Origin of the sequence: Pseudomonas sp. DWP3-1-3b3, from assembly GCF_049896305.1 — a bacterium.
Taxonomy (GTDB): domain Bacteria; phylum Pseudomonadota; class Gammaproteobacteria; order Pseudomonadales; family Pseudomonadaceae; genus Aquipseudomonas; species Aquipseudomonas azotoformans_A.
Genome location: NZ_JAFCUA010000007.1, coordinates 1 through 57671 on the forward strand (window position 1 = coordinate 1; position 57671 = coordinate 57671).

General features: G+C 59.2%; 50 protein-coding genes and 2 tRNA genes (1 of these 52 running past the window's edge). 19 read left to right on the forward strand and 33 right to left on the reverse strand.

What is annotated here, in order from left to right; genetic code table 11:
* Nucleotides 1-83: 83 nt before the first annotated feature.
* The 9 genes from msrQ to mrcB all read right to left on the reverse strand — a co-directional run bounded on the left by msrQ (nt 84) and on the right by mrcB (nt 9901).
* Nucleotides 84-704, reverse strand: coding sequence for a protein-methionine-sulfoxide reductase heme-binding subunit MsrQ (gene msrQ / locus ACP7BX_RS20890; RefSeq protein ID WP_426130099.1), 621 nt, complete (start codon nt 702-704; stop codon nt 84-86).
* Complete coding sequence (gene msrP, locus ACP7BX_RS20895; protein ID WP_426130097.1) at nt 704-1717, reverse strand: protein-methionine-sulfoxide reductase catalytic subunit MsrP; 1014 nt, start codon at nt 1715-1717, stop codon at nt 704-706. Before msrP ends, msrQ begins: the two co-directional genes overlap by 1 nt.
* A gap of 63 nt (nt 1718-1780) precedes the next feature.
* Nucleotides 1781-2638 carry a CDP-diacylglycerol--serine O-phosphatidyltransferase gene (pssA, locus tag ACP7BX_RS20900; protein ID WP_038844148.1) on the reverse strand — a complete coding sequence of 286 codons (858 nt, stop codon included), beginning with the start codon at nt 2636-2638 and terminating at the stop codon, nt 1781-1783.
* A gap of 144 nt (nt 2639-2782) precedes the next feature.
* Nucleotides 2783-3799, reverse strand: a complete 1017-nt coding sequence (ilvC, locus tag ACP7BX_RS20905; RefSeq protein WP_003176099.1) for a ketol-acid reductoisomerase — start codon at nt 3797-3799, stop codon at nt 2783-2785.
* Nucleotides 3800-3846: 47 nt separating this feature from the next.
* The gene (gene ilvN, locus ACP7BX_RS20910) at nt 3847-4338 is read right to left on the reverse strand and encodes an acetolactate synthase small subunit (protein WP_003176102.1); all 492 of its coding nucleotides are present in this window, start codon (nt 4336-4338) and stop codon (nt 3847-3849) included.
* Between the two features lie 2 nt (nt 4339-4340).
* Nucleotides 4341-6065, reverse strand: coding sequence for an acetolactate synthase 3 large subunit (locus ACP7BX_RS20915; RefSeq protein WP_038844180.1), 1725 nt, complete (start codon nt 6063-6065; stop codon nt 4341-4343).
* Nucleotides 6066-6496: 431 nt separating this feature from the next.
* On the reverse strand, nt 6497-6826 hold the full coding sequence (locus tag ACP7BX_RS20920) for a YqcC family protein (RefSeq protein ID WP_426130094.1): 330 nt from the start codon (nt 6824-6826) through the stop codon (nt 6497-6499).
* The gene (locus tag ACP7BX_RS20925) at nt 6826-7560 is read right to left on the reverse strand and encodes a tetratricopeptide repeat protein (RefSeq protein WP_426130092.1); all 735 of its coding nucleotides are present in this window, start codon (nt 7558-7560) and stop codon (nt 6826-6828) included. The genes ACP7BX_RS20920 and ACP7BX_RS20925 overlap by 1 nt, the downstream gene beginning before the upstream one ends.
* A 16-nt stretch (nt 7561-7576) precedes the next feature.
* Nucleotides 7577-9901 (reverse strand): penicillin-binding protein 1B, encoded by a 2325-nt coding sequence (gene mrcB, locus ACP7BX_RS20930; RefSeq protein WP_033898300.1) that lies wholly within the window; start codon nt 9899-9901, stop codon nt 7577-7579.
* A gap of 118 nt (nt 9902-10019) precedes the next feature.
* Between mrcB and ACP7BX_RS20935 the strand changes: the two genes are divergently transcribed.
* The 3 genes from ACP7BX_RS20935 (at nt 10020) to ACP7BX_RS20945 (ending at nt 12478) form a co-directional block, all read left to right on the forward strand.
* Entirely contained in the window at nt 10020-11576 is a 1557-nt protein-coding gene (locus tag ACP7BX_RS20935; RefSeq protein WP_426130090.1) for an AAA family ATPase, read from the forward strand.
* A gap of 93 nt (nt 11577-11669) precedes the next feature.
* Nucleotides 11670-12014: a pentapeptide repeat-containing protein gene (locus ACP7BX_RS20940; protein WP_016976848.1), complete on the forward strand. Its 345-nt coding sequence runs from the start codon at nt 11670-11672 to the stop codon at nt 12012-12014.
* Nucleotides 12015-12205: 191 nt separating this feature from the next.
* The gene (locus tag ACP7BX_RS20945; protein ID WP_010206563.1) at nt 12206-12478 is read left to right on the forward strand and encodes a TfoX/Sxy family protein; all 273 of its coding nucleotides are present in this window, start codon (nt 12206-12208) and stop codon (nt 12476-12478) included.
* 244 nt (nt 12479-12722) lie between these two features.
* Here ACP7BX_RS20945 and ACP7BX_RS20950 read toward each other — a convergent pair whose 3' ends face one another.
* From ACP7BX_RS20950 to ACP7BX_RS20960, 3 genes are read right to left on the reverse strand one after another with little or no spacing between them, the layout of a single operon-like run.
* On the reverse strand, nt 12723-13490 hold the full coding sequence (locus ACP7BX_RS20950) for a heme ABC transporter ATP-binding protein (protein ID WP_033898295.1): 768 nt from the start codon (nt 13488-13490) through the stop codon (nt 12723-12725).
* Nucleotides 13490-14527, reverse strand: a complete 1038-nt coding sequence (locus ACP7BX_RS20955; protein ID WP_426130087.1) for a FecCD family ABC transporter permease — start codon at nt 14525-14527, stop codon at nt 13490-13492. Before ACP7BX_RS20955 ends, ACP7BX_RS20950 begins: the two co-directional genes overlap by 1 nt.
* A complete protein-coding gene (locus tag ACP7BX_RS20960) occupies nt 14524-15402 on the reverse strand; it encodes a heme/hemin ABC transporter substrate-binding protein (RefSeq protein ID WP_426130085.1) in 879 nt (292 codons plus the stop codon). Before ACP7BX_RS20960 ends, ACP7BX_RS20955 begins: the two co-directional genes overlap by 4 nt.
* Before the next feature lie 156 nt (nt 15403-15558).
* On the opposite strand from ACP7BX_RS20960, the gene ACP7BX_RS20965 reads away from it, so the two are divergent.
* Nucleotides 15559-15876: a Rieske (2Fe-2S) protein gene (locus ACP7BX_RS20965; protein ID WP_426130083.1), complete on the forward strand. Its 318-nt coding sequence runs from the start codon at nt 15559-15561 to the stop codon at nt 15874-15876.
* Here the strand turns inward: ACP7BX_RS20965 and sfsA are convergent.
* Together sfsA and ACP7BX_RS20975 are read right to left on the reverse strand one after the other, a co-directional pair.
* A complete protein-coding gene (gene sfsA, locus ACP7BX_RS20970) occupies nt 15873-16583 on the reverse strand; it encodes a DNA/RNA nuclease SfsA (RefSeq protein WP_426130081.1) in 711 nt (236 codons plus the stop codon). The genes ACP7BX_RS20965 and sfsA overlap by 4 nt on opposite strands.
* On the reverse strand, nt 16583-17755 hold the full coding sequence (locus ACP7BX_RS20975) for a pyridoxal phosphate-dependent aminotransferase (RefSeq protein ID WP_426130079.1): 1173 nt from the start codon (nt 17753-17755) through the stop codon (nt 16583-16585). The genes sfsA and ACP7BX_RS20975 overlap by 1 nt, the downstream gene beginning before the upstream one ends.
* A gap of 319 nt (nt 17756-18074) precedes the next feature.
* On the opposite strand from ACP7BX_RS20975, the gene dksA reads away from it, so the two are divergent.
* From dksA to ACP7BX_RS21045, 14 genes are all read left to right on the forward strand, one after another.
* Nucleotides 18075-18518, forward strand: a complete 444-nt coding sequence (gene dksA, locus ACP7BX_RS20980) for an RNA polymerase-binding protein DksA (protein WP_025857127.1) — start codon at nt 18075-18077, stop codon at nt 18516-18518.
* A gap of 83 nt (nt 18519-18601) precedes the next feature.
* Entirely contained in the window at nt 18602-19489 is an 888-nt protein-coding gene (gene gluQRS, locus ACP7BX_RS20985; RefSeq protein ID WP_426130076.1) for a tRNA glutamyl-Q(34) synthetase GluQRS, read from the forward strand.
* 62 nt (nt 19490-19551) lie between these two features.
* On the forward strand, nt 19552-19728 hold the full coding sequence (locus ACP7BX_RS20990) for a hypothetical protein (RefSeq protein ID WP_003176118.1): 177 nt from the start codon (nt 19552-19554) through the stop codon (nt 19726-19728).
* The gene (locus ACP7BX_RS20995; RefSeq protein ID WP_314530641.1) at nt 19712-22666 is read left to right on the forward strand and encodes a sensor histidine kinase; all 2955 of its coding nucleotides are present in this window, start codon (nt 19712-19714) and stop codon (nt 22664-22666) included. The genes ACP7BX_RS20990 and ACP7BX_RS20995 overlap by 17 nt, the downstream gene beginning before the upstream one ends.
* A gap of 22 nt (nt 22667-22688) precedes the next feature.
* The gene (locus ACP7BX_RS21000) at nt 22689-24116 is read left to right on the forward strand and encodes a sigma-54 dependent transcriptional regulator (RefSeq protein ID WP_314530643.1); all 1428 of its coding nucleotides are present in this window, start codon (nt 22689-22691) and stop codon (nt 24114-24116) included.
* A gap of 697 nt (nt 24117-24813) precedes the next feature.
* The gene (locus ACP7BX_RS21005) at nt 24814-26202 is read left to right on the forward strand and encodes a polynucleotide adenylyltransferase PcnB (RefSeq protein ID WP_426130074.1); all 1389 of its coding nucleotides are present in this window, start codon (nt 24814-24816) and stop codon (nt 26200-26202) included.
* Nucleotides 26203-26204: 2 nt separating this feature from the next.
* Entirely contained in the window at nt 26205-26702 is a 498-nt protein-coding gene (gene folK, locus ACP7BX_RS21010) for a 2-amino-4-hydroxy-6-hydroxymethyldihydropteridine diphosphokinase (RefSeq protein ID WP_426130072.1), read from the forward strand.
* 214 nt (nt 26703-26916) lie between these two features.
* Complete coding sequence (panB, locus tag ACP7BX_RS21015; protein ID WP_426130070.1) at nt 26917-27717, forward strand: 3-methyl-2-oxobutanoate hydroxymethyltransferase; 801 nt, start codon at nt 26917-26919, stop codon at nt 27715-27717.
* Nucleotides 27714-28565, forward strand: a complete 852-nt coding sequence (panC, locus tag ACP7BX_RS21020; protein ID WP_426130068.1) for a pantoate--beta-alanine ligase — start codon at nt 27714-27716, stop codon at nt 28563-28565. The genes panB and panC overlap by 4 nt, the downstream gene beginning before the upstream one ends.
* Before the next feature lie 225 nt (nt 28566-28790).
* Nucleotides 28791-30455 carry a glucose-6-phosphate isomerase gene (gene pgi / locus ACP7BX_RS21025; RefSeq protein WP_426130066.1) on the forward strand — a complete coding sequence of 555 codons (1665 nt, stop codon included), beginning with the start codon at nt 28791-28793 and terminating at the stop codon, nt 30453-30455.
* 105 nt (nt 30456-30560) lie between these two features.
* The gene (gene acs / locus ACP7BX_RS21030; RefSeq protein WP_426130064.1) at nt 30561-32498 is read left to right on the forward strand and encodes an acetate--CoA ligase; all 1938 of its coding nucleotides are present in this window, start codon (nt 30561-30563) and stop codon (nt 32496-32498) included.
* Between the two features lie 16 nt (nt 32499-32514).
* On the forward strand, nt 32515-33384 hold the full coding sequence (locus ACP7BX_RS21035; RefSeq protein ID WP_426130062.1) for an oxygenase MpaB family protein: 870 nt from the start codon (nt 32515-32517) through the stop codon (nt 33382-33384).
* Nucleotides 33385-33441: 57 nt separating this feature from the next.
* Entirely contained in the window at nt 33442-34458 is a 1017-nt protein-coding gene (locus tag ACP7BX_RS21040) for a class I SAM-dependent rRNA methyltransferase (RefSeq protein WP_426130060.1), read from the forward strand.
* A gap of 87 nt (nt 34459-34545) precedes the next feature.
* Nucleotides 34546-37464, forward strand: a complete 2919-nt coding sequence (locus ACP7BX_RS21045) for a DUF748 domain-containing protein (RefSeq protein ID WP_426130058.1) — start codon at nt 34546-34548, stop codon at nt 37462-37464.
* 277 nt (nt 37465-37741) lie between these two features.
* On the opposite strand, the gene ACP7BX_RS21050 is transcribed toward ACP7BX_RS21045, so the two are convergent.
* From ACP7BX_RS21050 to rlmE, 16 genes are all read right to left on the reverse strand, one after another.
* Nucleotides 37742-38362: a BON domain-containing protein gene (locus ACP7BX_RS21050; protein WP_269132048.1), complete on the reverse strand. Its 621-nt coding sequence runs from the start codon at nt 38360-38362 to the stop codon at nt 37742-37744.
* A 295-nt stretch (nt 38363-38657) separates the two neighbouring features.
* Nucleotides 38658-40763 (reverse strand): polyribonucleotide nucleotidyltransferase, encoded by a 2106-nt coding sequence (gene pnp / locus ACP7BX_RS21055; protein WP_314530672.1) that lies wholly within the window; start codon nt 40761-40763, stop codon nt 38658-38660.
* A gap of 196 nt (nt 40764-40959) precedes the next feature.
* Nucleotides 40960-41229, reverse strand: a complete 270-nt coding sequence (gene rpsO / locus ACP7BX_RS21060) for a 30S ribosomal protein S15 (RefSeq protein WP_003177875.1) — start codon at nt 41227-41229, stop codon at nt 40960-40962.
* Nucleotides 41230-41344: 115 nt separating this feature from the next.
* Nucleotides 41345-42262 (reverse strand): tRNA pseudouridine(55) synthase TruB, encoded by a 918-nt coding sequence (truB, locus tag ACP7BX_RS21065; RefSeq protein ID WP_003235022.1) that lies wholly within the window; start codon nt 42260-42262, stop codon nt 41345-41347.
* Between the two features lie 3 nt (nt 42263-42265).
* Nucleotides 42266-42661, reverse strand: coding sequence for a 30S ribosome-binding factor RbfA (gene rbfA, locus ACP7BX_RS21070; protein ID WP_016973761.1), 396 nt, complete (start codon nt 42659-42661; stop codon nt 42266-42268).
* A 159-nt stretch (nt 42662-42820) separates the two neighbouring features.
* Nucleotides 42821-45346: a translation initiation factor IF-2 gene (gene infB / locus ACP7BX_RS21075; protein WP_016976824.1), complete on the reverse strand. Its 2526-nt coding sequence runs from the start codon at nt 45344-45346 to the stop codon at nt 42821-42823.
* 27 nt (nt 45347-45373) lie between these two features.
* Nucleotides 45374-46855: a transcription termination factor NusA gene (gene nusA / locus ACP7BX_RS21080; protein WP_010206599.1), complete on the reverse strand. Its 1482-nt coding sequence runs from the start codon at nt 46853-46855 to the stop codon at nt 45374-45376.
* Nucleotides 46856-46902: 47 nt separating this feature from the next.
* Nucleotides 46903-47361, reverse strand: a complete 459-nt coding sequence (gene rimP / locus ACP7BX_RS21085; protein ID WP_038843818.1) for a ribosome maturation factor RimP — start codon at nt 47359-47361, stop codon at nt 46903-46905.
* A 140-nt stretch (nt 47362-47501) separates the two neighbouring features.
* Nucleotides 47502-47578 (reverse strand) — tRNA-Met (locus ACP7BX_RS21090).
* 96 nt (nt 47579-47674) lie between these two features.
* A tRNA-Leu gene (locus ACP7BX_RS21095) sits at nt 47675-47760 on the reverse strand.
* Nucleotides 47761-47782: 22 nt separating this feature from the next.
* A complete protein-coding gene (secG, locus tag ACP7BX_RS21100) occupies nt 47783-48166 on the reverse strand; it encodes a preprotein translocase subunit SecG (protein ID WP_010206600.1) in 384 nt (127 codons plus the stop codon).
* Between the two features lie 4 nt (nt 48167-48170).
* A complete protein-coding gene (tpiA, locus tag ACP7BX_RS21105) occupies nt 48171-48926 on the reverse strand; it encodes a triose-phosphate isomerase (protein WP_003194193.1) in 756 nt (251 codons plus the stop codon).
* 66 nt (nt 48927-48992) lie between these two features.
* Nucleotides 48993-50330 (reverse strand): phosphoglucosamine mutase, encoded by a 1338-nt coding sequence (glmM, locus tag ACP7BX_RS21110; RefSeq protein ID WP_028617970.1) that lies wholly within the window; start codon nt 50328-50330, stop codon nt 48993-48995.
* A 16-nt stretch (nt 50331-50346) separates the two neighbouring features.
* Nucleotides 50347-51198, reverse strand: coding sequence for a dihydropteroate synthase (gene folP / locus ACP7BX_RS21115; protein ID WP_426130054.1), 852 nt, complete (start codon nt 51196-51198; stop codon nt 50347-50349).
* Between the two features lie 8 nt (nt 51199-51206).
* Nucleotides 51207-53117, reverse strand: coding sequence for an ATP-dependent zinc metalloprotease FtsH (gene ftsH / locus ACP7BX_RS21120; RefSeq protein WP_426130052.1), 1911 nt, complete (start codon nt 53115-53117; stop codon nt 51207-51209).
* Between the two features lie 200 nt (nt 53118-53317).
* Nucleotides 53318-53968 carry a 23S rRNA (uridine(2552)-2'-O)-methyltransferase RlmE gene (gene rlmE / locus ACP7BX_RS21125; RefSeq protein WP_029298990.1) on the reverse strand — a complete coding sequence of 217 codons (651 nt, stop codon included), beginning with the start codon at nt 53966-53968 and terminating at the stop codon, nt 53318-53320.
* Nucleotides 53969-54074: 106 nt separating this feature from the next.
* Here rlmE and ACP7BX_RS21130 point away from each other — a divergent pair, with 106 nt between their 5' ends.
* A complete protein-coding gene (locus ACP7BX_RS21130; RefSeq protein ID WP_010206607.1) occupies nt 54075-54383 on the forward strand; it encodes a YhbY family RNA-binding protein in 309 nt (102 codons plus the stop codon).
* A 9-nt stretch (nt 54384-54392) separates the two neighbouring features.
* On the opposite strand, the gene ACP7BX_RS21135 is transcribed toward ACP7BX_RS21130, so the two are convergent.
* The 3 genes in view from ACP7BX_RS21135 to carB are tightly spaced (at most 28 nt apart) and all read right to left on the reverse strand, a layout consistent with a single transcriptional unit that may run on beyond the window.
* Nucleotides 54393-54797, reverse strand: a complete 405-nt coding sequence (locus tag ACP7BX_RS21135) for an MFS transporter (protein ID WP_426130049.1) — start codon at nt 54795-54797, stop codon at nt 54393-54395.
* A gap of 28 nt (nt 54798-54825) precedes the next feature.
* Nucleotides 54826-55302 carry a transcription elongation factor GreA gene (gene greA / locus ACP7BX_RS21140; RefSeq protein ID WP_033898259.1) on the reverse strand — a complete coding sequence of 159 codons (477 nt, stop codon included), beginning with the start codon at nt 55300-55302 and terminating at the stop codon, nt 54826-54828.
* Nucleotides 55299-57671: the 3' portion of a carbamoyl-phosphate synthase large subunit gene (gene carB, locus ACP7BX_RS21145; protein ID WP_038843804.1), read on the reverse strand. It continues 849 nt past the right edge of the window; only the last 2373 of its 3222 coding nucleotides appear in the window; its start codon lies off the right edge, out of view; its stop codon occupies nt 55299-55301. The genes greA and carB overlap by 4 nt, the downstream gene beginning before the upstream one ends.

The window sequence follows — 57671 nt, forward strand, 5'->3', positions numbered from 1 at the left end:
TTGTTTACCAAGGAGTTTTCCGTTTCGACTGCGCCGGAAGTGGGGCGAATTATAGACAGTTACAATTCGCCGTCAACCGTTAATTACGCTTTTGTTGCAGAAAGTGGTTTTTTCGCAATAAGGCGCGGGATTCGGCGCATTACAGGCGGGATCCGTAGCACCAGGAGCAGCGCACCTACAGAGGCATAGATAGCCCACTCCTTGAGATCCGCCCGCACGATCCACAACATGTGAAGCAAGCCAAGTCCCAAATTCACGTACACCAGGCGATGCAGCTTCTTCCAGCGACTGCCCAATCGGCGTTGACTGTAACGATTCGACGTCACCGCCAGCACCAACAGCGACAGGAAACCCAACGCGCCGACAATTATGTAAGGCCGCTTGCGCAGCTCCACACCCAGTTGCGACCAATCCAACCCAAGCACAAACACACAATAAGCAGCCAGATGCAGCACGACATAAGCAAAGCACCACAACCCAAGCTGCCGGCGTACCGCTATCCACCCTGCCCAACCGCTAAGCTTCTGCAACGGGGTCATTGCCAGGGTGATCAACAACAGTATCAACGTGCCGAGCCCCAGCCGGTCAACCAACACCTTGCCCGGATCCGGCCCCAGGACAGAACTCCAAGCTTCATATAACCAGAACAACGGCCAAACCGCCGCCGCTATAAAGACGCCAATACGCCAGATCGGGTAGCGCATCAGTAATTTTTCCGCAGGTCGAGATCGGTATAAAGAGAGGCCACCTCATCCGAGTAGCCATTGAACATCTGAGTCTCGCGCACATTGGGACTGAACAACCCACTCGGCAGACGACGCTCCCGCGCTTGAGTCCAGCGCGGATGGTCAACCGTAGGGTTCACATTCGCATAAAAACCATATTCGTCCGCTGCAATGCTCTGCCAGGTGGTTTTCGGCTGCTCGCTGACAAGGCTGATGCGAACAATCGACTTCACACTCTTGAAGCCATACTTCCATGGCACGACCAACCGCAGCGGCGCGCCATTCTGGTTAGGTAATTCACGCCCATACATCCCCACAGCAAGGATCGCCAGAGGATTCATCGCCTCATCCAGTCGCAGCCCCTCTACATAAGGCCAATCAATCAAGCCAAAACTCGAACGCTGCCCCGGCATGCTCTTGGGATCCTGGAGCGTTTCAAAACGAATGTATTTGGCCTTGGAAGTCGGCTCAACCTGTTTGAGCAACGCCGAGATCGGAAAACCGATCCATGGAATAACCATCGACCACGCTTCGACACAGCGCAGACGGTAGATACGCTCTTCTAACTGATACGGCTTCATGAAGTCTTCCAGGGCATAACGGCCTGGCTTCGCAACTTCGCCATCAATCACCACGCTCCAAGGCTCGGTCTTGAGTGAGCCCGCATTGGTTGCCGGGTCGCCCTTACCTGTACCGAACTCATAGAAGTTGTTGTAGTGGGTTGCATCCTTGAACGGCGTGATCGCTTCGTCCTTTACCGTGATCGCCTGCCATTTCGTTCCCGGCAGTTTCTCGGTAAACCAATTCGGCGCCTTGCCCGGTTCAACATCAGCGTAACGCGCGGCCTCATCGGCATTTGCCCAACGCGGCAGGCTACTGGCTGCGATGCCAGCAAGCGCACCACCGAGCAAGCTACGGCGAGAGAGATAGAAGGACTCAGACGTGACGTCCGATTCGTGGCAATCGGACGCTTTGGGCAATTTGATTAACATGGCAACTCCGCAGCATTGGAGAACTGATGCACCAATAGACTGCGGAGTATGGGGGAAATTACATTAAGGCAATGTTTTGTCGCGGCGCAGGTGCAGCAAGTACTGAACCGGACCTGAAGCGGCGTAGACCAGGAACGCCAGCAGCAGAATCCGCGGCGGATCACTGAAGACCACGGCGAACACCAGCACCACTGCCAGAATCGCCACGAAAGGCACACGCCCCTTCAAGTCCAGTTCCTTGAAGCTGTTGTACTTGATGTTGCTGACCATCAGCATCCCGGCCGCAGCCACCATCAAGGCTACCAGGAACGACATCTTCGAACCCTGGATGCCGTAATCGCTGAATGCCCAGACAATACCTGCCACCACACCCGCAGCGGCCGGGCTGGCCAGACCGATGAAGTAACGCTTATCGGCAGTCCCCACTTGGGTATTGAAGCGCGCCAGGCGCAAAGCAGCACCCGCGACATAGATGAAGGCAACCATCCAACCGACCTTGCCCATGTCACCCAGCGCCCAGGCAAATGCCAGCAACGCGGGCGCAACACCAAACGCGACCATGTCCGACAACGAGTCGTACTCGGCACCGAAGGCACTTTGCGTATTGGTCATGCGCGCGACACGACCATCCAGGCCGTCGAGCACCATGGCGACAAAGATGGCGATGGCAGCAAAACCAAAATACTTGCTGGCACTCGCCGCATCACCCGCCGCCAGTGCGCTTTGGGCGCTCATGGAGTTGATGATGGAATAGAAACCGGCAAACAGGTTCGCCGTGGTGAACAGGTTGGGCAGAAGATAGATGCCACGATGCCGGACCTTGCGACCTTCCGCATCATGCCCTTCTTCGACATGCTCATCGATCGGTAGCAGGCTTTCGGCGTCAGAGGCCTGGCCTGGCTCTTCGGGACGTTCGGTCATGGACTTTACCTTGCAACGGTGTGAAAAGAATTCGACAAATACTTGCGGCGCGTGTTCGCCCGCAAACGATGCAGCTTTATACCAGAACCCGCCCCCAAACGAAAAAACGCGGCCTAAGCCGCGTTTTCCGTTGACACGTACGACTTAGTTTTTGGCTTTGTCGACGATCTTGTTGGCACCGATCCACGGCATCATGGAGCGCAATTGCTCGCCGATGACTTCGATACCGTGAGCGGCGTTGTTACGACGCTTGGCGGTCATCGAAGGGTAGCCGGTAGCGCCTTCGCTGATGAACATTTTGGCGTATTCGCCGTCCTGAATACGTTTCAGGGCGTTGCGCATGGCCTGACGGGACTCGGCGTTGATCACTTCCGGGCCAGTCACGTATTCGCCGTACTCAGCGTTGTTGGAGATCGAGTAGTTCATGTTGGCGATACCGCCTTCGTACATGAGGTCAACGATCAGCTTCAGTTCGTGCAGGCACTCGAAGTAAGCCATTTCCGGCGCGTAGCCCGCTTCAACCAGGGTTTCGAAACCGGCTTTTACCAGCTCAACGGTACCGCCGCACAGAACGGCTTGCTCGCCGAACAGGTCGGTTTCAGTCTCGTCCTTGAAGGTGGTTTCGATGATGCCGGTACGACCGCCACCGACGCCAGCAGCGTAGGACAGTGCCACGTTCTTGGCGTTGCCCGAGGCGTCCTGGTAGATCGCGATCAGGTCAGGGATGCCGCCGCCTTTGACGAACTCGGAACGCACGGTGTGACCCGGTGCTTTCGGCGCGATCATGATCACGTCGAGGTCAGCGCGCGGCACAACCTGGTTGTAGTGGATCGCGAAGCCGTGGGAGAAGGCCAGGGTGGCGCCCTTCTTGATGTTCGGCTCGATTTCGTTCTTGTACAGCGCGGACTGGAACTCGTCCGGGGTCAGGATCATGACCAGGTCGGCAGCAGCAACGGCGGAAGCAACGTCAGTCACTTTCAGGCCGTGGGCCTCAGCCTTGGCAACAGTGGCCGAGCCTTTGCGCAGGCCTACAGTCACGTCAACGCCGGAATCTTTCAGGTTGCAAGCTTGCGCGTGACCTTGGGAGCCGTAGCCGATGATGGCGACTTTCTTGCCCTGGATGATCGACAGGTCACAATCTTTATCGTAATAAACTTTCATGAGGTTCCTCTATATATCCAGGCCGTAAGGCCATTCGCTAATTTGGGTTAGATGCTGAGTACTTTGTCGCCACGGGCAATCCCGGTGACACCACTGCGTACCGTTTCCAGAATCGAGGCCGTCCCGATCGACTGGATGAAGCTGTCCAGCTTGTCGCTTGTACCGGTCAGTTGAACGGTATAAACGCTGGCGCTCACATCGACGATCTGCCCGCGATAAATATCGGTAGTGCGCTTGATCTCGGCACGTTGGGCACCCGTGGCCTTGACCTTGACCAGCATCAGCTCGCGCTCAATGTGGGCACTTTCCGACAGGTCGACCAGCTTGACCACTTCGATCAGCTTGTTGAGGTTCTTGGTGATCTGTTCGATCACCTCATCGTGGCCCACAGTGGTCAACGTCAGACGCGACAGAGTCGGGTCTTCGGTCGGAGCCACGGTCAGGCTTTCGATGTTGTAGTTGCGTTGCGAAAACAGACCGACAACACGAGACAGAGCGCCGGGTTCGTTCTCCAGAAGCAGGGAGATAATGTGCCGCATGATTAAGTACGCTCCGTCTTGTTCAGCCACATGTCGCGCATAGAGCCGTCTTTGATCTGCATCGGGTAGACGTGCTCGCTGGTATCCACCTGAATATCGATGAACACCAGGCGGTCCTTCATGGCGAACGCCTCTTCCATCTTCGGCTTCAGATCTTTCAAATCGGTGATGCGAATGCCGACGTGGCCATAGGCTTCAACCAATTTTACGAAATCCGGCAACGATTCCATGTAGGAGTGGGAGTGACGGCTGTTGTAGCTCATGTCCTGCCATTGACGAACCATGCCCAGCACGCCGTTGTTCAAGCAGACGATCTTCACCGGAAGGCCGTACTGCAGGCACGTCGACAGTTCCTGGATGTTCATCTGAATGCTGCCCTCACCGGTGACGCACGCGACGTCGGTGTCCGGGAAGCTCAGTTTCACGCCCATGGCCGCAGGAAAACCAAAGCCCATCGTGCCCAGGCCACCGGAGTTGATCCAGCGGTTAGGCTTGTCGAACTTGTAGTACTGCGCGGCGAACATCTGGTGCTGGCCTACGTCGGAGGTCACAAAGGCGTCGCCCTTGGTCACTTCGCACAGGGTCTCGATCACGGTTTGTGGCTTGATGATGCTGCCGTCGCCCTTGTCGTAAGGGAACAGGCCACGATCACCGCGCCATTCGTCGATCTGCTTCCACCAACTGGCGACGGATTCCTTGTTCGGCGTCTCGCCAATGTCCTTGAGCGCGGCAACCATTTCGGTCAATACGCTTTCCACAGGACCTACGATCGGCACGTCGGCCTTGATGGTCTTGGAGATGGATGCCGGGTCGATGTCGATGTGGATGATCTTGGCATTCGGGCAAAATTTGCTCGCGCCGTTGATCACTCGGTCATCGAAACGTGCGCCCACTGCCAGGATCACGTCAGCGTGGTGCATGGTCAGGTTGGCGGTGTAGCTGCCGTGCATGCCGAGCATGCCGACGAACTGACGGTCGGTGCCCGGGAATGCGCCAAGGCCCATCAAGGTGTTGGTCACCGGCAGGTTGAGCAGCTTGGCCAATTCGGTCAACGGTGCGGAACCGCCGCCCAGAATCACGCCACCGCCCGAGTACAACACAGGACGCTTGGCCGCCAGGAGCATTTCTGCCGCCTTGCGGATTTGCCCCGAGTGCCCACGCACGGCCGGGCTGTAGGAACGCAGCTTGGCTTTCTTCGGGAAGATGTATTCGAATTTTTCCGCCGGGTTGGTCATGTCTTTCGGGATATCGACCACAACAGGGCCCGGGCGACCGGACTGTGCGAGGTAGAAGGCCTTCTTCATGACTTCCGGGATTTCCGAGGGATGCTTGATCATGAAGCTGTGTTTCACGATCGGCCGGGAGATACCGATCATGTCGGTTTCCTGGAATGCATCAGTGCCTACCATGGTGCTAGGCACCTGGCCGGAAATGATCACCATCGGGATGGAGTCCATATACGCAGTCGCGATGCCGGTAATGGCATTGGTTGCGCCTGGGCCGGACGTTACCAGTACCACGCCGGCTTTACCGGTGGCACGGGCGTAACCGTCAGCCATATGGGTCGCGGCCTGTTCGTGGCGAACCAGGATGTGGGTAACAGCCGGTTCCTTGAACAGTGCGTCGTAGACATGCAGCAGAGCACCACCTGGGTACCCGTAGATATAGTCGACGCCTTCGTCACGCAAAAAGCGGACGAGCATCTCACCACCAGATAAAAGCTCCACGTTGTTCACCTCTAAAACGCCAGAATACCGTCCGTTGAAAACCGACGGGTCTTAATAGGTTTACTTCTCAACAGAGCATGAGCGACGGTGGTCGCCGACTACGTCAGCACTGACTGAGCAAGTATTGGGATCGTCCCAAGTGTTGCGGGCTTTTCCCACCCAGCGCGAGGTAACGCGTTGCGGGTGTAACAGGTCGGCGCGGATGTGCGCCTCATGATCTGCTGAGCGGGCCTGCTTCTGGCAGTCCCGATACAGCGGACTTTGGATTCTTCTGTTTCAGGCCCTTCAAGTCAAGCAATAATTGCGCTTTTTTCCAACTAAGCGCATGAGAACGTAGGAGAAAGGGCTTTGAGGAGGGATAAAACTCGCCTGAATGTCGTCAAGCGGTAGAAATGTGCGCAAGACTGCCGGAAAAACCGGCAGTCAGGCAATTAACGAGCGTCGACGATCAATTGGTCGAACTTTTTCAGCGCGTTACGCAAGCCAAGGCTCTCTTGCGGGCGGTCGGCATAGACCATCTCGGCCATTTCCAGAATGCCCGAGGCATTGGGCAGCGGCAGGTCCCGTTCGAGGATCTGCTTCATGCGCACCAGGAAGATCCATTGCAGCCACTGGTGGAAGTCCAGGGTATCCACAGAAAAGGGCTCGACACTGCTGAGCGCCTCGGCGCTGGGGGACACATCGTCCCACCAGCCCTGCACGCGCAATTCGCGTTCAATCAGCAATAATTGTTCGGCGATGGCGGGAAAGCGTGCATCCATCAGAGGCTGACCTTGGCTTTTTGACGCGCCTGGGCAGCGCCAGCGGCATCGCCTTGTGCGGCACGCGCGTCACCAATCAACGCCCACAGGCTGGCTTGCAGGTCGGGACGGCCGTTGGCGAGCGACAACCCGCGACGGGCGAACTGCTCGGCCTGCGGTGCATCACCCTGGGCCATGCGTACCTGGGCCAGGCGATACAGCACTTGCGGCTCACGCGGCGCAACGCGTTGGGCACGCTCAAGACTCGACGACGCACCGTTCAAATCACCGCCCGCCTGCTGTTGCTGGGCAGTGGTCAACAACGCCAGCACCGGGCCATCCAGTTGCTCATCAGCCGACAGGCCACTGCCGCTGGACGAGGATGGAATGCCACTTGGCGTCGATGGCATGTTGTAGCTGCCCTGGTTGATCGGGGCCGCCTGGATCGGCGTGGTATCGATCGGGCCGGAAGTGCTTGGCCCTGGGGTCCACGGCTCGGCGCTGATCGGTGCCGATGTCGCTGCGCCACCGCCTGGCACCATCACTACCACACCCGAATCCTGCGGCACGGCCTGTGGTTTGGCTTGCGCAGGACGATTGGTCACGGTCTGACGGAAACCGCCATTGGCCGAAATCCGATCGTTATTGGAGACGGCCGTGCTCGAGTCCACCACGGGAATGGAGCCGCGCTGCACGCTGGAGCAACCGCCGAGCAAAGCCAGAGCTGTAATAGCTGGAAACAACCACTTGTTCACTTGAAACCCTCTTTGCTTAGTTCATCCAGCCCTTGACCCAATCCATCACCGATTCCGCATCTGCAGGGGCACTGCCACCGCACGCGGCGCCGGGTGGCGGTTCGCTGCCGCGAATATACGGCATCTGCACCGCGCCCGGACAGTTGGCATCGGAGCCCTGCCCCGTGTGTGGATCGATCCAGGCCTGCACGATGTTATCCGGCTGCGGCATATTCAACGGCAACGGGTCGGCCTTACGCATGAAACTGGTCCAGACCTGCAGAGCACCGGTCGCACCGGTGAATGGCGTCTTGCCGTTATCGTCACGCCCCAGCCACACCACTGCCAGCACATCCTGGCCGAAACCGGCAAACCAGCTGTCACGCGAATCGTTACTGGTGCCGGTCTTGCCCGCCAACGTCAGGTTCGCTGGCAGCACGCTGTAGACCGAACGCCCGGTACCTTCACGCATCACGCGCTGCATAGCGTTCTGGATCAGGTAGATGGAACCTGCATCAAACCGTTGCTGAATCTGGAACGGATAGCGTTTGAGCGGCTCGCCCTCGGCGGTCAACACACTGCGGATCCCGCGCATCGGCGTATTGAAGCCACCGTTGGCGAGGGTCTGGTACATGGTCGCAACTTCCATCGGCGTCATTGCACCAGCGCCCAGCAGGATCGACGGGAAGGCCGGGAACTCACGGGTGACGCCCAACCGCGCGATGGTCTTGAGGACATTCGGTACGCCGACTTCAAGGCCCAGGCGCGACGTGGAAATGTTGTAGGAGTGCGCAATACCCTGATAAAGGAACACCGTACCGTGGGAGCGACGGTCGAAGTTCTGCGGCGTCCACACCTGGCCATCAGCCCCTTTGACCGACAGCGGATCATCCGACAACCAACTGGTCAGGGTGTACTTGCTCGGTTTTTCCAAGGCGGTCAGGTAAACGGCGGGCTTGACCAGCGAACCGATCGGCCGCACCGCATCCAGTGCGCGATTGAAGCCGGCAAAGCTGGCCTGGCGGCTGCCGATCATGGCCTGGACTTCACCGGTCTCCGGGTTTGTCACCACCATGGCCGCTTCGACTTCATCCGAACCTTTACGGCCCGTCAGGCGTTTGAAGGTGTCGTTGACCGACGCTTCGGCTTTCATCTGCAGGATCGGGTCGAAACTGGTGAAGATCCGCAGGCCTTCTTCGGTCAAGTCTTCGTCGCGGTAGTCTTCACGCAGTTGGCGTTTGACCAGGTCGATAAAGCCTGGGAAGGAGCTGTCTGCCAGTTTGCCGCGAGTGGTTACACCCAGTGGCATTTTCTTGGCCGCGGCGACTTGCTCAGCGGTGGCGACACCCTGCTGCTCAAGCACATCGAGCACCAGGTTGCGGCGCTCCAGCGCACGCTCGGGGTTGCGGCGCGGGTTGTAGTAGGAAGGCCCCTTGACCATGCCCACCAGCAACGCGACCTGGTGCAACTTCAGTTCGGACAGCGGCTGACCAAAGAAGAACTGGCTCGCCAAACCGAAGCCGTGCACGGCGCGCTGGCCATCCTGACCGACGAATACCTCGTTGAGGTACGCCTCAAGGATTTCCTGCTTGCTGTAGTGCAGCTCCAGCAGCATCGCCATCATCGCTTCGGTGAGCTTGCGGGTCAGACTGCGCTCGTTGGTCAGGTAGAAGTTCTTGACCAATTGTTGCGTCAGCGTACTGCCGCCCTGAGTCATCTTGCCGCCGGAGGTGTTCACCCAGACTGCGCGGGCGATCGACTTGGGCGAGACACCCCAGTGATGGTAGAAATCGCGGTCTTCAACGGCAACCAGGGTTTCCAGCAGGTATGGAGGCACCTGATCCAGCTTGATCAGGATGCGATCTTCAAGGTTTTTCGGGTAAATGCCGCCAATCATCAGCGGTTCCAGGCGAACCACCGGCAACTTTGAACCGTTGAGCGACGACAGTTCGGCTACATAATCACCCGAGAAGCGCACGCGTACGGGCTGGGCTTTCTCCAGGCCTTCGTAGAACTGGAAGCCACGGGTATTCAGGTCGACAGTGTTACCACTGACAGCTGCGGCACCCGGACCGTTGCTCACGGGTTCGCGGCGGTAGCCCAAGGCGTCGAGTTCGGTGAGGAAGTCATCCTTGCTCAACTTCTGGCCGGTGAACAGTTCCAGCGGGCGCGCGTACACCTTGGCCGGAATGGTCCAACGCTTGCCAGAGAACTTCTCCTGCACCACGGCATCGAGGTACACCGCAAAGCCAGCGAGTACTACCAGGCCTACCAGGCCGAGCTTGAGCGCCCAGCCCAGCCAAGGGCGCAGGCCACGGGAAGGAGGTTTTTTACGGGAACGGGGAGATCGGGTTCGAGTCATGGCGGCGGATTATACGCACTTTATTGATGATCAACATGAGCCGGACAGCGGTTTGCACGACCGCTCGTAGCGGCCATAATGCCCGCCATGTTTTTCCCCAGACTCTGAAGGATCGCCCGTGAGCCAGTCCCTGATCGCTGCCCTGCAAAACCCGGCTTTATACCCTCACCCGGTTGAAGCGTTTCAAGTCATCGAAACCCATATTTCCTGGGTCGTCCTCACCGGCCCGTATGCCTATAAGCTGAAGAAGCCGATGAACTTCGGCTTTCTCGACTTCACCGATCTGGAAAAGCGCGGCCACTTCTGCCGGGAAGAACTGCGCCTCAACCAGCGCCTGACCGAAGATTTGTATCTTGACGTGTTGCCGATCACCGGCAGTGCCGAAGCACCGCAATTGGGCGGCGACGGCCCGGTCGTCGAATACGCGCTGAAAATGCGCCAGTTCCCGCAGAGCCAAATGCTCAGCACCTTGCAGGCCAACGGTGAACTGACCAGCGCGCACATCGATGAGATGGCCAAGCAAATCGCGCACTTCCACCTCACGGCGCCAAAAGTCCCACAGGAACACCCGGCAGGCACCCCGGATGAGGTCATGGCACCGGTTCGCCAGAATTTCGACCAGATCCGTCCGTTCCTCAGCGACAAAGCCGACCTGGTTCAGCTGGACGCCCTGCAGGCCTGGGCTGAAAGCAGCTTCGAGCGCCTCAAGCCGCTGTTCTCCCAGCGTAAAAAAGACGGTTTCACCCGCGAATGCCACGGTGATATTCACCTGGGCAACGCCACCTTGATCGATGGCCATGTGGTGATCTTCGACTGCATTGAGTTCAACGAGCCGTTCCGCTTCACCGATGTATATGCCGACACCGGCTTCCTGGCCATGGACCTTGAAGATCGCGGTCTCAAGTCCCTGGCTCGCCGCTTTATCAGCCAGTACCTGGAACTGACCGGCGACTATCAAGGCCTGGAAGTACTGAACTTCTATAAAGCCTATCGCGCTCTGGTCCGCGCCAAGATCGCGCTGTTCAGCATGCCGAGTGAAGCCAGCCCGGTACAACGCGCCACGACCCTGCGCCAATACCGCAACTACGCCAACCTGGCGGAGAGCTACAGCACTATTCCGTCGCGCTTCCTGGCCATTACCCACGGTGTGTCAGCCGTCGGTAAAAGCCACGTGTCCATGCGGCTGGTGGAAGCCCTGGGCGCCGTACGCCTGCGTTCGGATGTGGAGCGCAAGCGCCTGTTCGGCGAACAGCAAGTGGAAAACACGCCACAGGCCGGCATCTATGCGGCCGACGCCAGTGCGGCAACTTACGCACGCTTGAATGAAATCGCCGATACCGTGCTACGCGCCGGTTACCCGGTGGTGCTGGATGCGACCTTCCTTAAACGCGAACAACGCGATGCAGCGGCCAAAGTAGCAGAGGCCACCGGCGCGCCCTTCCTGATCCTGGATTGCAATGCGCCGCAAGCCGTTATCGCCAGTTGGTTGGCACAACGTCAGGCGGACAAAAACGATCCTTCCGACGCGACACTGGCGATTATCGAAGAACAACAGGCCAAGCGTGACCCGCTGACTGCCGAGGAATTGCTCCTCAGCAAACGCGTCGAGACCAATGAAAGTGGCACCCTCGATGCGCTGGTGGCGCATATTCGTCAGCGCCTGCCTGGCCTGTAAGAAAAATTTCTTGGTCGTGTCGTCTACTTAGGGGGCACGGCCAAGCAATAGTGGCACTATAATGGCGTCATAAATCCAACAGGAGTCGCCGTCATGAGTCACCCCAAGCTTCTTGATACGCCGCTTTACTCGCTCCTGCATAAAGACGATATCCGTGGCTTCAACCAGGAACGCCCGAAAGACGGGGTCATCGACATGCGCGGTGGCGACTTCCGCGGGCTGGATTTGCGTGAGCTGAACACCGCTGGCGTGGATTTCACCGATGCCTACTTCCGCTCCGCCGACCTGCGCGGCCTGGACTTGCGCGACTGCCCACTGGAAGGCGCCAGCCTGGCCCATGCGCAGATTTCCGGAACGTACTTCCCACCAGAGCTGACCGCTGATGAGATCCTCATGTCGGTTAATTTCGGTACTCGCCTGCGCTACCGCACCCGCTGAACCCCTCTGCTTAAGCCCCGGTTCGCGCAACCGAGCCGGGGACTTCCCGCCTGCCTGACGTCGCCATTCTTATAAGCTTTAGGCCGTTTCCGACTAAAGAACCACGCTTTTCCTACTGAGCGCTACACTCCTTTGCAGGCTTGCCTGGTCTCGATACCCACCGCACCATTCGGCCGTCGCAAGGAGGCTTGATGAACGATGAGCTGCAACACCTGAAAAACCTCGGCAAGACGTCAGCACAGTGGCTGCATGCGGTGGGCATCCACAGTGCGTCGGACTTGCGCCGCCTGGGTGCGGTCGATGCTTATCGGGCCGTCCGGACGCGTGGGTTTCGCGCCTCGAAAGTGCTGTTGTATGCGATCGAAGGAGCTTTGATGGATGTGCACTGGAATGACATTCCTGCCGAGCGCAAGGAAGCGTTGAACCGCCAATTGGACGCGCTATCGGCACGCCAGAAGAATTAGCTCGTCGATTAACCCCAGCATTTACAGGCATTGCGAACAGGCGTTTGAGAAAACGCAGAGAGCATGCAAAAACAAATGTTGACTCTCAAATGAGAATCGTTATGATTATCACAACTGATCGCGAGATCAGCCGATAACTGAAAGACCATTGGTTCGGACTCTCAGATTATCTCCTCATCAGGCTAATCACGGTTATTTGACCCGGCTCTTGCCGGGTCTTTTTTTGCCTGTAAGAAAGCCGCCTTCAGCGCGCAATGATCAGCGGGTGACCACGCTCCGGGTGTGGCTGCACCAGCACATCCAAACCAAATACCGCCTTCAACGGTTCAGGCTGCATCACCTGCGCCGGCGTATCCAATGCGTGTGGTCGCCCCGCCTCCAGCAGCAGAATCCGATCGCAGTAACGCGCTGCAAGGTTCAAGTCGTGAAGGATCACCAACACCGCCGCCCCTCGATCAGCAAAGGTGCGAATGGCTTGCAAGGTGGTGTGTTGATGCAAAGGATCCAGCATCGACGTCGGCTCATCCAACAGCAACGTCTGCCCTGCCTCACCCGGCCATAGCTGCGCCAGCACCCGTGCCAGGTGCACCCGCTGACGCTCGCCACCGGACAGCGCCAGGTAGCTGCGACCGCTCAAATGGCCGACATCTGCCGCTTGCAGGGCCGCCTCAATAATCTCGTCATCGCGGGCTCGCCCGGTCTGATGAGGCAAGCGCCCCATGCCGACGACCTCTTCGACACGGAAAGCAAAGTCCAGCGTCGAGCTTTGCGGCAATACCGCCAGGCGCTGCGCCCGCTGCGCACCACTCCACTCGTTCAACGGGCGTTGATCCAACCACACCTTGCCTTGGTCGGGGTGCAGCTCACCGCACAATCCCCCGAGCAGTGTACTTTTACCCGCACCATTGGGGCCCAGCACGCCGAGTACTTCCCCCGGTAGCAGATCAAGCGTGACATCCGCCAACACGGTTTTGCGACCACGACGGATCTGCAGGTCTTCCACACGCAACATCAGGCACGCCCCCGCAACAACAGGTACAGAAAAAACGGCGCGCCGATAAATGCAGTGACGATACCGATCGGCAACTCAGCCGGTGCCAGGGCAAGCCGTGCGACCAGATCGGCAAACAACAACAGGCTCGCACCTGCCAGAATCGATGCCGGCAACAACACCCGATGGTCCGGCCCTGCCAGCAAACGCACCAGATGCGGCACCACCAGCCCTACAAAACCAATCATGCCCGCGGCAGCCACTGCTGCCCCGACGCCCAGCGCCGTGCAGAAAACCAATTCGCGCTTGAGCCCTTCCACATCGATGCCGAGATGATTGGCCTCCGACTCACCCAGCAGCAAGGCATTCAACGCCTTGGCCCGGCGCGGCAACCACAGCGCCACGCCCGCGCTCACCAGCAACAATGGCCATAACCGCGAATAGCTCGCGCCGTTGAGACTGCCCAGGTTCCAAAAGGTCAGGGTGCGCAGGGTGGCGTCGTCGGCCAGGTAGGTAAACAGGCCCACCGCCGAACTGGCGAGCGCCGTGAGGGCAATGCCGGCGAGTAGCATGGTCGCGACGTTGGTCTGGCCGTTACGCCGCCCCAGTCGATAGACCAGTGCAGTCACACCCAGCCCTCCCAGGAATGCACACAGCGACAGAAGATAGGGGCCAAACGCATCCGGCAAACCGCCGAAAAACGAACCCCCGACAATCGCTACCGCCGCCCCCAGCGCAGCGCCACTGGAAACCCCCACCAGGCCTGGATCAGCCAAGGGATTGCGGAACAGTCCCTGCATCGCCACCCCAGACAAGGCCAACACACCACCGACGGCCAAGCCCAGCAACGTGCGCGGCAACCTGATCTGCCCCAGAATCAGCTCAGCCTGCTCCAGCCCTTGAGCCTTGATCGGCAACCCCATCAAGCGCAACGCGGCTTTTAGCGTATCCAGCAACGGTAAGCTGACCGGTCCCAGCGCTAAAGAAAGCCAGATCGCCAAGGCACACAACAGCGCCAGCCCAACAAACAGCGTCTTCGGTTTTACCAGAGTCGTCATGGGGCTAGCTTGGCCTGGGACGGGTAGAACCCGGCAGACAGATCCGCGAGGCTTTGCGGTAAACGTGGCCCGAGCCCGCCGACCAGCAATGTAGGATCGACCTCAAATACCCGCCCAGCCTTGGCCGCCGGCGTGGACGCCAGGATCGGGTTTTCTTTGAACAGTGCGGCACGCGCCGCATCACCGGTCAGGGCACGATCCGCAAACACCAACACATCCGGGCTCAACCCCGCCAACGACTCCACCGAAAACGGCTTGTAGCCAGTATGCGTCGCCAGGTTGCGCCCTCCCGCCTGCTGCAACATCCAGTCAGCCGCCGTGTCTTTGCCCGCGATCAGCGGCTTGCCGCCCGCATGACCCAGCAACAGCAATACGCCGGGGGCCTTTTGGGTGGCCTGAGCCTTGGCGACCCAGCGCTTCTGCTGATCCAGCGCCTGCTCATATCCGGTAAACAATTCGTTGGCCTTGGCCTCAGCGCCCAGCAACTTGCCAAGGTGCTGAAGGTTGCCCTTCAACGTCGGCAAGTCAGGCTGCGCCGAAAACATCTCCACCTGCACACCCGCGCTGCGGATCTGCGCCAGTATGGGCGGCGGGCCCATTTCCTCAGTACCTACCAACACCTGCGGGCGCAAACTCAAGATGCCTTCAGCCGACAACTGCCGCTGATAGCCAATGCTCGGCAACGCCTTGAGCGACTCCGGATGCTGGCTGGTGGTGTCCACCCCCACCAATTTCGCCTCACCGCCCAAGGCCGTCACCCACTCCGACAGCGCCCCACCGGCACTCACCCAACGTTGTGGCAGTTCAGAGGCTTGCGCCCCAGGGTTGACCAGCAGTCCGACAACAAGCGCAATAGCACTGGCACTCAGGCGCATAACAGGGTTTCCTTCCAGGGGCAGGGCCGCTCAAACGCTCATCAATGTGACAGATAATGCCTGCCCCGCATCGTATTGAGCGCCCGGTCAGCCAACGGGCGAAGCCGGCATTTGATAATTGTTTGCATTTGAACGTCAAGGCACTTAAGGATTGAAATGAAGTTTCTCTGCTCCTCCGATACCCTCGCGCCAGACAGCAGCCTCGGTTTTGAAATCGATGGTTGCAAATTGTTGGCCGTGCGCCGGGACGGCGTTGCCTACTTCTATATCAACCGTTGCCCCCATCGCGGCATTCCACTGGAATGGCAGCCCGACCGGTTCCTCGACGACAGCGCCAGCCTGATCCAGTGCGCCACCCACGGCGCACTGTTCCTGATCGAAAACGGCGAGTGCATCGCCGGCCCCTGTGCCGGGCAAAGCCTGACTGCAGTGCCCGGCCGCGAAGACGCCCAGGGATTGTGGGTGCAACTCTAGTCGAGCAGCACGTCCAGGCGCCGGTCCACGCATATTTCTTCGGATGTCACCCGTACGCCATACGCCAGCACTTCCACCCCTGCCGCCTTGGCTTCGCGCAGGGCTGCAGCGTAAGCCGCGTCGATCTCCACGGCCGGGCGCACAGCATCAATCCCCGAGAGGTTGACGCAATACAACTGCACCGCCCGCACACCGTCACGCGCCAGATAGGCCAGTTCGCGCAAATGCTTGGCGCCTCGCTGGGTTACCGCATCAGGGAAGGCGGCCACCGAAGTACCGTCGAAACCCAGGGTCACACTTTTGACTTCGACGTAGGCCGCGCCGTCGGGATAGTCCAGACGGAAGTCGATGCGGCTTTTCTCTTGACCGTAAGGCACTTCGCGCTTCAAGGCGGTGAAGCCGTTCAGCTCGGTGATGACACCCGCATGCAACGCCTCCTCGACCAACTGATTGGCACGCGCAGTGTTCACACACGCCAAGCGGCCCTGAGGTGTCTCGGCAATTTCCCAGGTGCCGGGCAACTTGCGCTTGGGGTCATTGGAGCGACTGAACCAGACCTGCCCACCTTCGACCATGCAATTGAGCATCGAGCCGGTGTTGGGGCAGTGAATGGTCAGCAACTCGCCGGTAACGGTTTCGATATCGGTAAGAAAACGCTTGTAGCGACGAATCAACCGCGCTTCTTCGAGGGGAGGATGAAAGCGCATCAGCCTTGCCAGCTCCGCAATCCACGGGCGATCCGCTCCACCGCTTCCTGTAGCCGATCGAGGTTTTGCGTGTAGGCAAAACGCACATGGTGACCGGCCTGATAGCGGCCAAAGTCCAGGCCAGGCGTGAAGGCCACATGCTCGGTTTCGAGGAAGTGGCGGCAGAATGCGAAGGCATCACCGCCGAACGCGTTGATATCGGCATACAAATAGAACGCGCCTTCCGGCTCGACCGCGATACCGAACCCCAACTCGCGCAAGGCGGGCAGCAAGAAGTCGCGGCGGCGCCCGAATTCAGCGCGGCGCTCTTCCAGAATGCTCAGGGTTTGCGGGGCAAAACAGGCCAATGCCGCGTGTTGCGCCATACTCGGCGCACTGATGTAGAGGTTTTGCGCGAGCTTCTCCAACTCACCCACCGCCGCCGGTGGTGCCACCAGCCAACCCAGGCGCCAACCGGTCATGCCGAAATACTTCGAAAAACTATTCAGGACGAACGCATCGTCGTCCACCTCCAGCACGCTGGCCGCATCGGTGCCGTAGGTGAGGCCATGATAAATCTCATCCACCACCAGATGGCCGTTGCGTGCCTTGATCGCGCCGGAAAGCTCGGCCAATTCGTCGCGGGTGAGGATCGTGCCAGTCGGGTTGGCTGGCGACGCCACCAACGCGCCCACACTGTCCTGATCCCAATGCTTGGCCACCAGGTCGGCGGTCAATTGATAGCGCACCTCCGGGCCGACGGGAACTAGTTGCGCCGCGCCCTCCACCAAGCGCAGGAAGTGGCGATTGCAGGGGTAGCCAGGGTCGGCGAGCAGCCAATGCTTGCCCGGATCTACCAGCAAACTGCTGGCGAGCAGTAATGCGCCAGAGCCGCCGGGCGTGATCAGGATGCGCTCGGGGTCCACGTCCAACCCGTAGCGCTGCTGATAGAAACCGCTGATAGCCTCACGCAACTCAGGCAAGCCACGGGCGGCGGTATAGCGCGTCTTGCCGTTGGCCAACGCTGCCTGGCCGGCTTGGATGATCGGCTCGGCGGTGGTGAAGTCCGGCTCGCCGATCTCCAGGTGGATCACGTCATGGCCGGCGGCCTGCAGCTCATTGGCCCGCGCCAGCAATGCCATGACATGAAAAGGTTCGATGGCGCGACTGCGCGCACTGTACGGCTGAGCCATTAGCCTTCCTTAACGGTGAGGACAAAATCTGGATTCTACCGAACCCGCGCCGTAAAACATGTTCTATTGCCTGCCCGACGGCAGGCGCCGTCCGGGCAAGCGCCAGCAAAACGACTAAAATCTACATCTGAGGCAACACATACCCAGCAACGACGGGCTGATGCAGTTTGCAACCCCATTGCCGTGGGCCTCGACAACCGGGAGTGGCGCACCCCGAATCTATCTGGTAAGTTCGCCCGCTTGCAGCCGCAGGGCCGGCAGGTGTCGGTGACGTTGCAATCCTGCGCAATGGATTAGAAGAGTGAGAGGCGGTCTATTCATGTCCACCCAAGCAAAGCAACAGCAGACTCAAGGCCTCAATGGCTTCGAACCTTACGTAGAAAAGAAAGGTGAGGAGTACATGGGCGAGCCCATGCGCGAGCACTTCACCAAGATCCTGAACAAGTGGAAACAGGACTTGATGCAGGAGGTCGACCGTACGGTTGACCATATGAAGGACGAAGCAGCCAACTTCCCTGACCCGGCCGACCGTGCCAGCCAGGAAGAAGAATTCGCCCTTGAACTACGCGCCCGCGATCGCGAGCGCAAGTTGATCAAGAAGATCGACAAAACGCTGCAGCTGATCAAGGACGAAGAATACGGCTGGTGCGAATCCTGCGGTGTCGAGATCGGCATCCGTCGCCTGGAAGCCCGCCCAACCGCGGACCTCTGCGTAGACTGCAAGACCTTGGCTGAAATCAAGGAAAAACAGGTCGGCAAGTAATCCAGCCGAGCTGAACGAATGGGGCGTGCGAACGCTCCATTTTTGTTTCTGGCGTTTACCGAATTTCCAGTAGTATCCGGCCCATGACAGCCTCTACCTATATCGGGCGCTTTGCCCCCACACCCAGCGGCCATTTGCATTTCGGCTCCCTGGTCGCCGCCCTCGCCTCCTACCTCGACGCCCGCGCCAACCACGGCCTATGGCTGATGCGTATGGAAGACCTCGACCCACCCCGTGAAGAACCCGGCGCACAGGCAGCAATCCTGCACGCACTGGAAAGCTATGGCTTCGAGTGGGACGGTGAACGGGTCCTACAAAGCGAGCGGCACGAGGCCTACGCCAAAGTCATGAACGACCTGTTCAACCACGGCCTGGCCTACGCCTGCACCTGTTCACGCAAACAGCTTGAACCCTACAACGGGATCTACCCGGGCCTGTGCCGCAATGCTGGCCACGACCAGCAAGACGCCGCCATCCGTTTGCGTGTTCCCGAGCTTGAGTACCACTTTACCGACCGCGTCCAGGGCGAATTCCGACAGCACCTGGGCCGCGACGTAGGCGATTTCGTCATCCGTCGCCGCGACGGCCTGTACGCCTATCAACTGGCGGTGGTACTCGACGATGCGTGGCAAGGTGTGACCGATATCGTGCGCGGTGCCGACCTGCTGGACTCGACGCCTCGCCAGCTCTACCTGCAAGAACTCCTCGGCCTGCGCCAACCGCGCTACCTGCACGTGCCGCTGATCATCCAGCCGGACGGCAATAAACTGGGCAAATCCTACCGTTCGCCGCCGTTGACACCTGACCAGGCCACGCCTTTGCTATTGAGGGCATTACGCGCCCTAGGCCAGCAACCCGGTGACGAACTGTTGCACGCCAGCCCGCGAGAACTGCTGGATTGGGGCATTGCGCACTGGGATGCCACGCAGATCCCGCGCACACTCACGCTGGCCGAAGCGCAATTGAGCTGAAGGCGCTTGCAGCTTGCCAAGCATCCGTTACCATCGCCGCACGTTTTTACACAGAGGCCAACATGTACATCTATCGATTGGTCCTGCTGCTGGTCGTCGGGATCTACCTGTTTTCCCCCGCCATCATGGATTGGTGGATCGACGCCACGGGCGCCTGGTATCGCCCATATCTGCTGTGGCTGATCCTGATCGTCGTGACTTTCATCCTGCAGAGCCAAAAAGATGCCGATGAGCTTTAGCCTCACCCAGATGCTGCTGATCAGCGCCGCCTACCTGGCTGCACTGTTCGGAGTCGCCTGGATCAGTGAGCGCGGAATGATTCCGCGGGCGATCATTCGCCATCCGTTGACCTACACCTTGTCCCTCGGCGTCTACGCCAGCGCCTGGGCGTTCTATGGCACCGTGGGCCTGGCCTATCAGTACGGTTATGGCTTTCTGTCCAGCTACCTCGGGGTGTCCGGCGCGTTTCTGCTGGCGCCGGTGCTGCTGTACCCGATCCTGAAGATCACCCGCACCTACCAATTGTCCTCCCTGGCCGACCTGTTTGCCTTCCGCTTTCGCAGCACCTGGGCCGGCGCGCTGACCACGGTGTTCATGTTGATTGGCGTATTGCCGTTGCTGGCGTTGCAAATCCAGGCGGTGGCCGACTCCATCAGTATCCTGACCCGCGAGCCGGTGCAACACCGCGTTGCCCTGGCGTTCTGCGCGCTGATCACGCTGTTCACGATTTTCTTCGGTTCGCGCCATATCGCCACCCGCGAAAAACATGAAGGCCTGGTGTTTGCGATTGCCTTTGAGTCGGTGATCAAGCTGATCGCCATCGGCGGCGTCGGCCTGTATGCGCTCTACGGCGTGTTCGATGGCCCGCAACAGCTTGAACTTTGGCTGCTGCAAAACCAGACCGCCCTCGCCGCCCTGCACACGCCTTTGCAGGAAGGCCCATGGCGCACGCTGCTGCTGGTGTTCTTCGCCTCGGCCATCGTGATGCCGCACATGTACCACATGACCTTCACCGAGAACCTCAACCCGCGCTCGCTGGTCAGCGCCAGCTGGGGTTTGCCGTTGTTCCTGCTGTTGATGAGCCTGGCGGTGCCGCTGATCCTGTGGGCCGGCCTGAAACTGGGGGCCACCACCAACCCTGAATACTTCACCCTCGGCATCGGCATTGCCGCCAACAGCCCAGCCTTGGCGCTGCTGGCTTATGTGGGTGGATTGTCAGCGGCGAGCGGGCTGATCATCGTCACGACCCTGGCACTGTCCGGCATGGCGCTCAACCACTTGGTATTGCCGCTGTACCAGCCTCCAGCTGAAGGCAATATCTACCGTTGGCTGAAATGGACACGCCGCGCGCTGATCGTCGCGATCATCATGGCCGGCTACGGGTTCTACTTGTTGCTGGGCGCCGGGCAGGACCTGGCCAACCTGGGCATCGTCGCATTTGTCGCCACCTTGCAGTTCCTGCCGGGCGTACTGTCGGTGCTGTACTGGCCGACCGCCAATCGCCGTGGCTTCATCGCCGGTTTGCTCGCCGGGATCCTGGTGTGGATCGTGACCATGCTGTTGCCGCTGGTCGGTAACCTGCAGGGCTTCTACATCCCGCTGCTGAACATGATTTATGTGCTGGATGACACCAGTTGGCACATGGCCGCGATTGCCTCCCTGGCCGCCAACGTCCTGATGTTTACCCTGATCTCGCTGTTCACCAACGCCAGCCCGGAAGAAACCAGCGCCGCCGAAGCCTGCGCGGTGGACAACGTGCGTCGCCCACAGCGCCGCGAATTGCATGCGGCCTCACCCCAGGAGTTCGCCACGCAACTGGCCAAGCCACTGGGTGCCAAGGCGGCGCAAAAAGAGGTCGAACAGGCGCTGCGCGATCTCTATCTGCCATTCGATGAGCGGCGCCCCTACGCGCTGCGCCGTCTGCGGGACCGTATCGAGGCCAACCTGTCCGGGCTGATGGGCCCGAGCGTGTCCCAGGACATGGTGGAAACCTTCCTGCCCTACAAGGCCGGCGGCGAAAACTACGTCACCGAAGACATCCATTTCATCGAGAGCCGGCTGGAGGATTACCACTCACGCCTCACTGGCCTCGCCGCCGAACTTGACGCCCTGCGCCGCTACCACCGCCAGACCCTGCAGGAACTGCCGATGGGCGTGTGTTCCCTGGCCAAGGATCAAGAGATCCTGATGTGGAACAAAGCCATGGAAGAACTCACCGGCATCGCCGCGCAGCGCGTGGTCGGCTCACGCCTCAATACCCTGGGCGAGCCGTGGAAAGAACTGCTGCAAGGCTTTATCAACCTGCCCGACGAGCACTTGCACAAACAGCACCTGGCGCTCGACGGCCAGACCCGCTGGCTCAACCTGCACAAAGCCGCGATCGACGAGCCCCTGGCACCCGGTAACAGCGGCTTGGTGTTGTTGGTGGAAGACCTGACCGAAACCCAGATGCTCGAAGACAAGCTGGTGCACTCCGAGCGCCTGGCCAGCATCGGCCGACTGGCGGCGGGTGTGGCCCATGAAATCGGCAATCCGATCACCGGTATCGCCTGCCTGGCGCAGAACCTGCGCGAAGAACGCGAAGAAGACGGCGAAATCACCGAAATCAGCGGGCAGATTCTCGAACAGACCAAGCGCGTCTCACGCATCGTGCAGTCGCTGATGAGCTTCGCCCACGCCGGCGCCCATCAGAATCAGGACGAAGCGGTATGCCTGGCCGAAGTGGCGCAGGATGCCATTGGGCTGCTGGCCTTGAACCGGCGCAATTTCGAAGTACAGTTCTTCAATTTATGCGATCCCGACCATTGGGTCGATGGCGACTCACAACGCCTGGCCCAAGTGCTGATCAACCTGCTGTCCAACGCCCGTGACGCCACTCCGGCCGGCGGTGCGGTACGCGTCAAGACCGAGGCTTTCGAACATACGGTCGATCTGATCGTCGAAGATGAAGGTAGCGGTATTCCACAGAACATCATGGACCGATTGTTCGAACCCTTCTTCACCACCAAGGACCCAGGTGAAGGTACCGGTCTGGGCCTTGCACTGGTCTATTCCATCGTTGAAGAGCATTATGGACAAATCACCATCGACAGCCCGGCTGACACCGAAAGCCAACGCGGCACCCGTATTCGGGTGACCTTGCCGCGTCATGTCGAAGCGACGTCCGCTGTGAACTGAGACCGTCGAGAGAATTGAATCAATGCCGCACATTTTGATCGTCGAAGACGAAACCATTATCCGCTCTGCCTTGCGTCGCCTGCTTGAACGTAATCAGTACCAGGTCAGCGAAGCCGGCTCGGTGCAGGAAGCCCAGGAGCGTTTCAGCATTCCCACGTTCGACCTGATTGTCAGTGACCTGCGCCTGCCTGGCGCGCCTGGCACCGAGTTGATCAAGCTTGGCCAGGGCACCCCGGTGCTGATCATGACCAGCTACGCCAGCCTGCGTTCGGCGGTCGACTCCATGAAGATGGGCGCGGTGGACTACATCGCCAAGCCTTTCGACCATGACGAGATGCTTCAGGCCGTGGCCCGCATTCTGCGCGACCGCCAGTCGGCCAGCAATGCGCCCGCCGAACAACGGCCAGCCGGCAAAGCTGCCGACAAACCGGGCGTGGACAACAGCAACGGCGAGATCGGCATCATCGGCTCCTGCCCACCGATGCAGGACCTCTACAGCAAGATCCGCAAAGTAGCGCCGACTGACTCCAATGTCTTGATCCAGGGCGAGTCCGGCACCGGTAAAGAACTGGTAGCCCGTGCCCTGCACAACCTGTCCAAGCGTGCCAAGGCGCCGATGATTTCGGTGAACTGCGCAGCGATCCCCGAATCCCTGATCGAGTCCGAACTGTTCGGCCACGAGAAAGGCGCATTCACTGGCGCCAGCGCCGGGCGTGCGGGCCTGGTCGAAGCGGCGGACGGCGGCACGTTGTTCCTTGATGAAATCGGTGAGCTGCCGCTGGAAGCCCAAGCCCGATTGCTGCGCGTGCTGCAGGAAGGCGAAATTCGCCGCGTAGGCTCGGTGCAGTCGCAAAAGGTCGATGTGCGCCTGATCGCAGCGACCCACCGCGACCTCAAGAGCCTGGCCAAGATCGGCCAGTTCCGTGAAGACTTGTATTACCGCCTGCACGTGATCGCCCTCAAGCTGCCGGCCCTGCGTGAGCGTGGCGCCGACGTCAACGAGATCGCCAACGCCTTCCTGCTGCGCCAGAGCGCGCGCATCAACCGTACCGACCTCAAGTTCGCGCCAGACGCCGAGCAAGCGATCCGGCATTACTCGTGGCCGGGTAACGTACGGGAGCTGGAGAATGCGGTGGAGCGTGCGGTGATCCTGTCGGAGAGTCCGGAGATTTCCGCCGAACTGCTGGGCATCGATATCGAGCTGAGTGACCTGGACGACGACGACTTCATCGGTCTGGCCCCACAACAGGGCGGTAGCAATACCAGCCATGAGCCGACGGAAGATTTGTCTCTGGAAGATTATTTCCAGCATTTCGTCCTTGAGCACCAGGACCATATGACCGAGACCGAACTGGCGCGCAAGCTGGGCGTGAGCCGTAAATGCCTGTGGGAACGCCGCCAGCGCCTGGGCATTCCACGGCGCAAGACCGGTGTGGCCAGCGAAAGCTGAGGGCGCGCGCCCACAGGTAACACCCACCGATGTGAAAAAACTGTTACCGCGGATATTTCGCGTAACAAAAGCCGGGGCTTACGGTAACGAAGCCCCGGCTTTTTTTGGCCCGTCAAAAACCAAAAACCACCTCAACCCCCCGGTTTTACTGGGCGGCACAAAAGTTGGCACGCACCCTGCTATATGCTTAGTACAAAAACAATAACAAGCTTAGTACAAGACAATAAAAATAAGACGAATCGACTCACGCATAACAAAAACAACACGGCGGAGGCGCAGCTAACTGATTCTTTTGGAGAGGCGTTGCATTTGGGGCTTGCCCCGCAACCAGGCCGAGAACAACAAAAACTGCCCTAAGGCAGAGCCTGAACTGGTTGGATCGTAGATCAGCAACACAGCGACCAAAGCAATCCGTTTGCTCTTGACTCCCGATTGGGAGTGTCATGAAGGTGAAGCTTCATGGCGAGGGCGATCAACAAAAACAAGAAGCCCGAAATCAATAATAAAAATAGAGCACGCAACTACTTCTGGGGGAGCTTCGGCTCCCCTTGTAGTTTCCGGGATTTGACCTTTCAAGGCTTATGGCGCAATGCCTGTAGCTTGTTCCTACACCATCCCCTGACTAAATGCTAGAATCCCCGCCCATCATGCGGTCATTCTTCGTTATGGCCGAACATTCCTTCAAACAGTGCATCCCATGCTGAAGAAGTTGTTCCAGTCATTCCGTTCTCCCTTGCGTCGTACGCAACACAAACGCAGCACGCCTGAAGTGCTCAACAGCAGCCAGCATTCGCTGCAGCGCGCTCAATTCAGCCGTTATGCCGTGAATATCGTCGAACGCCTGCAGAACGCCGGCTACCAGGCTTATCTGGTCGGTGGCTGTGTGCGCGACATGCTGCTCAATATCACGCCCAAGGACTTCGACGTCGCCACCAGCGCCACGCCTGAGCAAGTGCGTGCCGAATTCCGTAATGCGCGGATCATCGGCCGACGCTTCAAGCTGGTGCATATCCACTTCGGTCGCGAAATCATCGAAGTCGCGACGTTCCGTGCCGGCCACCCGCAAAACGATGAAGAGGAAGACACCAATCAGTCCTCCCGCAACGAAAGCGGGCGCATCCTGCGCGACAACGTCTACGGCACCCTGGAAGAAGACGCGCAACGCCGCGACTTCACCATCAACGCCCTGTATTACGACCCGGTCAGCGAGCGCATCCTCGATTACGCCAATGGCGTACACGATATTCGTAACAACCTGATTCGCCTGATCGGCGATCCGGTCCAACGCTACCAGGAAGACCCGGTGCGCATGCTGCGGGCCGTGCGGTTTGCCGCCAAGCTGAACTTCGGTATTGAGCGCCATACCGCCGCGCCGATTCGCGAACTGGCACCGATGCTGCGGGAGATCCCGTCGGCACGCCTGTTCGAAGAAGTGCTCAAGCTGTTCCTCTCGGGTTATGCCGCCGACACCTTTGAAATGCTGGTGGACCTGCAGTTGTTCGACCCACTGTTCCCGGCCAGCGCCGAGGCTTTGGAATACAACCCGACGTACACCCACACCTTGATCAGCGAAGCGCTGATCAACACCGACCTGCGCATCAAGCAGAACAAGCCGGTCACCCCGGCGTTCCTGTTTGCCGCCTTGCTGTGGCCAGCGTTGCCCAAACGCGTACTGCGCTTGCAGGAGCGCGGCATGCCACCGATCCCGGCCATGCAGGAAGCCGCGCATGAGCTGATCGCCGAACAGTGCCAGCGCATCGCCATTCCGAAACGTTTCACCATGCCGATCCGCGAGATCTGGGACATGCAGGAGCGTCTGCCACGCCGCAGCGGTAAACGCGCCGACCTGTTGCTGGACAACCCGCGCTTCCGCGCCGGCTACGACTTCCTGCTGTTGCGTGAAAGCGCTGGCGAGCAGACCGATGGCCTGGGTGAATGGTGGACCGATTACCAGGACGCCAATGACAGCGAGCGCCGCGACATGATTCGTGACCTCGGCAGCAAAGGCGACGGCGAAGGTCCGAAGAAACGTCGCCGCAGCTGCACCAAGCGCAAGCGCAGCGCAGCCGATACCTCCGGCGAGTAAACGTGGAACGCATCTACATCGGCATGGGCAGTAATCTGGCGGCCCCGGACCAGCAATTGCGCAGCGCTATCGAAGCGCTGGCGCAATTGCCGGGCACCAAGGTCGCTGGTGTGTCCGCGTTTTATCAAAGTGATTCCCTGCTCCCTGGCCAGCCGCGCTACACCAATGCGGTTGCCGCCCTGGACAGCGATTTGGCGCCCCTTGAGTTGCTGGATGCACTGCAAGCCATCGAGAACGATCAAGGTCGCGAACGTCTTGAGCGCTGGGGCCCGCGCACGCTCGACCTGGACATCTTGCTGTTTGGCGATCACCTGATCGACGAACCGCGCCTCAAGGTCCCGCACTATCAGATGCACCTGCGTGCTTTTGTGCTGTACCCGTTGGCCGAACTGGCGCCCGCCAGCCTGGCGTTACCCGATGGCCAAACCCTCGATGACTTGTTGGCAGCCTGCCCGTTTGTCGGTCTGGAACGCCTCACAGTTGCTGAATCGCGTCAGTAACAGCGGTAACACCGCCATCGTAACAATGCGGTAACACATCCAATTGACTTCCCGTGTCCTCCTCACGACTATAGGCGTCCCGCTGCCGCCAACCCGGCGCTAAAGGGCGCAATCCAGGCCATATAAGCACTGCTCTCAAGACCGTGCGCCTGTATAAACGAAGACTCACGCGCGTTACTCGCTGTTTCCAAGCGCCTGAATGAGGACCCTTTTCATGCCAGACATTACCCTGACCACCTTGCAGAGCCTCAAGCTCAAAGGTGAAAAAATCGCCATGCTGACCTGCTATGACGCCACCTTCGCCCACGCCAGTTGCCAGGCCGGGGTTGAAGTGTTGCTGGTGGGCGACTCCCTGGGCATGGTTCTTCAAGGGAATGACAGCACCCTGCCCGTCACCACCGATGAACTTGCGTACCACACCGCCAGCGTCAAGCGCGGCAACGATGGCGCACTCATCATCGCCGACCTGCCGTTCATGGGTTACGCGACGCTCGAACAGACCTTCCAGAATGCCGGCAAGCTGATGCAAGCCGGCGCGCATATGATCAAAGTCGAAGGCGCGGTGTGGCTGGCCGAGTCGATCCGTCTGCTGGCGGAACGCGGCGTGCCGGTGTGTGCGCACATGGGCCTGACGCCACAGTCGGTGAACATCCTCGGCGGCTACAAGGTACAAGGCCGCAATGAGGCCCAGGCGCGGCAGATGCGCGCCGATGCCATCGCCCTGGAACAGGCGGGCGCGGCAATGATCCTGCTCGAATGCGTGCCAAGCGAACTGGCGGCAGAAATCACCCAGGCGGTGAAAGTGCCGGTGATCGGGATTGGCGCAGGCTCGGCCACCGATGGCCAGGTGCTGGTGCTGCACGACATGCTCGGCCTGTCGATCACTGGTCGCGTGCCAAAGTTCGTGAAGAACTTCATGGTCGGCCAGGACAGCATTCACGCCGCATTGAGCGCCTACGTCGCCGAAGTCAAAGGCGTGACCTTCCCTGGCGCTGAACACGGATTCTCTGCATGAACACCGTAAAAACCGTACGTGAACTGCGGGCTGCGGTGACCCACGCCCGCAATGCCGGCAAGCGCATTGGCTTTGTGCCGACCATGGGCAACCTGCACACAGGCCATGCCACGTTGGTGACCAAGGCCGCCCAGCAGGCGGATTTCGTGGTGGCCAGCATCTTCGTCAACCCGCTGCAGTTTGGTGCTGGCGAAGACTTGGACAAGTATCCACGCACCCTGGCCGCCGACCAGGAAAAGCTGCTGCAAGCAGGTTGCAACCTGTTGTTTGCGCCCACCGTCGAGGAAATGTACACCGGCGGCATGACCGGCCAGACCCGCGTCAGCGTGCCGCAATTGTCTGAAGGCCTGTGCGGCGCCAGCCGTCCGGGGCACTTCGAAGGCGTGGCGACGGTGGTCAGCAAGCTGTTCAACATGGTCCAGCCGGACATGGCGGTGTTTGGCCAGAAGGATTACCAGCAACTGGCGGTGATCCGCGCAATGGTCCACGACCTGAACATGCCGATCCAGATCATCGGCGAACCCACCGTGCGCGCCGAGGACGGCCTCGCGCTGTCGTCGCGCAACGGCTACCTCACCGACGAGCAACGCGCCATTGCGCCGGTGCTGTACCGCAGCCTCAGCCAGATTGGCGCCGCGATCAAAGCCGGTGACCACGACTTCGCCAAGCTGCGCGCCGAACAGGTCCAGCAGATCGAAGCCGCCGGGTTGCGCCTGGACTACCTCGAAGTGCGCCAGGGCGTGCATTTGCGTCCGGCCACGGCCGAAGATCGGGATATCGTGATCCTCGTAGCCGCCTATCTCGGCGCTACCCGACTCATCGACAACCTGCACCTGACCCTCGACTGACCCCTTTCAGTCACCCTCCTCGCTGCGTCAATAAAAAGGGCCGGTATAAAAAAGTACCGGCCTTAGCGCAGACAAAGCCAAGACATATCGACACGCTAGGTTTAATGTAATCGCCCTGCGCTATGGTTAGCGCTGTCCGGAACCCAATGCTTGATCAAAGACTGGACGTTCCGGGCTTAGAAGTGTCCTAAAGGCAGTCCCCGTAATAAAAGGAAACCCGCAGCGATGGCGTACTACCGCACTCCTCATGACGTTACCGCTCTGCCCGCCTGGCAAGCGCTCAATCAACATCGCCAAGCCATGCAGGATTTCAGCATGCGCGAAGCGTTCAATGCCGATCCTCAGCGTTTTTCCCAGTTCACCCTGAGCAGCTGCGGACTTTTCCTCGATTACTCGAAAAACCTGATCACCGGCGAAACCCGCGACCTGCTCGTGGGCCTCGCCAAAGAAGTCGGCCTGAAAGACGCTATCAACTCGCTGTACGCCGGCGAACCGGTCAACTCCTCCGAAGGCCGCCCGGCCCTGCACACCGCCCTGCGCCGCCCGGTGGGCGACAAGTTGTCGGTGAACGGCGTGAACATCATGCCGGACGTGCACAAGGTGCTGAACCAGATCACTGACCTGGTCGGCCGCATTCACGACGGCCTGTGGCGCGGCTACACCGAGAAGCCGATCACCGACGTGGTGAACATCGGTATCGGTGGCTCGTTCCTCGGCCCGGAGCTGGTCTCCGAAGCGCTGTTGTCCTACGCCCACAAAGGCGTGCGCTGCCACTACCTGGCGAACATCGACGGCAGCGAGTTCCACGAGCTGACCATGAAACTGCGCGCCGAGACCACGCTGTTCATCGTCTCGTCGAAATCCTTCAACACCCTGGAAACCCTGAAAAACGCCCAGGCCGCCCGCGCCTGGTACCTGGCCCAGGGTGGCTCGGAAGCCGAGCTGTACCGCCACTTCATCGCTGTATCGAGCAACAACGCGGCGGCGGTGGCCTTTGGTATCCGTGAAGAAAACATCTTCCCGATGTGGGACTGGGTCGGCGGTCGTTACTCGCTGTGGTCGGCTATCGGTTTGCCCATCGCCCTGGCGATCGGCATGTCCAACTTCAAGGAGCTGCTGTCCGGTGCCTACACCATGGACCAGCATTTCCAGAACGCGCCGTTCGAACAGAACATGCCAGTACTGCTGGGCTTGCTGGGCGTTTGGTACGGCAACTTCTGGGGCGCGCAGAGCCATGCGATCCTGCCGTACGACCACTACCTGCGTAACATCACCAAACACTTGCAACAGCTGGACATGGAATCCAACGGCAAGAGCGTGCGCCAGGACGGCACGCCCGTCGCGACCGATACCGGCCCGGTGATCTGGGGTGGCGTGGGTTGCAACGGCCAACACGCTTACCACCAGTTGCTGCACCAGGGGACCCAACTGATCCCGGCCGACTTTATCGTGCCGATCGTCAGCTTCAACCCGGTGTCCGACCACCATCAGTGGCTGTACGCCAACTGCCTGTCCCAGAGCCAGGCGCTGATGCTCGGCAAGACCCGAGCCGAAGCCGAAGCCGAGCTGCGCGACAAGGGCATCCCGGAAGACGAAGTGCAGAAGCTGGCACCGCACAAGGTGATCCCGGGCAACCGTCCGAGCAACACCATCGTGGTCGAGCGCATCAGCCCGCGTCGCTTGGGCGCTCTGGTTGCCATGTATGAGCACAAAGTGTTCGTGCAGAGCGTGATCTGGGGTATCAACGCCTTCGACCAATGGGGTGTGGAACTGGGTAAAGAGCTGGGCAAAGGCGTCTACAACCGCCTGACCGGCGCCGAAGAAACCTCGGCCGAGGATGCTTCTACCCAGGGCCTGATCAACTACTTCCGCGGTCGTCACCGCGGCTGATCCAGGTATGGCAGGGCCAACGTCCGTTTGGACGTTGGCCTTGAACCCTCCCCTTGCAGGGTGCATCTTTGTGACTTGTGGCTAAAACAAGAATAAGGATCGCTCATGTTCGATATCAGCACGTTCCCCACCGCCGATGCCGTCCGCCGGGCTGCGCAACTCAGTCAAGAGGACTATCAGCGCCTCTACCGCCAATCCATCGAGCAGCCGGACACCTTCTGGGCTGAACAGGCCAAAGGCTTTCTCGACTGGATCACCCCGTGGCACACCGTTCAAAGCTCAGACATCAACACTGGCGCCGCTCAGTGGTTTGCCGGCGGCCAACTGAACGTCAGCTACAACTGCATCGACCGTCACCTGGCGCAACGCGCCGATCAGCCGGCCTTCATTTGGGAGGGCGATGATCCTGCCAAATCCTCCAACATCACCTACCGCCAACTGCACCAGAACGTCAGTCGCCTGGCCAATGTGCTGAAAAGCCGTGGCGTGAAGAAAGGCGACCGGGTGTGCATCTACATGCCGATGATCCCGGAAGCGGCCTACGCCATGCTCGCCTGTACGCGGATTGGCGCGGTGCATTCCGTGGTGTTTGGTGGCTTCTCGCCGGATGCCTTGCGTGACCGTATTCTCGACGCCGACTGCCGCACGGTGATCACCGCTGACGAAGGCGTGCGCGGTGGCAAGCCGGTGGCGCTGAAACAGAATGTCGACAAAGCCCTGGCCAGCTGCCCGAATGTGAGCACGGTTCTGGTGGTAGAGCGCACCGGTGCGACCGTCAACTGGAGCGAAGGCCGCGACCTCAAGTATCAACAGGCCCTGGATGCGGCCAGCGACGACTGCCCGCCCGAGCCGATGGACGCCGAGGACCCGCTGTTCATCCTCTACACCTCCGGCAGCACCGGCAAACCCAAGGGCGTGCTGCACACCACCGGCGGCTACCTGCTGCAAGCGGCGATGACATTCAAATACGTGCTCGACTACCGCGAGGGCGAGGTGTTCTGGTGCACCGCCGATGTGGGCTGGGTCACCGGCCACAGCTACATCGTGTACGGCCCACTGGCCAACGGCGCGACTTCGCTGATGTTCGAAGGCGTACCGAGCTACCCGGACAGCTCGCGCTTCTGGCAAGTGATCGACAAGCATAAAGTCAACATCTTCTACACCGCGCCCACCGCCTTGCGTGCTTTGATGCGCGAGGGGCACGGCCCGCTGGAGAACACCTCGCGCGCGAGCCTGCGCCTGCTGGGCAGTGTCGGCGAACCGATCAACCCGGAAGCCTGGGACTGGTACTTCAATGCCGTCGGCGAACAGCGCTGCCCGATCGTGGACACCTGGTGGCAGACCGAGACCGGCGGCATCATGCTCAGCCCCTTGGTCAGCGCACAGCGTATCAAGCCCGGCTGCGCGACCCAGCCGATGTTTGGTGTACAGCCCGTGCTGCTCGACGAACAGGGTAAGGAATTCAGCGGGGCCGGCAGCGGCGTGCTGGCGATCAAAGCGAGCTGGCCCGGACAGATCCGCAGCGTGTACGGCGATCCGCAGCGCATGATCGACACCTATTTCAAACCCTACCCCGGCTACTACTTCACCGGCGACGGCGCACGCCGTGATGACGACGGCGACTACTGGATCACCGGGCGCATCGACGATGTGATCAACGTGTCCGGCCATCGCATCGGCACCGCCGAGGTGGAAAGCGCCCTGGTGCTGCACGACCAGGTGGCCGAGGCCGCCGTGGTGGGCTACCCCCATGACGTCAAAGGCCAGGGCATCTATGCGTTTGTCACGCCCATGAATGGAGTGGAACCCGACGATGCGTTGAAAAAACACCTGCTGGCGCTGGTCAGCAAGGAAATCGGCAGCTTTGCCAAGCCGGAACTGATCCAATGGGCCCCGGCCTTGCCGAAAACCCGCTCCGGCAAGATCATGCGCAGGATTTTGCGCAAGATCGCCTGCAACGAACTCGACAGCCTCGGTGATACCTCGACCCTGGCCGATCCGAGTGTCGTAGAGGGCTTGATCGACAAACGCCTGAACCGATAGGAACCCCTGAGTCGCCATGGAATTTATCCGCAGCCGTATCGAAAACCAGTTGATGAGCCTCACCGGTTTGTCACTGGGCCAACTGGACCTGGAAAACCCCAAGGGTGACCCTGGTCTGTTCGGGCCCGATTCGGTGAGTTGGCAGGTCCATGGCGACTTCAGCAGCATGCTCATCGGCGGCATCAGCGCCTTGATGCTGCAAGCCTTGCACCCATTGGCCCTGGCGGGCGTGTGGGACCATTCCAACTTTCGCCAGGACATGCTCGGGCGCTTGCGGCGCACCTCGCAGTTCATCTCGGGCACAACGTTTGGTTCGCGCAAAGACGCCGAATGGCTGATCGAAAAAGTCCGCACCATTCACCTGCAGGTGGTCGGTCATGCCCCGGACGGGCGACCTTACGCGGCCAGCGACCCGGAATTGCTGACCTGGGTGCATGTGGCAGAGGTCAGTAACTTCCTCGCCGCCCACTTGCGCTATCGCAACCCGGATCTGTCCGGTCGAGACCAGGACCGTTACTACAGTGAAATTGCCTTGGTCGCCGAACAGCTGGGCGCGCGGCATGTTCCGCGTTCTCGGCAGGAAATTTCGGATTATCTGGCGCGCATCCGCCCGCAATTACTGTGCGACGATCGCAGCCGCGAAGTACTACGTTTACTGCTTAACGCGCCCTCCCCCAGCCTGCTGGCCAAACCTTTTGGCAGTCTGATGATGCAGGCCGGCATTGACCTGCTGCCGGATTGGGCCAGCGCCATGCTCGACCAGCACCAGAGCCCGCTGCAACGCCAGATGATCCGTGCCGGGGTCAAGCGCAGTGCGCCGATGCTGCGATGGGCGATGCGCAACGGTTCGGTGCAACGCGCCCATCGGCGGATGGGGTTGATGTAGGCGACGGCGCATAGCTGTTAAACTTCGCGCCCTCATTTCCCCAGCAAGGCGCGCTCCATGTCTCCTCTGAATCAGGCGCTGCGCGCCGCCCTCGATCATCGCCAAGACCTGATCCATGAGCTGCACGCCCAAGGCACCGACTGCTACCGCCTGTTCCATGGCAGCCAGGAAGGCGCCGGCGGCCTGACGATCGACCGCTACGGCCCGCAATTGCTGGTGCAGAGTTTTCACCACTCCCTGGAAACTGCAGAGCTGCTGGACCTGCATGAACAGGTCAACCAGTACATGGGCCTGGAATTGTTGCTGGTGTACAACGACCGTTCCCGTGGCAACTCGCGCATCGACCGCGAAGACACGGTTTATCGTGCCGAGCCCGCTGCACTGGAAGACCTGATCGGCCATGAGTGGGGCCTCAATTACCGCGTGCGCGGCCGCCATGCCGGGCAGGACCCGCTGCTGTTCCTGGATTTGCGTAACACCCGCGGCTGGGTCAAGGCCCACAGCGCCGGCAAAAGCGTGCTGAACCTATTCGCCTACACCTGCGGCGTCGGCCTGAGCGCGGCAGCCGGTGGTGCGCGTGAGGTGTGCAACCTGGACTTCGCCGAGGGCAACCTGGCGGTCGGGCGCGAAAATGGCCTGCTCAACCCGCAATTGCCGACCATGCAGTTCGTGCAGTCGGATTACTTCCCGGCGATCCGCCAATTGGCCGGCCTGCCGATCACCCAGCGCCGCGGGCAAAAGCTGCCGAGTTACCCGCGCCTGGAACAACGTCAATACGACTTGGTACTGCTCGACCCGCCAGCCTGGGCCAAGAGTGCTTTCGGCACCGTCGACCTGCTGCGCGATTACCAGAGCCTGCTCAAGCCCGCACTGCTGGCCACCGCCGACAATGGCGTGCTGATTTGCTGCAACAACCTGGCGAAAGTCAGCATGGAGGACTGGCGCGAACAGGTGCTGCGTTGCGCGGAAAAAGCCGGGCGCCCCGTGCGTGACTGCAAAGTCATGACGCCAGGCGCGGACTTTCCCTCGCAGGACCAACAACCTCCGCTGAAAACCCTGATACTACAGCTGTAAGACGTTTCCCAAAGGACCCGGTCTTCGGAACCGAAAACCCGTGCCATACTCCAAGGCACTCCTGTTTGACATAGATGGCGCCGCCCCATGCCCAAAGGATTGATTCGCGCCGCTGGCGCCTTGTTGACCGCCCTTGCCCTGTACAGCTTGCTGGGCTTTTTGATTCTCCCTGGCGTTGCCCTTCGCATTGCCAACCAGCAACTGGCCAATTACGCCACGGTGCCGGCGCGGATCGAGCGGATCGAGCTCAACCCGTTCAGCCTGGAGGTGACGGCATGGGGGTTGAAAATCGGTGAGCCGGGCAAGGAGCAGGTGGGTTTTGAGCGTCTCTACGCCAACCTGCAGATCGACAGCCTCTGGACCCGCGCCCTGCACCTGGCCGATGTGCAACTGGACAAACCCAAGACCGAGTTGCTGTTCGACAAGTCCGGCCAGTTGAACCTCGCGCAGTTGTTCAAGCTGCCACCCAGCGAGCCCACCCCGACCGATCCGAATGCCAAGCCGTTTCCGCTGCGCATCGACAGCATCAAGCTGGCCGGCGGCTATGTGCACTTTGAAGACTTGCGCCCCAGCGAGCCCATCGAATTCCTCTACGACAAGCTCGACTTCGAGCTGAAAAACCTCAGTACCCTGCCTGAAGACAACGCCGACATGACGTTGGTGGCAGCCGGGCCTGCAGGCGGACAGATCGACTGGAAGGGTAATTTCAGCCTGGTGCCGATTACCTCCGAAGGCACGTTGAAAGTCACCGATGGCAAGATGAAAGCCTGGTGGCCGTACGTACGTGACGCGCTGCCATTGGTGCTGGAAGACGGTGTGCTCAACTTCAGCACCGAGTACAAGTTCAGCCTGGCCAAAGAGACAGAACTGAACCTGACCAACACCGCCGCCAGCATCGCGCCATTTGCCATCAAGGCACCGGATGGCCGCCCACTGGTGCGCCTGGAACGCCTGGACGTCAGCGAAACCACGGTGGACTTGGCCAAGCAGCAGGTCGTCGTCGGCAAGATTCGCAGCAACAAGCTGGAAACCTGGGCGGCGCTTGAGTCCGACGGGCAACTGGACTGGCAAAAACTGTTCGCCAGCCAGCCGAGCAAACCGGCCAAGACCCCCGAGCCCAAAAATGCACCCGCCACCGCCGACTCGCCAAAAGCCGAGCCTGCGGCGCCAAGCAAGCCTTGGCAAGTACTGCTCAAGGACGTGCAACTGCGCAACTATCAGGTGCACCTGGCTGACCGTCAGGCCAAGCCGGCGGTCGCGCTGGAAGTGGGCCCGCTGAACGTCGATGTGCAGAATTTCGACAGCCTCAACCAGAGCCCCTTCACGTTGAAAGTCGACACGGGCCTGGGCAAGCAAGGCAAGGTCCAGGCGACCGGCGAGGTCAACCTCAACCCGGTCAGCGCCAAGCTGAAAGTGAATACCCAGGACATTGACCTGCGGGTTGCCCAGTCCTATATCAGCCCGTTCATCCGCCTGGAACTGCGCAGCGGCATGCTCGGCAGCAATCTCGATGTGAACCTGAAAAGCACTGATCCTTTGAAGCTCCAGGTCACCGGCAGAGCGCAGGTCGACCAGTTGCACACCCTGGACACCCTCAAGACCCGCGACTTCCTCAAATGGCAGCGCCTGGTGCTAGAAGGCGTGAACTATCAGCACGGCGACAGTCTGTCGATCGACAAGGTCAACCTACTGCAGCCGTATGCACGTTTCATGATCAACGATGACCGCACCACCAACGTGGATGACCTGTTGATCCCGCAACCCGCCGACAAAACACCCAAGCCCGCCAGCAAGGAAAAACCCTTGGGCATTCGCATCGGGCAGATTGCGATCAATGATGGTTCGGCCAACTTTGCCGACTTCAGCCTGACACCCAACTTCGCCACGGCGATTCAACAGCTCAACGGGCAAATCGGCACCATCGACAGTCGCCAGGCCAAACCGGCCAGCGTCGATATCAAGGGTAAGGTTGACCGTTATGCGCCAGTGACCATCAAGGGTAGCGTGAACCCGTTCGACCCGATGGCGGCGCTGGATATCGCAACCAGCTTCAAACGCGTAGAGCTGACCACCCTGACGCCCTACTCCGGCAAGTTCGCCGGTTTCCGTATCCGCAAGGGTCGCCTGAACCTCGACCTGCATTACGTGATCACCAAAGGGCAACTGAAGGCCGAGAACAAAGTGGTGGTCGAGCAGCTGCAACTGGGCGAGAAGGTCGACAGCGCCGATGCCGTGGACCTGCCGATTCGCCTGGCAATTGCCTTGCTCAAGGATTCCGACGGCAAGATTTCCATCGAACTGCCGGTGACAGGCGACCTGAATAACCCGCAGTTCAGTGTGATGCCGATTGTCTGGCAGACCCTGCGCAACCTGGTGGTGCGTGCAGCGACGGCGCCCTTCAAGTTTATCGGTGGGCTGGTGACGGGTGGCGGCTCGGAAGACCTTGGCAATGTATCGTTCGCCGCTGGGTCCAGCGAATTGAACAAGGATGCCGAAGGCGCCCTGAACACCTTGGCTAAAGCACTGAAAGAGCGCCCTACCCTGCGCCTGGAAATCGAAGGCACAGCGGCCGCCAGCAGCGATGGACCGTTCCTTGCCGCTCAGCGACTGGAACGTGAATACCAGTACAACTACTACAAAATTCTTCAACGTCGTGGCGACAAGGTTCCAGCCCAGGCGTCGTTACTTGTTGTACCGGAAAAGGAAAAAGCGCCGTTGCTTGAAGGCATCTACCGCACCCGCCTGAAACAGCAACCACCAGCCGAATGGAAAGACCTGAGCAGCGATGATCGTAGCGCCAAGCTTCGTGACGGCGTGATCAAGTTCTGGAGTGGCAGTGATGTGCTGTTGCGCCAGCTGGGCCAGGACCGCGCCAGCACCATCAAGGACTACCTGGTGGACAAAGGCCAGCTGGAAGATGACCGGGTGTACTTCATTGACGCCAACCTGGGGCAGGCCGAGAAGGATGGTCGGGTCGTGACGCCGATGCATCTGGACGCCGAATAACTCAAAGCAACACAACTCCAATGTGGGAGCGGGCTTGCCCGCGAAGGGCAGTGTCAGTTGACAGATTCGTCGACTGACCCACCGCCTTCGCGGGCAAGCCCGCTCCCACATTTGATTCCCATGTATTCCAGCCCAGAATAGAACAAGCCCCGGCACAAGTGCCGGGGCCTGTAATGACCACATCCGTGTGGTCGGTCGCATGAACTCCAGAGGTGCATCGGGTGGATATCTAGTTCACCCTAAGCCGCCGCCATTCAGTTCAGACGAAACGGGTGCGTTACTCTGCTTTCAGGCCGTCGGCCGATACAGCTTTAACGCCTTTGATTTTCTTGGTGATGTTCACCGCGGTAGTTTTCTGAGCTTCAGTGACCGGTGCGGTCGAAGACAGGGACACTACGCCTTTGTTGGTTTCGACTTTGATGTCGGTGCCAGGAATGCCTTTCTCGGTAACCAGGTCAGCTTTTACTTTGGTGGTGATCCAAGTGTCCGAAGTGGACTCTTTGGCACCGGCTGCTGCGCTTTTGGTTTTGTCGACATTGTCAGCCTTGGTAGCGCCGCCAGCCATCAGGCCGTCAGCCGAAACGGCGGTCACGCCTTTGATTTTCTTGGTGATTGCTACAGCAGTGGCTTTCTGTGCGTCAGAGATAGCGACTGTCGAGGACAGGGAAACCACGCCTTTGTTGGTTTCAACCTTGATGTCCGAACCAGGAATGCCTTTTTCAGTCAGCAGATCGGATTTAACTTTGGTGGTGATCCAAGTATCCGAAACGCTTTCTTTAGCCTTGGTCGCTTCACCAGCCGCCAAAGTCATAGGGGCTTGGGAAGTCTGAGCAAAGGCTACGTTAGCACCCATGGCCAGGGTCAGAGCGGTAGCAGTAGCGAGAGCGAACTTCTTCATACGAGTAACTCCTGTTTTATTAAAAGTCTGCAGTACGTAAACCTTGATGCTGCAGCGTTAACAGGGATATTGCAGGCAGTGTGCCAAGTCTTAGAAGACAATAAAGCCTATATAAAACAACAACTTATAAAAATAGGCATTTTTTGGAATCGTGCAAGTTGCATGAACGTCATCGTGCCTGCATGCAAGTTGCGGCTTTTGGCTTCAGCTAAGCGGCTGATTTCCCGTCACTTTCCAGCGCCCATAAAAAAAGGACTCCGAGGAGTCCTTTTTTCAGCGCAACGCTTGGGGGTGATTAAACGCCCGAAGCCTTGGCTGCTGCTACGTCCTTGATGGACAGCTTGATACGGCCGCGGTTGTCCACGTCCAGTACCAGCACTTCCACTTCCTGGCCTTCTTTCAGGATGTCAGTCACCTTCTCAACGCGAGCGTCGCTCAGCATGGAGATGTGAACCAGACCGTCCTTGCCCGGCAGGATGTTGACGAATGCGCCGAAGTCGACGATGCGCTCAACCTTACCGACGTAGATCTTGCCGATCTCGGCTTCTGCAGTGATGCCCAGGACGCGCTGACGTGCTGCTTCAGCCGCTTCCTTGGTTTCGCCGAAGATCTTGATCGAGCCGTCGTCTTCGATGTCGATCGAAGCCTTGGTCTCTTCACAGATCGCACGAATGGTCGCGCCGCCTTTACCGATGACATCACGGATTTTGTCGGTGTCGATTTTCATCGCGATCATGGTCGGAGCATTTTCCGACAGTTCGGTACGGGACTGACCAATGATCTGGTTCATCTGACCGAGGATGTTCAGGCGCGCTTCCAGGGCTTGGCCCAGGGCGATTTCCATGATTTCTTCGGTGATGCCCTTGATCTTGATGTCCATCTGCAGCGCGGTCACACCTTTGGCGGTACCGGCTACTTTGAAGTCCATGTCGCCCAGGTGGTCTTCGTCACCCAGGATGTCGGTCAGGATGGCGAACTTCTCGCCTTCTTTAACCAGGCCCATGGCGATACCGGCAACCGGCGCCTTCATCGGCACGCCCGCGTCCATCAGTGCCAGGGAAGCACCGCAAACGGAAGCCATGGAGCTGGAACCGTTGGACTCGGTGATTTCCGATACAACACGGATGGTGTACGGGAACACGTCGGCAGCCGGCAGCATGGCTGCAATCGAACGACGAGCCAGACGGCCGTGACCGATTTCACGACGACCAGCGCCACCCATGCGACCACACTCGCCCACCGAGAACGGAGGGAAGTTGTAGTGCAGCATGAACGGGTCTTTTTTCTCGCCTTCCAGAGTATCCAGCAGTTGCGCGTCACGGGCGGTGCCCAGGGTCGCGACTACCAGAGCCTGGGTTTCACCACGGGTGAACAGCGCCGAACCGTGAGTCTTCGGCAGAACGCCGACTTCGATGTTCAGCGGACGTACGGTGCGGGTGTCGCGACCGTCGATACGTGGCTTGCCGTTAACGATGTTTTCGCGAACGGTGCGGTATTCGATTTCACCAAAAGCCGCTTTGACGTCGCTGGAGGAAGGCTGGCCTTCTTCACCGGACAGCTTGGCCACAACCTGATCCTTCAACTCGCCCAGGCGAGCGTAACGGTCGGCCTTGACGGTGATGGTGTAGGCGTCGGAGATGGCAGCGCCGAACTCGGAGCGGATAGCGCTCAGCAGCTCAGTGGCTTCAGCTTGTGGAGCCCAGGTCCAGGTTGGCTTGGCGGCTTCGGCAGCCAGCTCGGTGACAGCCTTGATGACAGCCTGGAACTCGTCGTGGGCGAACAGCACGGCGCCCAGCATCTGGTCTTCGGTCAGCTCTTTGGCTTCCGATTCAACCATCAACACGGCTTCCGAGGTACCGGCAACGACCATGTCCAGGCTCGACGCTTTCTGTTGCTCGTAGGTCGGGTTCAGCAGGTAGCCGGTGCTTTCGTGGAAAGCAACGCGGGCTGCGCCGATCGGGCCATCGAAAGGAATGCCGGAGATGGCCAGGGCAGCCGAGGTACCGATCATCGCAGCAATGTCCGGATCGGTCTTTTTGCTGGTGGAAACGACGGTGCAGACAACCTGCACTTCGTTCATGAAGCCTTCTGGGAACAGCGGACGGATCGGACGGTCGATCAGTCGGGAAGTCAGGGTTTCTTTCTCGGAAGGACGGCCTTCGCGCTTGAAGAAACCGCCAGGGATCTTACCGGCAGCGTAAGTCTTTTCCTGGTAGTGAACGGACAGAGGGAAGAAGCCTTTGCTCGGGTCAGCGGTCTTGGCGCCAACAACGGTCACCAGAACGGTCACGTCGTCGTCAACGGTAACCAGCACTGCGCCGGAGGCTTGACGGGCGATACGGCCTGTCTCGAGGGTAACGGTCGACTGACCGAACTGGAATTTTTTGATAACCGGGTTCACGGTGTCCTACCTTCTTTGTGGCTCTTGGGGGAACTTGTCTTCTTGCGAAATTCTTGGGCAATGTCGGGAATCGGCCCGAACCTGGTCCAGGGGTAAAACGTGTATCCAGATAAAACTTGAGGCTGGGAGCCTACCATGCGCCAGCGGGAATCCCACTGACACACGGCAGACAACCAACCTCTAGCGCAATCGCTTATTAGCGACGCAGACCCAGGCGACCGATCAGAGTCTGATAACGACCCAGATCCTTGCCTTTCAGGTAGTCCAGCAGCTTACGGCGCTGGTTTACCATGCGGATCAGACCACGACGGGAGTGGTGATCTTTACCGTTGGCCTTGAAGTGACCTTGCAGCTTGTTGATGTTGTGGGTCAGCAGTGCAACTTGCACTTCTGGCGAACCAGTGTCACCAACAGCTTGCTGATAGTCAGCAACGATTTGTGCTTTTTCTTGAACGTCGAGAGCCATGAGGCAATCCTTTTTTCAGGAAACCACCCAAAGGGCAGTTTCAACAGGCCAGGGACAAATCCCTGTATCTAAAAATGAGTGTTGACCGTGCCTGTTAACAGCCACACTCGTTCGGTCATTCTGACCGAATCAGTCGACGCGGCGCGATGCGCCCGTCTTCGCTCACTTCACCGATACCGATGAAGCGACCGTTATGATCCTGTACCCGCACCATGCCGAACTTCGGGGCATCCGGGGCACGTACCGGCTGGCCGTTGAGCCAGTAGAACGCGCTGTGCTCCGAAAAGTGCAGCAATGGCCAATCCAGCAAACCGCTGTCCGATGGCATCAGGAAGCGATCAACCGCTTCGTTGCCGCCTTCGGCGTGTACGGCTTCCAGCTCTTCCAGCGTGACCGTCTGGGCCAGGCTGAAAGGGCCAGCCTGGGTGCGTCGCAGTTCTGCAACGTACGCGCCGCAACCGAGCTGCTCACCGATATCTTCCACGAGGGTACGGATATAGGTGCCTTTGCTGCAGTCCACGGCCAGGCGGGCAGTGTCGCCTTCACAGGCGAGTAACTCCAAGCGCGCAATAGTAACAGAACGCGGTTCGCGCTCCACTACTTCGCCCGCACGTGCCAGCTTGTAAAGAGGCTGGCCATCACGCTTGAGCGCCGAGTACATCGGCGGTATCTGACTGATTTGCCCACGAAAACCGGGCAAAGCCGCTTCAATATCAGCACGACCAACGGTCACATCGCGAACCTGCAGAACATCACCTTCGGCGTCGGCCGTGGTGGTGGTCTTGCCCAATTGCATCAGGGTTTCGTAACCCTTGTCGGAATCGAGCAGGTATTGCGAGAATTTGGTGGCCTCGCCAAAGCACAACGGCAGTACACCGGTGGCCAAAGGATCGAGGCTGCCGGTGTGCCCGGCCTTTTCGGCGTTGAGCAGCCAGCGGACCTTCTGCAACGCGGCATTGGAGGTAAAGCCAATGGGCTTGTCGAGCAGAATGATGCCGCTGACGTTGCGACGGATACGTTTGACCTGAGCCACCGCTTACTCCTTGGCGTCTTCAGGTGTGGACGGGTGCTGGCTGTCTTCAGCCACGGCGCGCTCGATCAGTGCCGACAGGTGCGCGCCACGCACGACGCTTTCGTCGTAGTGGAAGTGCAACTGAGGAACACTGCGCAGCTTCATTTCACGGGCCAACTGCATGCGCAGGAAACCTGCGGCCGAGTTGAGCACCTTGATGCTTTGCGCGATCTCTTCGCTGCTGTCCTGCCCCATCACGGTGATGAAGATCTTGGCGTGACCCACGTCACGGCTCACTTCTACGGCGGTGATGGTGACCAGGCCAACACGGGGGTCTTTGACTTCGCGACGGATCAGTTGGGCCAGCTCGCGCTGCATCTGATCGCCGATACGCTGGGTACGGCTGTATTCTTTTGCCATGTCTTGTTACCTGTTACTGCCACACGGTGAAACCCGTGGGGTCTGAAAGCGGCAAACGCCCGGCCTGACAAAAGCCAGACCGGGCGTTGCGTTTAGAGTCCGTACGCTGCGCGGGGCATTTGCATGCCCACACGCGGCGTGGCTCCGGAAGTGCGCGAGTTAGAGGCTGCGAGCAACCTGAACCTTCTCGAAGACTTCGATCTTGTCGCCCACCTTGACGTCGTTGTAGCTCTTGACGCCGATACCGCATTCCATGCCGGCACGTACTTCGGAAGCGTCATCCTTGAAGCGGCGCAGGGATTCCAGCTCGCCTTCGAAGATAACGATGTCTTCACGCAGTACACGGATTGGACGGTTACGGTGCACAACACCTTCGATAACCATGCAACCGGCGATCGCGCCGAATTTCGGCGAGCGGAACACGTCACGCACCTCGGCCACACCCAGGATGTTCTCCCGGACGTCGCTGCCAAGCATGCCGGTGAGGGCTTTCTTGACGTCTTCGATGATGTCGTAGATGACGTTGTAGTAACGCATGTCCAGGCCTTCTTGCTCGACGATCTTGCGAGCGCCGGCATCGGCACGCACGTTGAAGCCGAACAGTACAGCGTTGGAAGCCAGTGCCAGGTTGGCGTCGGATTCGGTGATACCACCGACACCGCCACCGACAACGCGCACTTGCACTTCGTCGTTACCCAGGCCATTCAAGGCGCCGTTCAACGCTTCGAGGGAACCACGTACGTCAGATTTGAGGACGATGTTAAGCGTCTTCTTCTCTTCCTGGCCCATGTTCTCGAAGATGTTTTCCAGCTTGCCGGCGTGAGCACGGGCCAGCTTGACTTCACGGAACTTGCCTTGACGGAACAGAGCCACTTCACGGGCTTTCTTCTCGTCGGCAACCACGCTCATCTCGTCGCCAGCGTCCGGGGTACCGTCCAGGCCGAGGATCTCGACCGGGATAGCAGGACCTGCTTCCTTGATTGGCTTGCCGTTCTCGTCGAGCATGGCACGTACACGGCCGTAGTTCGAACCAACCAGCACCATGTCGCCTTGGCGCAGGGTACCGTCTTGAACCAGGACGGTCGCAACCGGGCCACGGCCCTTGTCGAGACGGGACTCAACCACAACGCCACGGCCAGGAGCCGATGGAGTAGCAGTCAGTTCCAGAACCTCGGCTTGCAACAGAACGGCTTCGAGCAGTTCGTCAACACCGGTACCCATCTTCGCGGAGACCGGTACGAATGGAGTGTCGCCACCCCACTCTTCGGAGGTCACGCCGTGAACCGACAGTTCGCTACGGATGCGATCAAGATCGGCGCCCGGCTTGTCGATTTTGTTCACGGCTACTACCAACGGAACGCCAGCTGCCTTGGCATGCTGAACGGCTTCGATGGTTTGTGGCATCACGCCGTCGTCCGCTGCAACCACCAGGATCACGATGTCGGTCGCCTTGGCACCACGGGCACGCATCGCGGTAAACGCGGCGTGACCCGGAGTGTCGAGGAACGTCACCATGCCACGGTCGGTTTCAACGTGGTACGCACCGATGTGCTGGGTGATACCGCCGGCTTCGCCCGCAGCCACCTTGGCACGACGGATGTAGTCGAGCAGGGAAGTTTTACCGTGGTCAACGTGGCCCATTACGGTCACAACCGGTGCACGGGAAACCGCCTCACCTTCAAACTTCAGGGACTCGGCCAGGGAATCTTCCAGGGCGGTGTCGCTGACCAGGGTCACTTTGTGGCCCAGCTCTTCAGCAACCAACTGGGCAGTTTCCTGGTCCAGTACCTGGTTGATGGTGGCCGGAGTGCCCAGCTTGAACATGAACTTGATGATTTCAGCTGCCTTGACCGACATCTGCTGGGCCAGATCGCCCACAGTGATGGTCTCGCCGATCTTCACTTCACGCACGACAGGGCCGGTTGGGCTCTGGAAACCGTGGGCGTTGCGTTTTTTCAGCTTGGCCTTGCCACGACCACCACGACGGAAGCCATCGCTTTCTTCGTCGGTAGTACGTGGGGCAACGCGTGGAGCAGGCGCCTTCTCTTTGACCGAGGCACGATGCGGAGCGTTTTTGCGCTCGCCATCGCCACCACCACCGCGACGATTGTTATCGTCAGCACGCGGCTTGTCCGGACGACGAGGTTCGTCGCGCTTGCGAGCATCAGCAGCAGGTGCTGGTGCAGCGGCAACCGGAGCGGCCTCACGCACAGCTTCTACAGGAGCGCTAGGCGCGGCGACCGCTTCAGTGGCAGCAGGTTGCGCAGCAGCAGGCTGGCGACGCGCTTCTTCTTCGGCGCGACGCTTGGCTTCTTCTTCAGCCTTCTGACGTGCAGCATTTTCTACTGCGCGACGTTCTTCCAGTTCGCGTTTGCGCTCGGCTTCGATTTCTTCCGGGCTGCGCTGTACGAAGACTTTCTTCTTGCGTACTTCAACGCTGATGCTCTTGCTACCCGCAACACGCAGGGTGCTGGTGGTTTTGCGCTGCAATGTAATCTTGCGCGGTTCTTCCACTTTCGCCTTGTGGCTGCTCTTCAAGTGAGTCAGCAAAGACTGCTTCTCACTGTCGCTCACACCTTCATCGGCGGCGGTGTGCGGCAGACCTGCCTCACGCATCTGCTGCAACAGGCGCTCTACCGGTGTTTTGACCTCATCGGCCAGTTGTTTCACCGTGACTTGCGTCATGCACTTCTCTCCTCAGGCCGCGCCTAGTTACTCGAACCAATGGGCTCGGGCGGCCATGATCAACTTGCCGGCACGATCATCGTCAATGCCGTCGATGTCGAGCAGATCGTCAATAGACTGCTCGGCCAGGTCTTCGCGGGTAATTACGCCGCGCACCGCCAGTTCCATCGCCAAATCCTTGTCCATACCCTCAAGCGAGAGCAGGTCTTCGGCCGGATGGGCGTCTGCCAGCTTTTCCTCAGTAGCGATGGCTTTAGTCAACAAACGATCCTTGGCCCGAGCGCGAAGCTCGTTGACGGTGTCTTCGTCAAAGCCGTCGATGTTGAGCATTTCTTCCAACGGTACGTAGGCAATCTCTTCCAGGCTGGTGAAGCCTTCATCTACCAGCACCTGCGCCAGGTCTTCATCGACTTCGAGCTCTTCGATGAAGTTGCGCAGGATGTCACCGGTTTCAGCTTGCTGCTTAGCCTGGATGTCCGATTCGGTCATCACGTTCAGGGTCCAACCGGTCAGTTGGCTGGCCAGACGCACGTTCTGACCACCACGACCAATGGCCTGAGCCAGATTGTCTGCGCCAACGGCGATGTCCATTGCATGGGCATCTTCGTCAACGATAATTGCCGCCACTTCAGCCGGCGACATGGCGTTGATCACGAACTGCGCCGGGTTATCGTCCCACAGGACGATGTCCACACGCTCACCGCCCAATTCGCCCGACACTGCCTGGACGCGCGAACCGCGCATACCGATGCAAGCGCCTTGCGGGTCGATGCGTTTGTCCTTGGAGCGGACCGCGATCTTGGCGCGCGAACCCGGGTCGCGGGACGCAGCCATGACTTCGATCAGGCCTTCGGCGATTTCCGGCACTTCGATACGGAACAGCTCGATCAGCATTTCCGGCGCGGTACGCGACAGGATCAACTGAGGGCCGCGGTTCTCGGTGCGGATTTCCTTTAGCAGCGCACGCAGGCGCACGCCGACACGGAAGGTTTCGCGAGAAATGATGTCTTCGCGGGCCAGCAACGCTTCGGCGTTGTTGCCCAGGTCGACGATCACGTTGTCGCGGGTGACTTTTTTAACGGTGCCGGAGATGATTTCACCCAGGCGCTCGCGATAAGCGTCAACGACTTGAGCGCGCTCGGCTTCGCGAACCTTCTGCACGATGACCTGTTTGGCGGTCTGTGCAGCAATACGGCCGAATTCGATCGATTCGATCTTTTCTTCGACGACATCACCGACCTTGGCACCAGGATGCGTTTGCGCAACCTTGCTTGGCCAGGTTTCGATGGCCGGATCATCAAGATCGGCTTCTTCGACGACCGTCCAGCGACGGAAAGTCTCATAGGCACCGGTGTGGCGGTTGATTTCCACACGCAGATCAACTTCGTCTTCAAAACGCTTTTTGGTAGCAGTGGCCAGGGCCAGCTCCAGCGCTTCAAAAATCACGTTTGCCGGTACGCCCTTTTCATTGGATACCGACTCAACAACCAGCAGTACTTCTTTGCTCATCGTACGCCTCGCCTTTCGCAAGCCATTGGATCCGCGGGATCCGCGTCTCAGTCAAAACTGGGAATAATGTTGGCCTTGTCGATCATATCGATCGGCAACAGGAACTCATGGTCTTCTACCTGCACCACGACATCCTGTTCTTCTACACCGCGCAGAAGGCCCTGAAAGTTGCGTCGCCCTTCAAAGGGAGATCGCAGCTTGATCTTCACTTGTTCACCGGCAAATTTTGCAAACTGCTCAATAGTGAACAGTGGGCGTTCCATGCCTGGCGAGGAAACTTCGAGGGTGTATTCAACGGAAATTGGATCTTCAACATCCAGCACACCGCTGATCTGACGGCTGACAATGGCACAATCGTCCACCAGCACGCCGCCCTCTTTATCGATATAAACGCGCAACATTGAGTGGCGACCTTGAGCCGAAAACTCAATACCCCAGCATTCATAGCCTAGGGCCACGACCACCGGGGCCAGCAAGGCCTGCAACTCTTCTAGCTTGCTCGACACCTGAACCCCCTCGTGCATGTATGTGCATGCTGTGCAAAATAAAAAAATGGGCGAAACGCCCATCCTTGAAACGCCGTCGAACAGCGGCGTTGAAAGTGTCCAGCTAACAAAAAGCCCCTTAAAAGGGGCTCCGCTAAAACTGGTTGCGGGGGCCGGATTTGAACCGACGACCTTCGGGTTATGAGCCCGACGAGCTACCAGACTGCTCCACCCCGCGACAAAGCTGGGGCGGAAGTATACGACCGATCCCTTACAGGGTCAATGTAACCTTCCACCTACAAGAAAGCCCGCAACAGCGGGCTCTCCTGATAATTGGTACCGAGAAGGGGACTCGAACCCCTACACCCTATGGGCACAACCACCTCAAGGTTGCGTGTCTACCAATTCCACCACCTCGGCAATACAGCGTTTACAACCCTTCTTACTTCTGCTCTTGAGCTGGAGGTACGTCAGTCGCTGGAGTAGCCGACTTTTGCTCTTGAAGCACCGGGACATCATCAGAAGCCGGCTTTGCTTTTGGTACTTCCAACACTGCTGGGTTTGGGAGACCTACTTGAGTCAGCACATGAGCTTTCTCTTTAGCAAAGTAACCTAACCCCAAGCTGGTTATGAAGAAACCGGCGGCAAGTATAGCAGTAAACTTACTAAGAAAGGTAGAGGAACCTTGGCTTCCGAACACAGTATTTGAAGCACCTGCACCGAAAGACGCACCAGCATCCGCACCTTTACCCTGTTGCAACAAAACCAGGGCAACTACGCCCAAGGCAGCCAACAGATGAAAAACGACTACGACTGTTTCCAGCATTTTTTCAGTTTCCCGCGGCGCGACAGATCGCACCGAACTCATCTGCATTCAGGGAAGCTCCACCAATGAGCCCCCCATCGATATCCGGCATGCCGAACAGTTCGACCGCATTGGCCGCCTTCACGCTGCCGCCGTATAGAAGACGCACACCTTGTGCGACTTCAGAATTCTCTGCCGCCAACTGCGCGCGGATGGCTGCGTGCACATCCTGCGCCTGTTGCGGTGTAGCAGTCAGCCCGGTGCCAATGGCCCAGACCGGCTCGTAAGCAATCACTGCCTTTGCAAACGCACCAACACCCAGCTCCTCGATGATGCTGCCCAGCTGACGCGAGACAACTTCAAGAGTCTTGCCTGATTCGCGCTGCTCCAGGGTCTCCCCTATGCACAACACCGGAATCAAGCCACAAGCCTGTGCCGCTGCGAACTTGCGATTGAGTGTCCCATCACGCTCGCCCATCATCTGACGGCGCTCGGAGTGCCCGACAAGCACATAGGAACAACCCGCATCGACCAACTGACTCGGCGAAATCTCACCGGTCAATGCACCTTGCATCGGCTCCACCGCAGAGTTCTGCGCGCCGACCTGGATCGACTTGCCTTTCAGGCCATCAACCACTTGGTTGATATGCAAGCAAGGCGGGAACACCGCAACATCAACACCGCTCGGCAAGGCCAAGTGACGAAGGCCATTGATCAGCTCAGCGACACTGGCGCGGGTACCGTGCATCTTCCAGTTACCAGCTACCATAGTGCGACGCATGCTGTACCTCGTCGGTCAAAGTGGGCGCAGATGTTACCCAACCACATCATCACTGGCAAGCCGAATTCAGGCGCAAACTTCAGTTACCAGTTTTGCCAGGTCTTCGGCATGGCCGCGAACCTGTGTTTCGTCATCGCCTTCGACCATGACGCGCACCAGAGGCTCTGTGCCGGACTTGCGCAACAACACGCGACCACGCCCCGCCATAGCAAGGGTTACGCGCTCGCACGCCTCTTTGACAGCCGGGTGCTCGATCGGGTTTTCGCCGCCGCCAAAACGCACATTGAGCAGCACTTGCGGACATTTGCGCAGCGCCTGGCGCGCTTGGGCCAGACTCTCTTCGCGACGACGCAAGGACAGCAGGACCTGCAACGCAGCGATGATCGCGTCACCTGTGGTGGTGTGCTGGAAGCAGACTACGTGCCCGGAGTTCTCACCCCCCACCTGCCAGTTACGCTCAAGCAGCTCGGCGATCACATAGCGGTCACCGACATTGGCGCGCACAAAGGGAATACCCAGGTCCGCCAAGGCCAGCTCCAGGCCAAGGTTGCTCATCAGCGTACCGACAACACCACCCTGCAGCTTGTTACGCTCGTGCATATCACGCGCAATGATGAACAACAGGTCATCACCATCAACAATCGCGCCCGTGTGATCCACCATCAGCACACGGTCACCGTCGCCGTCGAAGGCAATACCCAAGTCGGCATGCTCGGCCAGGACGGCGGCCTGCAGTTGCTCCATATGGGTGGAACCGCAGTTTTCGTTGATGTTAAGCCCGTTCGGCTGGGCCGACAGCACCGTCACATCTGCGCCCAACTCCTTGAACACGCTCGGCGCAACTTTATAGGTCGCACCGTGGGCGCAATCGACCACAATCTTCAGACCGGCAAAATTGGTGCTGCTCGGCACACTGCTCTTGCAGAACTCGATATAGCGACCGGAGGCGTCGTTGATACGCGAAACCTTGCCCAACTTACTGGATTCAACCACCGTCATCGGTGCATCCAGCAACTCTTCGATCATCAACTCAATCTCGTCAGGCAGCTTGGTGCCCTGCCCTGAGAAGAATTTAATGCCGTTGTCATCGTGGGGATTGTGCGAGGCGCTGATCACAATACCGGCTTCAGCGTGAAAGGTACGCGTCAGGTAAGCGATCGCCGGCGTCGGCATCGGCCCCAGCAACATGACATCCGCGCCTGCGGCAGACAGGCCCGCCTCCAGCGCCGACTCAAACATGTACCCGGAAATACGGGTGTCCTTGCCCACCAGGATGCGGCAAGCGCCCATGCTGCGGAACGCCATACCCGCCGCCCACCCCAGCTTGAGCATGAAATCAGGAGTAATCGGAAATTCGCCGACCCGACCACGGATACCGTCGGTGCCAAAGTATTTTTTAGTCATAAGTGCTCCATCATTCTTATTCGGCTGATTCTACAGCGGCAATCATACGCACTACATCCACGGTCTCGGCGACATCATGCACCCGCAAGATACGCGCACCTTTGGTCACCGCCAGCGCAGCCAGTGCAAGGCCGCCATACAGCCGCTCACCTACTGGGCGATTCAAGGCCAGCCCTATCATGCTCTTGCGCGAAACACCCACCAATAGCGGCCGACCAAGGGCATGCAGGGAGTCCATATGCTTGAACAGGCTTAGGTTGTGCTGCAGGGTCTTGGCGAAACCAAAGCCGGGATCGAGGATGATTTTTTCCTCAGCAATCCCCGCGACACCACACTGAGCAACCCGCTCAGCGAGAAAACCGCTGACTTCGCCGACGAGATCATCATAGTGAGGGCTGTCCTGCATGTTGCCGGGCTCACCCAGCATATGCATCAAGCACACCGGCAGACCTGTCGCCGCAGCCGCATCAAGGGCTCCGTCACGCTGAAGCGAGCGCACATCGTTGATCAGCCCCGCCCCAAGACGCGCAGTTTCGCGCATCACGGCCGGTGTCGACGTATCAACCGAGATGATCACATCCAGCTCACGCGCGATACGCTCGACGATCGGCGCCACCCGCTCCAACTCTTCCAAGGGAGAGACAACGCGAGCGCCAGGCCGAGTCGATTCGCCACCGACGTCAATCAGGGTCGCTCCCGCCGCAACCATGGCTTCAGCATGACGCAAGGCTGCATCGATCTGACTGAAGCGGCCGCCATCGGAAAAGGAATCGGGAGTGACATTGAGGATACCCATAACATGCGTATGGGCCAAATCAAGAACCCGGTTGCCGCAAGGCAACCGGGTGGAGGACAACACAGAAGTCATTTCAAACCTTAGACGTCAGCTGCCGGGCCGCCGATCGGGGTCTCAGGGCGTTCGTTCTGAACCACTGGCGGAGTGCCAGAGGTGCCCGAACCACCTTCCCAATCACGAGGCTCACGTGGAGCGCGACCGGCCATGATGTCGTCGATCTGGTCGGCATCAATGGTCTCGTACTTCATCAGCGCATCCGCCATGGCATCCAGCTTGTCGCGGTTGTCCGTGAGGATCTGCTTGGCGGTGCCGTAGCACTGATCAATGATGCTGCGCACTTCGGAGTCGATCAGCTTGGCGGTTTCGCCGGAGAAGCTGGCGCTTTGACCGCCACCGCCACGACCCAGGAACACTTCACCTTCTTCCTCGGCATACATCAGCGGGCCGAGCTTTTCCGACAAGCCCCACCTGGTCACCATGTTCCGTGCAATCTGGCTGGCACGCATGATGTCGTTGGAAGCGCCGGTGGTGACACCGTCGAAGCCCAGGGTCATTTCTTCAGCAATACGACCGCCGTACAGCGAGCAGATCTGACTGATCAGTGCGCGCTTGGAGAGGCTGTAACGGTCCTCTTCCGGCAGGAACATGGTCACACCCAGTGCCCGACCACGAGGGATGATCGACACTTTGTAGACCGGGTCATGCTCTGGCACGACGCGACCAACGATAGCGTGACCGGCTTCGTGATAAGCGGTGTTCTGTTTCTCTTTCTCGGACATGACCATGGATTTGCGCTCGGCGCCCATCATGATCTTGTCTTTTGCCAGTTCGAACTCTTTCATTTCAACGATGCGCTTGCCGGTACGAGCCGCAAACAGCGAAGCCTCGTTGACCAGGTTGGCCAGGTCCGCACCGGAGAAGCCAGGCGTACCACGGGCAATCACGGCCGGAGCCACGTCGTCGCCCATTGGCACTTTGCGCATGTGTACTTTCAGAATCTGTTCGCGACCACGGATATCCGGCAAGCCGACCACAACCTGACGGTCGAAACGGCCCGGACGCAGCAACGCAGGGTCCAGTACGTCCGGACGGTTGGTTGCAGCAATCACGATGATGCCGTCATTCATTTCGAAGCCGTCCATCTCAACCAGCAACTGGTTAAGAGTCTGCTCACGCTCATCATGACCACCGCCCATGCCGGCGCCACGATGGCGACCAACGGCGTCGATTTCGTCGATGAAGATGATGCATGGTGCATGCTTTTTAGCCTGCTCGAACATATCGCGAACACGGCTGGCGCCGACACCGACAAACATCTCGACGAAGTCAGAACCGGAAATGGTGAAGAAAGGCACCTTGGCTTCGCCGGCAATCGCCTTGGCCAGCAGGGTTTTACCGGTACCCGGAGGACCAACCATCAGTACACCGCGAGGAATGCGGCCACCCAGGCGCTGGAACTTGCCTGGATCACGCAGGAACTCGACCAGCTCGCCTACTTCTTCCTTGGCTTCGTCGCAACCGGCAACGTCAGCCAGGGTGGTTTTCACCTGATCTTCGGAGAGCAGGCGTGCCTTGCTCTTGCCGAAGCTCATAGGCCCGCCCTTGCCCCCTGCACCGCCTTGCATCTGGCGCATGAAGAACATGAACACGGCGATGATCACCAGGATCGGGAAGCTGGCTACCAACAATTGGGTCCAGATGCTTTGCTGCTCAGGCTGCTTGCCTTCGACCACCACGTGGTTATCCACCAGGTCGCCGATCAGACCGTTGTCCTGGATCGCCGGACGAATGGTCTTGAAGCTATCGCCATCGTTGCGTTTGCCGGTGATCACGTAGCCATCAACCGCTACGCGCTCGACCTTGCCATCCTTAACTTGCTGGATGAAGTCGGAATAGTTGAGGGTCTGCGGCTCGTTAGGGCTGGAGAAGTTGTTCATCACCGTCACCAGGACAGCCGCGATGATCAACCACAGGATCAGATTCTTTGCCATATCGTTCAATTAACTACCCTCTGAAGCAAGCTCCGCTACTGGCGCGCGCTTCGCATGATATTCACCGGCCTAACTTACTACATTACCTACAACTCTGGCAGGCGCCGTCTGTAACCCTTTGTGAAACTTTGACTACACAATATTCGTAAAGCTTCGTGACGAAAGCGATATAAAAAAACCTATCGCCCTCCTCGAATTCCTCAAAAACGCTCTTCACTCGCAGCGCCTTCCACCCCGCGGAAGCCGCGGCACAGCAGGTACTGCTCCCGAGACCTGTCCCGGGAAGAGTCAGGCTTACGCGTTTGCACCTTGTCGAACAGCTTGCGGATGTTCTTGTGGTACTCGTCGAAACCCTCGCCCTGGAAGACTTTCACCAGAAAATCACCACCAGGACGCAAAACCCGACCCGCCAAATCCAGCGCCAGTTCACATAGGAACATTGCGCGCGGCATATCAACGGCCGGTAATCCACTCATATTGGGGGCCATGTCGGAAATCACAAGGTCTACCTGCGAATTTCCCACAGCCTCGAGGATCTGGGCGAGTACGGCATCCTCTGTGAAATCACCATGAACAAAGGTCACGTCCGGGATGCTGTCCATTTCCAGGATATCGGAAGCGATCAAGCGGCCCTGCCCGCCAATCAGACGACTGGTCACCTGGGACCAGCCACCTGGGGCGGCCCCCAGATCAATTACGCTCATGCCTGGACGAATCAGTTTGTCCTTGTCCTGGATCTCCAACAGCTTGTAGCTGGCCCGGGAACGGTAGCCGTCCTTCTGCGCCTTTTTGACGTAAGGATCGTTGAAATGTTCTTGTAGCCACTTAAGGCTGGTTTTGGAACGGGCCACGGGCCACCTCGAAAAATAAAACGGGTCGTGATTAACTGGGCGGTCCCGGACTCGCTCGGGTAAACTGGCCGCCGCTTTTTACAAGATCAGACGCAGGGGTCAGATTATGCCGCTCACTCAAGAGCAGAAGAAACAGTACAAATCCATTGGCCACCATCTGAAACCAGTTCTGATTGTGGCAGATAACGGTTTGACTGAAGGTGTGTTAGCCGAATTCGAACGTGCGCTGAACGATCATGAACTGATCAAGATCAAGGTCAACATCCTTGACCGCGAAGCGCGCCTGGCTGCCATTGCAGAACTGTGCAAGGTAGGCAAAGCGGACCTGGTTCAGGTCATCGGCAAGATGGCGCTGCTGTATCGCAAGAACTTCAGCGTCAACAAGCAACTGTCGAACGTACACCGCTTCAAGTAATAAAAAGGGTCACGGGCGTGCTTCGCGCGCCCTGCCACTCCAACCTGGCGCCGGCTGCATCACCAGCACCAGACCGGAAAACCCTAGCACAAGATAGCTGAATAGCTGCCAGCGCAACGCTTCCGGCAGCCAGACATGCACAATGCAATACATTGCACACGCATAAAGTGCCATCAACAGCAGTTGCCCGCGAATATCCCGCCACAAACTTCCCAAGCCCTCAGCCTTGACCAGCACCAACGCCTGGAGCGTCACGCACGCCGCCGCAAAAGCCACCAGCAACGCACTGAGTAATCCATCGATCTCATCGATCAGCAACGGTGCCAGGCCAATCAGGCCCAGCGCCGGCAAAACACCAATGTGCAGCAACCACAGGCCACCCACCCAAAGCATCTGGGAGAGCTGCCAAAGCATGGCGCCCGCACGAAGCGGGCGCCGTCTTTCAGATGTGACGAACTTCAACAATCTCGTACTCGGTCACGCCGCCAGGCGTTTTGACAGACACCACATCACCCTCTTCCTTGGCAATCAAGGCGCGGGCCAGCGGAGAACCGACAGAGATCTTGCCGAGTTTGAAGTCAGCTTCGTCTTCACCAACGATGTGGTAGACCACGCTTTCGTCCGTCTCGACGTTGGCGATTTCCACGGTCGTGCCGAAAATCACCTTGCCGGTCTTCGGAATGGTCGTCACGTCGATGACCACGGAGTTCTGCAGGCGACCTTCGATGTCACGGATCCGCGCCTCGACCATACCTTGCTGCTCGCGAGCAGCGTGGTATTCGGCGTTTTCCTTCAAGTCACCTAGCTCGCGGGCCGTACCGATGTCCTGGCTCAGCTTTGGACGGACGACCTTGGTCAGGTGGGCGTGCTCCTCTTCCAGGGCCTTGAAGCCCTGGACGGTCATTGGGTATTTGGTCATGCCTTCAATCCTGCGTGTAAATCCTGCAAGCGACGCACGGTCTTTTCCGGACCGAACTTGAGCGCTTCGCAGATGGCTTCGCCAGCAGCAATGGTGGTGGTGCAGTAGATCTTGTGCTGCAAGGCGTTACGACGAATGGAGTAGGAGTCCGCGATCGACTGGCGACCTTCGGTGGTGTTGATGATCAGGGTGACCTCGTCATTCTTGATCATGTCGACCACGTGCGGACGGCCTTCCGTCACCTTGTTCACGCGACGCACTTTCAGGCCGGCAGCTTCGATCAGCTTGGCGGTCCCGGCGGTGGCCACGACTTCGAAGCCCAAGTTGATCAGATCACGGGCCACGCCTGCAACCAGTGGTTTGTCATCATCACGCACGCTGATGAACGCAGTACCGCCGGTCGGCAGCACTTCGCTGGCGCCCATCTGGGCTTTTGCGAAGGCTTCGCCGAAGGTATCGCCCACGCCCATGACTTCACCGGTGGACTTCATCTCTGGGCCCAGGATCGGGTCCACACCAGGGAATTTGGCGAATGGGAACACGGCCTCTTTCACGCTGTAGAAGTTAGGAATGATTTCCTTGGTGAAACCAATTTCCTTCAGGGTCTTACCGGCCATCACGCGAGCAGCGATCATGGCCAGGGACACACCGATGCACTTGGAAACGAATGGCACGGTACGCGAAGCGCGCGGGTTGACCTCGATGACGTAAATGTCTTCGCCTTGCAGCGCCAACTGTACGTTCATCAGGCCGACCACGCCCAACTCCAAGGCCATTTTCTTGACCTGTTCACGCATCTCGTCCTGGATGTGCGCCGGCAGCGAGTACGGCGGCAGCGAGCAAGCGGAGTCACCGGAGTGAACGCCCGCCTGTTCGATGTGTTGCATGATCGCGCCGATCACCACGTCGGTGCCGTCGCACACGGCGTCCACGTCCATTTCGATGGCGCAGTTGAGGAAGTGGTCGAGCAGCACTGGGCTGTCGTTGGACACTTTCACCGCATCACGCAGGTAGCGCTTGAGTTCTTCTTCTTCGTAGACGATTTCCATCGCACGGCCGCCCAGTACGTAGGACGGACGCACCACCAGCGGGTAGCCAATCTTGCTGGCTGCACGGATAGCTTCGTCTTCGCTGCGCACGGTGGCGTTTGGCGGCTGGCGCAGGTTCAGGCGTTCAACCATTTGCTGGAAGCGTTCACGGTCTTCTGCACGGTCGATAGCGTCTGGGCTGGTGCCGATAATCGGCACGCCGGCTTCTTCCAGGGCACGCGCCAGTTTCAGCGGAGTCTGGCCGCCGTACTGGACGATCACGCCCTTCGGCTTCTCGACCCGGCAGATTTCCAGCACGTCTTCCAGGGTCACTGGCTCGAAATACAGGCGATCGGAGGTGTCGTAGTCGGTGGAAACGGTTTCCGGGTTGCAGTTGACCATGATGGTCTCGTAACCGTCTTCGCGCAGGGCCAATGCCGCGTGTACGCAGCAGTAGTCGAACTCGATACCCTGGCCGATACGGTTTGGGCCACCGCCGAGGATCATGATCTTGTCGCGGCCCGACGGCGCGGCTTCGCACTCTTCCTCGTAGGTTGAGTACATATAGGCGGTGTCGGTGGCGAACTCGGCCGCGCAGGTGTCAACGCGCTTGTAGACCGGGAAGATCTCCAGCTTGTGGCGGTGGCGACGCAACGCTTTCTCGGTCACACCCAGCAACTTGGCCAGACGCATGTCGGAGAAACCTTTGCGCTTGAGCTTGAACATCAAGTCGCGGTCGATACTGGCAAGACCCAGGGTCTTGACCTTCTCTTCTTCCTTGATCAGGTCTTCGATCTGCACCAGGAACCACGGGTCGATCATGTTCATGCCGAAGATGTCTTCGACCGACAGGCCGGCGCGGAAGGCATCAGCCACGTACCAGATGCGCTCGGCGCCCGGCACGGTCAGTTCGCGCTTGAGGATGCTCATGCTTTCCGGGTTGCTCAGGTCGAGCTTCTCGTCCAGGCCACAAACGCCCACTTCCAGACCACGCAGGGCTTTCTGCAGGGATTCCTGGAAGGTCCGGCCGATGGCCATGACTTCACCGACCGACTTCATTTGAGTGGTCAGGCGTGCGTCGGCTTTCGGAAACTTCTCGAAAGCGAAACGTGGCAGCTTAGTGACGACGTAGTCGATCGACGGTTCGAAGGACGCCGGAGTAGCGCCGCCGGTGATTTCGTTCTGCAGTTCGTCCAGGGTATAGCCGATCGCCAACTTGGCAGCGATCCGCGCAATCGGGAAGCCAGTGGCTTTCGAGGCCAGGGCCGAAGAACGCGATACACGCGGGTTCATCTCGATCACGACCATACGGCCAGTGTCCGGGCAGATACCGAACTGAAC

Excerpts from the sequence above, each read along its gene's own strand:
- msrQ (WP_426130099.1), bottom strand. The coding sequence starts at position 704 with ATGCGCTACCCGATCTGGCGTATTGGCGTCTTTATAGCGGCGGCGGTT.
- msrP (WP_426130097.1), bottom strand. The coding sequence starts at position 1,717 with ATGTTAATCAAATTGCCCAAAGCGTCCGATTGCCACGAATCGGACGTC.
- pssA (WP_038844148.1), bottom strand. The coding sequence starts at position 2,638 with ATGACCGAACGTCCCGAAGAGCCAGGCCAGGCCTCTGACGCCGAAAGC.
- ilvC (WP_003176099.1), bottom strand. The coding sequence starts at position 3,799 with ATGAAAGTTTATTACGATAAAGATTGTGACCTGTCGATCATCCAGGGC.
- ilvN (WP_003176102.1), bottom strand. The coding sequence starts at position 4,338 with ATGCGGCACATTATCTCCCTGCTTCTGGAGAACGAACCCGGCGCTCTG.
- ACP7BX_RS20920 (WP_426130094.1), bottom strand. The coding sequence starts at position 6,826 with ATGGATGCACGCTTTCCCGCCATCGCCGAACAATTATTGCTGATTGAA.
- mrcB (WP_033898300.1), bottom strand. The coding sequence starts at position 9,901 with ATGACTCGAACCCGATCTCCCCGTTCCCGTAAAAAACCTCCTTCCCGT.
- ACP7BX_RS20940 (WP_016976848.1), top strand. The coding sequence starts at position 11,670 with ATGAGTCACCCCAAGCTTCTTGATACGCCGCTTTACTCGCTCCTGCAT.
- ACP7BX_RS20945 (WP_010206563.1), top strand. The coding sequence starts at position 12,206 with ATGAACGATGAGCTGCAACACCTGAAAAACCTCGGCAAGACGTCAGCA.
- ACP7BX_RS20950 (WP_033898295.1), bottom strand. The coding sequence starts at position 13,490 with ATGTTGCGTGTGGAAGACCTGCAGATCCGTCGTGGTCGCAAAACCGTG.
- ACP7BX_RS20955 (WP_426130087.1), bottom strand. The coding sequence starts at position 14,527 with ATGACGACTCTGGTAAAACCGAAGACGCTGTTTGTTGGGCTGGCGCTG.
- ACP7BX_RS20960 (WP_426130085.1), bottom strand. The coding sequence starts at position 15,402 with ATGCGCCTGAGTGCCAGTGCTATTGCGCTTGTTGTCGGACTGCTGGTC.
- ACP7BX_RS20965 (WP_426130083.1), top strand. The coding sequence starts at position 15,559 with ATGAAGTTTCTCTGCTCCTCCGATACCCTCGCGCCAGACAGCAGCCTC.
- sfsA (WP_426130081.1), bottom strand. The coding sequence starts at position 16,583 with ATGCGCTTTCATCCTCCCCTCGAAGAAGCGCGGTTGATTCGTCGCTAC.
- ACP7BX_RS20975 (WP_426130079.1), bottom strand. The coding sequence starts at position 17,755 with ATGGCTCAGCCGTACAGTGCGCGCAGTCGCGCCATCGAACCTTTTCAT.
- dksA (WP_025857127.1), top strand. The coding sequence starts at position 18,075 with ATGTCCACCCAAGCAAAGCAACAGCAGACTCAAGGCCTCAATGGCTTC.
- gluQRS (WP_426130076.1), top strand. The coding sequence starts at position 18,602 with ATGACAGCCTCTACCTATATCGGGCGCTTTGCCCCCACACCCAGCGGC.
- ACP7BX_RS20990 (WP_003176118.1), top strand. The coding sequence starts at position 19,552 with ATGTACATCTATCGATTGGTCCTGCTGCTGGTCGTCGGGATCTACCTG.
- ACP7BX_RS20995 (WP_314530641.1), top strand. The coding sequence starts at position 19,712 with ATGCCGATGAGCTTTAGCCTCACCCAGATGCTGCTGATCAGCGCCGCC.
- ACP7BX_RS21000 (WP_314530643.1), top strand. The coding sequence starts at position 22,689 with ATGCCGCACATTTTGATCGTCGAAGACGAAACCATTATCCGCTCTGCC.
- ACP7BX_RS21005 (WP_426130074.1), top strand. The coding sequence starts at position 24,814 with ATGCTGAAGAAGTTGTTCCAGTCATTCCGTTCTCCCTTGCGTCGTACG.
- panB (WP_426130070.1), top strand. The coding sequence starts at position 26,917 with ATGCCAGACATTACCCTGACCACCTTGCAGAGCCTCAAGCTCAAAGGT.
- panC (WP_426130068.1), top strand. The coding sequence starts at position 27,714 with ATGAACACCGTAAAAACCGTACGTGAACTGCGGGCTGCGGTGACCCAC.
- pgi (WP_426130066.1), top strand. The coding sequence starts at position 28,791 with ATGGCGTACTACCGCACTCCTCATGACGTTACCGCTCTGCCCGCCTGG.
- acs (WP_426130064.1), top strand. The coding sequence starts at position 30,561 with ATGTTCGATATCAGCACGTTCCCCACCGCCGATGCCGTCCGCCGGGCT.
- ACP7BX_RS21035 (WP_426130062.1), top strand. The coding sequence starts at position 32,515 with ATGGAATTTATCCGCAGCCGTATCGAAAACCAGTTGATGAGCCTCACC.
- ACP7BX_RS21040 (WP_426130060.1), top strand. The coding sequence starts at position 33,442 with ATGTCTCCTCTGAATCAGGCGCTGCGCGCCGCCCTCGATCATCGCCAA.
- ACP7BX_RS21045 (WP_426130058.1), top strand. The coding sequence starts at position 34,546 with ATGCCCAAAGGATTGATTCGCGCCGCTGGCGCCTTGTTGACCGCCCTT.
- ACP7BX_RS21050 (WP_269132048.1), bottom strand. The coding sequence starts at position 38,362 with ATGAAGAAGTTCGCTCTCGCTACTGCTACCGCTCTGACCCTGGCCATG.
- rpsO (WP_003177875.1), bottom strand. The coding sequence starts at position 41,229 with ATGGCTCTCGACGTTCAAGAAAAAGCACAAATCGTTGCTGACTATCAG.
- rbfA (WP_016973761.1), bottom strand. The coding sequence starts at position 42,661 with ATGGCAAAAGAATACAGCCGTACCCAGCGTATCGGCGATCAGATGCAG.
- infB (WP_016976824.1), bottom strand. The coding sequence starts at position 45,346 with ATGACGCAAGTCACGGTGAAACAACTGGCCGATGAGGTCAAAACACCG.
- nusA (WP_010206599.1), bottom strand. The coding sequence starts at position 46,855 with ATGAGCAAAGAAGTACTGCTGGTTGTTGAGTCGGTATCCAATGAAAAG.
- secG (WP_010206600.1), bottom strand. The coding sequence starts at position 48,166 with ATGCTGGAAACAGTCGTAGTCGTTTTTCATCTGTTGGCTGCCTTGGGC.
- tpiA (WP_003194193.1), bottom strand. The coding sequence starts at position 48,926 with ATGCGTCGCACTATGGTAGCTGGTAACTGGAAGATGCACGGTACCCGC.
- glmM (WP_028617970.1), bottom strand. The coding sequence starts at position 50,330 with ATGACTAAAAAATACTTTGGCACCGACGGTATCCGTGGTCGGGTCGGC.
- folP (WP_426130054.1), bottom strand. The coding sequence starts at position 51,198 with ATGACTTCTGTGTTGTCCTCCACCCGGTTGCCTTGCGGCAACCGGGTT.
- ftsH (WP_426130052.1), bottom strand. The coding sequence starts at position 53,117 with ATGGCAAAGAATCTGATCCTGTGGTTGATCATCGCGGCTGTCCTGGTG.
- ACP7BX_RS21130 (WP_010206607.1), top strand. The coding sequence starts at position 54,075 with ATGCCGCTCACTCAAGAGCAGAAGAAACAGTACAAATCCATTGGCCAC.
- ACP7BX_RS21135 (WP_426130049.1), bottom strand. The coding sequence starts at position 54,797 with ATGCTTTGGCAGCTCTCCCAGATGCTTTGGGTGGGTGGCCTGTGGTTG.
- greA (WP_033898259.1), bottom strand. The coding sequence starts at position 55,302 with ATGACCAAATACCCAATGACCGTCCAGGGCTTCAAGGCCCTGGAAGAG.